This is a genomic window from Streptomyces sp. NPDC048415 (genome assembly GCF_040651675.1).
GTDB lineage: Bacteria > Actinomycetota > Actinomycetes > Streptomycetales > Streptomycetaceae > Streptomyces.
In genome coordinates, this window is sequence record NZ_JBEZKJ010000008.1 from 54,184 (window position 1) to 111,149 (window position 56,966).

Genomic DNA, 56,966 nt, shown 5'->3' on the forward strand with positions numbered 1-56,966 from the left:
ACGTCCTGTACGAGCTGCACTACCAGGGCTTCGACGGCGTGGACGACGACCGTGAGTGGGACCCGGACCTCCTCCGTCCGCGCCGCGCCCTCGAACAGCGTTTCCTCGGCGCGCTGCGGGCCGATGTTCCCGGGCCCGTCCCGGTGCGGCGCGCGCTCGACGACCTCCTCGCCGAACCGGTCGGCGACGACGGCACGAGCGTCACCCACTATCTGCGGCGCGAGGGCGAACCACGGCACCTCGAGGAGTACGCGGCGCTGCGCTCGCTCTACCACCTCAAGGAGGCGGACCCGCACGCCTGGGTGATCCCCCGGCTCTTCGGGCGCGCCAAAGCGGCCATGGTGGCAGTGGAGTTCGACGAGTTCGGCGCCGGGCGCGCGGAGGAGATCCATGCCCGGCTGTTCGCCGATCTGATGGACGACCTCGGCCTGGACACCGCCTACGGGGCCTACCTGGACTCCGCCCCGGCCGAGGCCCTCGCCCCCGTGAACCTGATGTCCCTGCTGGGCCTGCACCGGGCCCTGCGCGGCGCGCTCGTCGGCCACTTCGCCGCAGTCGAGGTGACCTCGTCCCCGGGCTCACGCCGACTGGCCGAGGCCCTGCGCCGCGTCGGCGCCGGACCGGCCGCCGTCCGGTTCTACGACGAGCACGTGGAGGCGGACGCCGTACACGAGCAGGTCGTACGCCATGACGTGATCGGAGGTCTGCTGGAGAGCGAACCCTGGCTCGAGGCCGACGTCGTCTTCGGTATCCAGGCGACCAGCCTGCTGGAAGAGCGCCTCGGCCGCCGGCTCCTCGAAGCGTGGCGGGATGGCCGTTGCGCGCTGCGCACCACCTCGGCCGTGGCGGCCCGCGTCGAGCGGCCGCACTCCTCCACCGAGCGAGAAAGGCAGCACACATGAAGGACACCGGACAGCAGAACCCCGTCGAACAGCACCCCAGGCCGGACTTTCCGCAGCAGGACCAGCAGCACCCGGGATGGACCGGCCCCATGGACCCGCCGCCGGACCACGGCGAGGAGTCCTACCAGGGCAGTGGTCTGCTGACGGACCGGAAGACGGTTCTGACGGGCGGCGACTCCGGCATCGGCCGGGCCGTGGCGCTGGCCTACGCGCGCGAGGGCGCGGACGTCCTGTTCACCCATCTGCCCGAGGAGGCCGACGAAGCCCGCGAGACCTCCCGGCTCGTCGAGGACGCCGGCCGCAAGGCGATCGCGGTGGCCTGCGACATCCGCGACGAAGAACAGTGCCGCCGGCTCGTCGAACGCGCGGTGGCGGAGTTCGGCCGCATCGACATCCTGGTCAACAACGCCGCCTACCAGATGTCACAGCCGGACGGAATCGGTGCCATCTCGACCGAGCAGTTCGACCGCGTTCTGCACACGAACCTCTACGGCATGTTCTGGCTGTGCAAGATGGCTCTTCCGCACATTCCGGCCGGCGGCTCGATCATCAACACGACGTCCGTGCAGGCCTACAAGCCGAGCCCGCACCTCCTCGACTACGCCATGACCAAGGGCGCCATCGTCACCTTCACCCAGGGGCTGGCGCAGATGCTCGCCTCCGACGGCATCCGCGTCAACGCGGTGGCGCCGGGCCCCGTCTGGACCCCCCTGATCCCCGCGACGCTGCCGGACACCACCGAGTTCGGCAAGCAGGCGCCGCTGGGACGGCCCGCGCAGCCCGCCGAAATGGCCCCTGCCTACGTCTTCCTCGCATCCCAGCGGGCGAGCTTCATCACCGCGGAGATCCTGAACGCCACCGGCGGCACACCGCTGCCCTGACTCACCCCGCATCGGTTCGGCGGGCCGAGGCGCTTCGTCGCACCGGCGCGGGGCACTCGGGCCGCATGGACAACAACGCGGGCGAGCAGATGTCGTACTGGATGGAGACGGCGCCCCCGGGAAGCCTTCACCCGCCCCTGGGCACCGACGTCACCGTCGACGTGGCCGTGATCGGGGCGGGAATCGCCGGTCTCAGCGCCGCGTGGGAGCTGGCGCGTAGCGGCCGCAGCGTGGCGGTACTGGAGGCGGACCGGATCGCCGCGGGCGTCACCGGGCACACCACCGCCAAGCTGAGCGCTCTGCACACCCTCATCTACGACCGGCTGCGGCGTACCCGGGGCAGCGAGGGCGCGAAGCTGTACGCACGTTCACAGACCGAGGCGATCCAGCATGCCGCCGCAGTGGCGGACGAACTGGGCATCGACTGCGACTGGGAGGACACCGAGGCCTTCACCTTTGCCCAAGAAGGCGCGCGCGTCGACGAGTTGAGGGCCGAGGCGGACGCCGCTCGGGAGGCCGGTCTGCCCGCCGAGTTCGTGACCGAGACGGGGCTGCCGTTCCCCGTCGCCGGGGCGGTCCGCGTCGCGGAGCAGGCCCAGTTCCATCCGCGCAAGTATCTCCTCGCGCTCGCCGACGACCTGCGCGCTCAGGGCGCGCTGATCCACGAGCGCACCCGGGTCGAAGGCCTCAAGGAGGGGGAACCCTGTCGCCTCACGACCGAGGCGGGAGCGACGGTGACAGCCGCGGACGTGGTCGTCGCCACGCACTACCCGATCTTCGACCGGGCGCTGCTCTTCACCCGGCTGTCCCCCCGCCGCGAACTGGTCCTGGCCGCGCCCGTTCCCTCCGGCCTCGCCCCGCGCGGCATGTTCATCACCCCCGAACAGGGCACCCGCTCGCTGCGCACGGCCCCCTACCAGGACGGCGGGCGCCTGCTGATCGTCACCGGCGAGCACTTCACCCCCGGCACCGGCGACGCGGGGGAGCGCTTCGAACGGCTCGCCGACTGGGCAACCGGGCACTTCGGGCAGCTGACCTTCACCCACCGGTGGGCCACGCAGGACAACGACTCCACCGACTCCGTACCCCTCGTCGGTCCGCTGCACGCGGCGAGCCGGCATACGTACGTCGCCACCGGCTTCGGCGGCTGGGGCCTGAGCGGCGGCATCATGGCGGGCCGTCTCCTCGCGGACCTGATCGACGGCCGCGAGCCGCCGTGGAGCGGCCTGTACGACCCCCGCCGGGTGCGCACCGCGGTGCGTGAGGCGCCGGCCTTCCTCAAACACCAGGCCCAAGTCGCCCGGCACTTCATCGGCGACCGGCTCTCCTCGTCCTCGGATGTCTCCCTGGACCGGATCGCCGCCGGAGACGGCGCGGTCGTCCGGGTCGACGGCCGCCGCTGCGCGGTCTACCGCGACGAGGACGGCGGTGTGCACGCCGTCTCCGCGAGGTGTACGCATCTGGGCTGTCTGGTCGCCTTCAACCGGACGGAACGAGCCTGGGAGTGCCCCTGCCACGGCTCGCGCTTCGGGCCGGACGGAGAGATCCTCCAGGGACCGGCGACCCGGCCGCTCGAGCGCCGAGACATCTGACGCGGACGCGGTGCGCGGTCAGGTGTCCTGGCCGTCATCCCGCACGGCGCGTGTGCCGAGGCCGAGATGCTGTTCGAGTTCGCGCCGGATGTCGCTGCACAGATCGCCCGTGCGCGCCCACTCGATGATCAGCTCGGCCACATGCCGCAGCTTGATGTTGGTCCGCTGGGAGATGCTCCGCAGGACGTCCCAGCCCTCATCGGGCGTCAGGCCGCCCAGGGCGAGGATGACTCCTATCGCCTGATCCACCGTGGCGTGCGCGTGCACAGCGTGCTTGAGCTGGAGGTTCTCGTCCTCCAAGGCCACGACCTTGGTCACGACCTGTTCCAACGGATTCGGAGCGTCTTCCTGTCGGCTCGTGTCCGGCGTCAACATCGCCTCCGAAGTCTGGGGGAACCCGGTGTCACCGTTGCCATTACAGTCCCTGCCCCAGGCCTTCGGGGTAAGACATGCCGTCGCGACGGGAGCCGCTCCGCAGCCGAACGAGTGCCGCGTGCGGGCCGGGGGAGTGTTTCGCACCGCTGGGGTACTCGCTCCGCGGCCCAGCGGCAAGGCATGGCCAGAGCGGATCAGCGAATCCGGATTGAGGAGGCGTCCATGAGCCGGGAGTGGTGCGGGGAGCCCGAGGACACCCGGGAGGCCGCGTGACGGCGCCGGAGCGGCCGGATCCGAGCTCCTCCGAGGCCCCGGAGCGAGGTCCTGGCGAGAGGTTCGTGGACGCCGTCGACGCGCGGCTTCCGGTGACGGACGGCGCCGGAAGGCTGCTCCGCAAGGCCTTCCCCGACCACTGGTCCTTCTACCTGGGCGAGTTGGCGCTCTACAGTCTGATCGTGCTGGTGCTGACCGGCGTGTGGCTGACGCTGTTCTTCAAGCCGGAGATGCGGGAAGTGACGTACGCGGGACAGTACGTGCCGCTGCGGGGCGTGCGGATGTCGGAGGCCTTCGACTCCACCCTCCACATCAGCTTCGACGTCCGCGGCGGTCTGCTCATCCGGCAGATGCATCACTGGGCGGCGCTCGTCTTCGTCGCTGCCATCGGCCTGCACATGCTGCGGATCTTCTTCACCGGGGCCTTCCGCAGGCCCCGGGAGATGAACTGGGTCATCGGTCTCACACTGTTCGTGCTCGCGCTCGCCGAGGGCTTCGCGGGCTATTCGCTGCCGGACGACCTGCTCTCCGGTACGGGGCTGCGGATCGCGCAGGGCATCATGCTGTCCATCCCGATCGTGGGCACGTATGTGAGCATGTTCGTGTTCGGCGGCGAGTTTCCCGGGCATGAGATCATCCCCAGGCTCTACGGCCTGCACATCCTGCTGCTGCCCGGCGCGCTGATCGCTCTGGTCACCGTGCATCTGATCCTGGTCTTCTATCTCAAGCACACCCAGTGGCGCGGACCGGGCAGGAGCAACAGGAACGTCGTCGGCAAACCGCTCTTCCCGCAGTTCGCCGTCTCCTCGGTCGGCCTCTCCCTCATCGTCTTCGGAGTGCTGACCCTGCTCGGCGGTATCGGCCAGATCAACCCGGTGTGGACGTACGGCCCCTACCGCCCGGACCAGGTGTCCACCGGCTCCCAGCCCGACTGGTACGTCGGTTTCCTCGAGGGCTCCCTGCGGCTGGTGCCGCCCTGGGAGACGAACATCGCCGGGCACACCATCATGTGGAACGTCCTGCTGCCGGCCGTGGTCCTGCCCACGCTGCTCTTCGCCGTCCTCTACCTCTACCCCTTCGTCGAGCAACGGCTGACGGGCGAGGGGCACCACGAACAGCACCTGTGCGACCGGCCGCGCGAACGGCCCGTCCGTACCGGACTCGGCGTCGCCGGCATCACCTTCTACGGTGTCCTCCTGCTGGCCGGGGGCAACGACGTCGTGGCGCAGTCGTTCCGTATCTCGGTGAACACACTGACCTGGGTGCTGCGCATCGGCCTCGTCGTGGCGCCCGTCCTGGCGTTCATGCTCGCCCGGCGGCTGTGCCACGCCCTGCTGGAAGCCGAACGGGAACGTCTGGAGGAGGGCGAGGAGTCCGGCGAGGTACGGCAGTCCGTGGAAGGCGGCTACGAGAGCAGCCACCGCCCCGTCGAGGACTTCCGGCCGGGCGCACCGAGAACGCCGGAGGCGGTCACTGCCGCGGATCGGCGCCCCGGCCCACGTACTGGAACACCATCCCCAGAACACCGCGCGCCAGCACACCGACACCGATGAGGAACAGCCACAGCCCGTAGACCACACCCATGCACAGCACGGCGAAGCCCAGGGCCGTGATCACCGGCCACGGGCTGTGCGCGGGGAAGAACTCCAAGGGCCCGGCGCCGTCGGCCACTTCGGCATCGGTACGGTCCTGTGGGCGTCGTCCCCTGCGCCGATAGGTCATCGCGCAGAAGAACGAGATCAGTGCGGCCATCAGGAACGCGATCACCAGGGCCGCCGTGCCGGCCGGATCGCCGCCGGACCACCAGCCGTAGAGGGCGGCGGTACTCGCGAAGAACGCCGCGACGCCACCGAAGAGCAAGGCCTCGACCTTCATCGCAGTCCCTCCTCCTTCGCCTGCTTGACGATCTGCGGGTGGTGCAGATCGAAGGCGGGCGACTCCGACCTGATCCGGGGAAGGGCGAGGAAGTTGTGGCGCGGCGGCGGGCAGGACGTCGCCCATTCCAGTCCGCGCCCGAAACCCCAGGGGTCGTCCACGTCCACACGCCGCCCGTGCCGTGCCGTGTGCCAGACGTTGTACAGGAACGGCAGGGTGGAGACACCGAGCAGGAACGCGCCCGTCGACGAGAGGGTGTTGAGGGTCGTGAAGCCGTCGGAGGGCAGGTAGTCCGCGTACCGGCGAGGCATTCCCTCCTCACCGAGCCAGTGCTGCACCAGGAAGGTCAGCTGAAATCCGGGGAACAGCAGCCAGAAGTGCAGCTTGCCGAGCCGCTCGTCCAGCATTTTCCCGGTGAACTTGGGCCACCAGAAATAGAAGCCGCCGAACATCGCGAAGACGACGGTGCCGAAGAGCACGTAATGCAGGTGCGCCACGATGAAGTACGAGTCGGTGAGATGGAAGTCCAGTGGCGGGGAGGCGATGAGGACGCCGCTGAGGCCGCCGAGAAGAAAAGACGTCAGGAATCCGAGCGCCCACAGCATCGGGGTCTCGAACGAGAGGGACCCCTTGTTCATCGTGCCGATCCACGCGAAGAACTTGATGCCGGTGGGGACGGCGATCAGGAACGACATCAAGGAGAAGAACGGCAGCAGCACCGCGCCGGTGGCGAACATGTGATGGGCCCAGACAACCGCCGACAGCATGGTGATGGCGATGGTCGCGCCGATCAGCGGCAGATATCCGAAGAGGGGCTTGCGGGAGAACACCGGGAGGATCTCCGAGATGATCCCGAAGAAGGGCAACGCCACGATGTAGACCTCCGGATGCCCGAAGAACCAGAACATGTGCTGCCACAGGATGGCCCCGCCGTTCGCCGCGTCGAAGACGTGCGCGCCGAATTTCCGGTCCGCTTCCAGGGCCAGCAGAGCCGCCGTGAGGACGGGGAAGGCGGGCAGTACCAGAATCGAGGTGAACAGCACGTTCCAGGTGAAGATCGGCATCCGGAACATCGTCAGCCCGGGGGCGCGCAGACAAAGGATCGTGGTGATGAAGTTGACCGCCCCGAGGGTGGTGGACACCCCGGTCACCACCAGGCCCATCACCCACAGATCGCCTCCCGCGCCGGGGGAGTGGTAGGCGCTGTTCAGGGGCGCGTAGGCGAACCAGCCGAAGGCCGCCGCGCCGCCCGGCACCACAAAGCCCGACACCACCATCAGGCCGCCGAACAGATACATCCAGTACGACAGGGCGTTGAGGCGCGGGAAGGCCACGTCGGGCGCGCCGATCTGCAGGGGCATCACCGCGTTCGCGAAGCCGGCGAACATCGGGGTCGCGAAGAGCAGCATCATGATTGTGCCGTGGATGGTGAACAGCTGGTTGTAGGTGTGTTCGTTCATGAACTGCAGCCCGGGGCGGGCGAGTTCGGCCCGCATGGCCAGCGCCAGCAGGCCGGCGAACAGGAAGAAACAGAAAGCGGTGACCATGTAGAGGCGGCCGATCACCTTGTGATCGGTCGTCGAGGCCAGACGCAGCAGCGTGCGGCCCAGGGAGGAGTGGGTGGGCGGTTGTCGCCGGTCGACGTCGTCTCGTTCCGACAGTTCAGTCATCGTCCTCCTCCGCGGGCCCGTCCGGCGTCCGGCTGCCCGGCGGTGTCGCGGGAGACAGGCCGGCCGGACGCGGGAAAGCGCCTGGCGAGTGCCCCGGCCGTCCCGCGGGAAACGGGCCGTATGCCCGGCGACGCTACCGCCGCCGCCCCGGCGTCCGTCCTCGCCACGCCCTCCTGTCCGCCGTCGGAGGTCCCTGGCGGGCGGCGGCCGGGGTCCCTGGGTCCGTCGGGGGCGGCGGCCGTGGTGTCGGTGGACGCGGGGCGGGTACTCCGCGGCGGCATGAAGGCACTCGTACTGAACTGCACACTCAAGACGTCTCCGGACCCCTCCAACACCGAGGCGCTGGCCCACGTCGTGGTCGAGCAGCTCGAGAAGGAGGGAGTCATCGTCGATGTCGTACGGGCCGTCGACCTCGACATCGCACCGGGCGTGACCAGCGACGCGATCCGTGCGGGTGACGCCTGGCCGGGCGTGCACGAGAAGCTGCTCCGATCCGAAATCCTCGTCATCGCCTCGCCGACCTGGCTCGGTCGTCCGTCGTCCGTCGCCCAGCGGGTCCTGGAGCGGATGGACGCCATGCTGTCCGAGACCGACGACGAGGACCGGCCGGTGGCCTACAACCGGGTCGCCGGTGTGGTCGTCACCGGGAACGAGGACGGCGCGCACCATGTGATCAGCGAGGTCTCGGGCGCCCTCGCGGACATCGGCTACACGATTCCGGGCCAGGCATGGACGTACTGGCATCTGGGCCCCGGCCCCGGACCCGACTACCTCGAAGAGGAGCGCGGCCGTGAGTGGTCGCACCGGACGGGGCGGGCCATGGCGGCCAATCTGTACGGCGTCGCCCAGGCACTGGCGGCGCGCCCCCTGGAGGCTCCCCCGCAGTAGGGATTAGCGGTTTCGGAGGTGGGGTACTCGGCGCCCATGATCACTACGGCGTATCAGCACTACGAAATGGCCATGTCGAACGCGGCGATCGGCGCGTTGGGGGCCTTCATCGGCGGTCTCGTCATCGCCGGTGCGCTGGTGTGGGCGGTCCGACTGGGGATCAAGGTGCGGCGGCGTGAGTCGGTCCCTCCCGGGAGCCATGAACATCCCGAGGTGCCGGAGACCGGGCCCGTTCAGGAAACCCGGGAATTCCGGGAGCCGGACGAGGTGCCGCGGGCTTCGGACGAGAGCGAGCGGCTCAGGCCGCAGAATCTTCACGCGTCCGGAAGCAAACGTGCCGAGAACCAGCAGCGACCGCGCTGGGATCCTGGTTCCAGCGGTTCCTTTGGAAGCGGCGGACCGGGCAGGACATGACCCGTCGGGAAAGCGAGTGTGTCCCGGCTGAAACGGGGATCATCGGGTACCCGCCGCCCATGCGCAACATTCTGCCGCGCCCGCTACGGCGCAAGAAGCCGGCCAGCACCGCCACCGACGAGGTCCTGGAAGAGGTGAAGCAGCAGGGCGAGGAGGACGACACCGACACGGCGAAAGGCACATCGGGAGGATCAGGCGACCCGATCACGCCGAGCCTGAGTGCGAACAGGAAGACCGTAAAGGGACACCCCTCCGACTGAGCCGCCCGGCAAAGGACCCTTTCCGTGGACCACACTCAGGCACCCGTCCTCGAAGCGCTGCGGCGCTATCACGACGAAGGCCAACTGCCCTTCACACCGCCCGGACACAAACAGGCACGCGGCGCCGATCCGCGGGCCCGGGCGCTGCTCGGAGAGGCGACATACCGTTCCGACCTCCTCGCCTCCGGTGGTCTCGACGACCGGCGCATGACGGGCAACGTCCTGAAGCGGGCCGAGGAGCTGATGGCGGACGCTGTCCACGCCGAGCACACCTTCTTCACCACTTGCGGAAGCTCGCTCTCCGTCAAGGCGGCCATGCTGGCGGTCGCGGGACCCGGCGAGCAGCTGATCCTCGGCCGCGACGCCCACAAGTCGGTGATCTCCGGCCTGATTCTCTCCGGTATCGAACCCGTCTGGGTCGACCCCCAGTGGGACGCGGAACAGCGCTTCGCCCACGCCCCCGGCCCGGAGGCTTTCGAGGAGGCGCTCGCCCGCCACCCCGACGCGCGAGGAGCCCTGGTCACCAGCCCCACCCCGTACGGCAGCTGCGCGGACCTGGGCCGGCTCGCGGAACTCTTCCACGCGCATGACCTGCCGCTTCTCGTGGACGAGGCATGGGGCGCACACCTGCCGTTCCACTCCGCTCTGCCCTCTTGGGCGATGGACGCAGGCGCCGACGTGTGCGTGACCAGCATCCACAAGATGGGCAGCGGACTGGAACAGGGTTCCGTCTTCCACCTCCAGGGTCCGCTGATCGAACCGACGACCCTGCAGTCCCGTGCCGACCTGTTCGGCACCACCAGCCCCTCCGTTCCCATCTTCGCGGGCCTGGACGCCTGGCGCCGCCAGATGGTGCTGCACGGCGAGGAGCTGCTGGACGGCGCGCTCCGGCTCGCCGCGGAGGTGCGTACCGACATCGAGAAAATCCCGGGCCTGCACGTCCTCGGCTACGACGACCTCGTCGGTACGGGCCTGTCGGTGGACTTCGATCCGCTGCCCACGGTCATCGACGTCAGTTCCCTGGGCACGACCGGCTACCGTGCCGCCGACTGGCTGCGCCGGGAGCACCGTGTCGACATGCATCTCGCCGACCACCGGCGCATCAGCGCCCAGCTCACCCACGCCGACTCGCCGGAGACCACGGGCCCGTTGCTCGACGCCCTGCGTGACCTCGCCGAGCACGCCGACGAACTGGCCGCCGGACTGCCGGACATCGTCGTACCGTCCGGGGACGAGATGCGGATGGAGCAGGCCGTCCGGCCCCGGGAGGCGTACTTCGGGCCCGCGGATGCCGTGCCGATCGAGCGGGCGGTGGGCCGGATCGCGGCCGAAATGATCACCCCGTATCCGCCGGGCATCCCGGCGGTCCTGCCGGGTGAGCGGTTCACCCAGCCCGTGCTGGACTACCTGCGCACCGGTCTGCACGCGGGCATGAACCTTCCCGACGCCGACGACCCGGAGCTGCGCACGATCAGGGTGCTTCACTGAGCAGCCGCACAAGGCGACGGGGCCGCGATGGCGGCCCCGTCCCGCTGGCAGCCGTGGTCACGGGTGCATGAGGATCTTCACGGCGTCGTCCTCCTTGCGCTGGAAGATCTCGTAAGCGTGCGGCGCGTCGTCCAGTGGCAGATGGTGGGTGGCGAAACCGTCCACGCCGAGCGGGTCCTTGTCGGTGAGCAGCGGCAACAGGTCGTCCACCCAGCGGCGCACGTTGGCCTGTCCCATCCTGAGCTGAATCTGCTTGTCGAACATGGTCAGCATCGGCAGCGGGTCGGCGGCTCCGCCGTAGACGCCGCTGACCGAGATGGTGCCGCCACGCCGTACGAGGTCGATGGCCGTCCGCAGCGCGGCGAGCCGGTCCGTGCCGGCCTTCTCCGCCAGCCGGGACGCAAGGCCCCGCGGCAGAACGCCGGCCGCCTGCTGGGCCATCCGTCCCAGCGGACTGCCATGGGCTTCCGCGCCCACGGCGTCGATCACCGCGTCGGGACCGCGTCCATCGGTACGGTCACGAATGGCCCCGACCAGATCGTCGGTGCTGTCGAACTCCGACAGGTCGAACGTCTGGACCCCGCGCTCCCGCGCCCGGTTCAGCCGGGTGGCGACGAGGTCGACGCCGAAGACCCTCTCCGCGCCCTGGTGCAGCGCGATCCGGCACGCCATGTCGCCGATCGGCCCGAGCCCGAGCACGGCGACCGAACCGCCGGGCGGCACATCGGCGTAGCGGACAGCCTGCCACGCGGTGGGCAGCACGTCCGACAGATAGACGAAGCGGTCGTCGGCGGGACCCTCCGGCACCTTGATCGGCCCGTACTGGGCCTGCGGCACCCTCAGATACTCGGCCTGCGCGCCGGGCACCGCCCCGTACAGCTTGGTGTAGCCGAAGAGCGCCGCGCCCATGCCCTCCTCGGTGACCTGCGTGGTCTCGCACTGGGTCGGCAGACCCGACGCACACATCCAGCAGTGTCCGCAGGCGATCTGGAAGGGGATCACGACCCTGTCTCCCGGCCGCAGCCCCGGAACCTCCGGACCGGTCTCCTCCACGATGCCCATCGGCTCGTGGCCCAGGATGTCGCCCGGGGTCATGAAGGGTGTGAACACCTCGTACAGATGCAGGTCGGAGCCGCACAGTCCGGTCGACGTGATACGGACGACCGCGTCCGTGGGCTCCTTGATCGTCGGGTCCGGAACCGTGTCCACGCTCACGTTCCGCTTGCCCTGCCAGGTGACGGCCCTCATCGCTGTGCGCTCCTCTCGGTGGCGTACCCACGGGCGCGAGTCGCGCCCGGAGGGGGCATGGCGGCCGAGTACCCGTCAAGCGACACCGCAGACGGACATCGGGGTTTCTCGGCGGGGCCAAGGGGGACTCGGTCTCGGTAGCCGAAAGACGGCAGTACCGGAAAGAGGCGGTCCCGAGCGGGACCGGACGCAGAAAGAAGATGAAGCGCCGTGACCCCCGACGTCAGCAGGAAGATCACCATCCGTGGGCCCGAGACGGGCTGGGCGAAGGCACGTCGCCGGCGCGGGAGCGGCCCACGTACCTGTCTTCCGGCGACGGCTGACCGGGGTGCCACGCAGGACCCGGCGGGCTCCGAGGGGAACATCATCAGGGGCGAGGACTGACCGGCTGCCCCGCGCGGGAGACCAGGAGCCAGCGGGAAACCAAAAGGGGAAGGTAGGAGAGAAGGGAAGAAGAGGGGCCGGAGAGACAGCTGAGCGTCTCTCCGGCCCATTTCGCGCCTGCGGCCCGCAGGTGCGGGCCGCAGGTCTGAACCGCCGGTGGCAGGGGACTCGCCAGGTGTACGCGAGAGGGCCGGGGCAGGGACACGATGAGACTGCGGACGAGTGACGCCGACGGGGCCGGGATCAGACGCGTCCGCTGCGGCCGTGGATTCCGCTACCTCGACATCTCGGGGCGTCCCATCACCGACGCCGAGGAGAAGGAGCGCCTGCGGCGGCTCGCCGTCCCGCCCGCTTGGCAGGACGTCTGGATCTGTCCCTGGCCCAACGGTCACATCCAGGCGAAGGGAACCGACGCCGCCGGCCGGCGCCAATACCTGTACCACCCGGAATTCCGCGAGCAGCAGGAGGCGGCCAAGCACGAACACGTCCTCGAGGTCGCCGAGGCGCTCCCCAAGCTGCGCGCGCACGTCGCCGACGGCCTCGGTGAGCGGGGCCTCAGCCGCGAGCGGGTCCTGTCCTGCGCGGTCCGGCTGCTCGACCTCGGCTTCTTCCGGGTCGGCAGTGACGCCTACCAGCGCGACAACGGGTCGTACGGACTGACCACGCTGCTGAAGGAGCACGCCGGCTGCCGGCGCGGGGAGGTGTCCTTCAGCTATCCCGCCAAGCACTCCCGGACGCTGACCCGTTCCCTGGTGGACCCGCCCGCCTACCGGGCCCTGTGCGCACTGCTGCGCCGGCAGGGCGGCGGCTCGCGGCTCTTCGTGTACTGGGAGGGGAACGCCTGGCACGAGGTGCACGCGGAGCATCTCAACTCCTATCTGCGCGAGCACGCCGGGAAGGACGTCACCGCGAAGGATTTCCGGACGTGGCACGCCACCGTGCTGGCGGCGGTCGCGCTCGCCGTGTCGTCGCGGGTGAGCGGTGAGTCGAAGGCGGTCCGCAAGCGGGCGATCACCCGTGCCATCCGTGAGGTCAGTGAGTACCTGGGGAACACACCGGCGGTGTGCCGGGCCTCGTACATCAACCCACGCGTGATCGAACTCTTCGAGGAAGGCCGGACCATCGCGCCGGCTCTCGACCGGCTGGGGGACGGAGTCGCCTTCGGCCGGCCGGCCACGCAGGGACCCGTCGAGGAGGCGGTGCTGCGCCTGCTGACCCCGTCCGGATGAAGCCGCCCGGGTCGGGATGCCGTGTGAAGAAGGGCGGCAAGGGAACCCGGATGGTCCCGAAGCTCCGTCACGGAGGTTTCAGTCATGGCTGGTCACGGCTCATCCAGCAAGAAGATCGTCGTCACCGGGGCCACCGGCAACGTGGGCACCAGCGTGGTACGCCTCCTGAGCGAGGATCCCTCGGTGGAATCCGTGCTGGGACTGGCGCGGCGGATCCCGGACTGGTCGCTGCCCGGCACCACCTGGCAGGGCGTCGACCTCGACGAGGACATCGACCTGGCCGGCCTCTTCCGCGGGGCGGACGCCGTGATCCACCTCGCGTGGAAGTTCCAGCCCGCCCGGGAACCCGCGGTCACCTGGCGCACCAACGTCCTCGGCAGCGTCAAGGTCTTCCGCGCCGTCGCGGAGGCGGGTGTCCCGGCGCTGATTCACGCCTCCTCCGTGGGGGCCTACTCCCCGGGCACGGAGGAGCGCGCCGTCGACGAGTCCTGGCCGACGCACGGCTGGCCCGAGGCCGCGTACACCCGCGAGAAGGCGTACGTGGAACGCGTCCTCGACATCTTCGAGCGGGACCACCCCGGGATACGGGTCGTACGGATGAGGCCCGCCTTCCTGTTCAAGCGGGAGTCGGCCAGCGAACAGCGGCGCATCTTCGGCGGGCGTTTCCTGCCGGGCCCGCTGCTCAGGCCGGAGCTGCTGCCGATCGTGCCGGACATTCCGGGGCTGCGCTTCCAGGCGCTTCACACGGACGACGCCGCGCGGGCGTATCTCCTGGCGGCGCTCGGCAAGGCGCGGGGCCCGTTCAATCTCGCCGCCGACCCGCCGCTGGACGCCGCTGTCCTCGGCGAGCTCTTCCACTCGCGGACCGTGCGGGTGCCCAGCACGGTCGCGCGCTCGGGACTCGCCGCCGCCTGGGGGCTGCACCTCGTGCCGGCGTCCCCGAACCTGTTCGACGCCGTGCTGCGGCTGCCGTTGATGGATTGCGAGCGGGCCCATTCCGAACTGGGCTGGGCTCCCAGGCACACGGCCGTCGAGGCCCTGGAGGAGATGCTGGCCGGCGTGCGTCACGGAGCGGGCGCGGACACCGCCCCGCTCGCGGGCCGGGCGGTGGGCTGAACGCCAGGCCCCAGGTAGGCTTCCCGGTGTGCGCCCAGGGGGAGCGCACCGGGTGATCATGCACAGCGCGGGTGCCCGGTTCAGGCACGGCCAAACGGGAGGAACCGGCGTTGCACGTCCAGGACTGGCTCGAGACGGTGCCCGCGGTCAGCATCTACGCGCTGGTGGGACTGGTCATCGGCCTGGAGAGCCTGGGCATCCCGTTGCCCGGAGAGATCATCCTGGTCTCGGCGGCGCTGCTCTCCTCGCAGCACTCGGGCATCAACCCTGTCATCCTCGGGGCGTGCGCGAGCCTCGGAGCGATCGTCGGCGACTCCATCGGCTATGCCATCGGCCGTAAGGGCGGACGCCCGCTGCTGGCCTGGCTCGGCGCGAAATTCCCCAAACACTTCAGCGAGGGCCATGTCGCCACCGCCGAGCGGTCCTTCCAGAAGTGGGGCATGTGGGCCGTCTTCTTCGGCCGTTTCATCGCCCTGCTGCGGATCTTCGCGGGCCCGCTCGCGGGTGTGCTGCGGATGCCGTACTGGAAGTTCCTCACCGCCAACGTGCTCGGCGGCGTCATCTGGGCCGGCGGCACCACCGCGGTCATCTACTACGTCGGTGTCGTCGCCGAGTCCTGGCTCAAGCGCTTCTCCTGGCTGGGCCTGGTCGCGGCGCTGCTCATCGGACTCGCCTCGATGTTGATCGTGAGGCGCAAGGCGAAAAAGGCGACGGCGGAGCGCGCGGCGACCGAGGCGGAGCCTGTCGCGGCACCGGCCGCTGAGTGAGTCACCGGGGCGGGGCCTGTCGCGGCACCGGCCGGTGAGTGAGTCACTGGGCGGAGTCGGTTGGGGTGGCGCCGCTGAGTGAGTCACCTGGGCGGAGCCGGTCGGGGTGCCGCCGGTGAGTGAGTCACTCGGGGCGAGGCCGGTCGCGGCGCCGCCGCCGCATGAGTCGGAGGCTGAGCTCGTCGCTGCGCCCGCCGCCGACCACGTCACCGGGCCGCCGACCACGTCACCGGGTCGCAGACCACGTCACCGGGTCGCAGACCACGTCACCGGGTCGCAGACCACGTCACCGGGTCGCAGACCAAGTCACCGGGTCGCAGACCAAGTCACCTGTGCTGCATACCAAGTCACCGGTGCCGCCGACTCAGTCACCGGAGCCGGGGCCCCGGCGGCGTCACCTCTCCTCGTGCGCCGCCCGGTGCGCCTTCGCCAGTTCGACGTACAGCGTGCCGTTCAGTGAGATGCCCTCGCGCTCCTCGTCGGTCAACTGTCGCTTGACCTTGGCGGGGACGCCCGCGACGAGCGAGCCCGGCGGCACCCGCATCCCCTGCGGGACCAGGGCCTGCGCGGCCACCAGCGAACCGGTGCCGATCACCGCGCCATTGAGCACCGTGGCGCCCATGCCGATCAGACAGTCGTCCTCGACGGTGGCGCCGTGCAGCACGGCGTTGTGCCCGATGGAGACCCGCTCGCCGACGCTGATGGGGAAGCCGGGGTCCACATGAAGGCTGCAGTTGTCCTGCACATTGCTGCCGGCGCCGATGGCGATCGGGCCGCAGTCGGCGCGCAGCACCGCCCCGTACCAGACGCTCGCGCCGGGGTGCAGCGTGACCTCCCCGATCACCACGGACGTGGGCGCCACGAACGCCTCGGGGTCCACCCGCGGATCCTTGCCGCCGATCCCCATGATCAGCGCCTGCTGCGTCATCACCGTCTCCCCGTCTCTTCCCTGATCGCTACACCGGCACCGTATGCCATCGCACCGCGCCCCGGTGGGGCGAAGATCACAGGCCTACGATCACATCGGCGCTGCCCGCGCTGAGTACCGTGAGCGGGTGCCCAGGAGCAAGAACACGTTCTCATCATGGCGACGCGGCCTCGCGCAGCGCGTCGTCCACGCGGGCTGGGCCTGGGCGCAGCGCACGGGGGCGGTCACGGCGGAGCGCCCTGGACGGCTCCGCTTCGGCGCGATGGGAACAGGTACCAGACTGGCCTTCCCGCTGGGCACGGTCTTCGGCGAACCGTGGATCCATCTCGGCTCCCACTGCATCGTCGCCGAACAGGTCACACTGACCGCCGGTCTGATGCCCGACCTCGACCTCGGTCCGGACCCGATCCTGCGGATCGGCGACGGTGTCGTGCTCGGCCGAGGCAGCCATGTCATCGCAGACACGACGGTCACGATCGGCAGCGACTGCTACTTCGGGCCGTATGTGTACGTCACCTCCACGAACCACTCCTACGACGATCCGCACGAGCCCATCGGCAAGCAGTGGCCGCGCATGGAACCCGTGCGCATCGGGCCGGGCTGCTGGATCGGGACCGGCGCGGTGATCCTGCCGGGCGCGCGGATCGGGCGGAACGTCGTGGTGGCGGCCGGTGCGGTGGTACGAGGTGTGGTGCCCGACCACGCGGTTGTGGCGGGCGCCCCCGCACGCGTCGTGCGCCGCTGGGACCCCGTGAGGGGCTGGCAGCCGCCGCTGCGGACACCGGCGCCGGTGCCGATTCCCGACGGGGTGACGCCGGAGCAGTTGCTGGCGCTGTCGGGGCTCGACGACGAGGCGGTGGCGCGCCTCGCGGAGCTGGACCTCGAGGCCGAGGGCGCCTCCGGGGACGTACCCGCCGAGTCCTGAGCCGGCCGGGCCTCAGCCCGTCGCCAGCAGGACCGTGCCGACCAGGGCCAGGCCCGCGCCCGCCGCCTGCATCCCGCGCAGCCGTTCGCGGAGGATGCCGCGCGCGGCCAGGGCCGTGACCACCGGGTAGAGCGAGGCGAGGACGGCGGCCACGGTGACCGGGCCGTGCTGGGCGGCGACGGAGTAGGTGCCGTTGGCCGCGACATCGGCGAGGCCGACGAAGGCGAGCGCGGGGAGAGAGTGCCAGGGGAAGCCGCCCTCGGGAAGCGCCGGGGCGCCGCGCTTCACGGAGACCAACAGTGCCGTGCCGCCGGTGACGACGTTGGTCACGCGCTGGACGAAGAGCGCGAGGAACAGCCCGGTGACCGACGACGACGCCTCCGCAATCAGCGCGAACACCGTGCCGAAGCCGAGCGCCGCGAGCAGCGTGAGGAGGACCGCCTGCCGCTGCACGGGGGCGCCCCGCAGCTGGGGCCCGCCCGCGAGGACGACGCCCACGATGGCGACCGCGATCCCCGCGAACTGTGTGAGCCCGGGACGCTCGCCGAGGACGAGTCCCACGGTGACGGGGACGGCCACGGCCAGCGAGCCGAGCGGGGAGACGACTCCCATCGGGCCGAGGGCGAGCGCCTTGTAGAAGGAGAGCAGCGCGACCGGGCCCACCAGGCCGGCGGCGAACGCGAACCAGAGTTGCGGTCCTGCCGCGCTCCAGCCCCCGGTGGCGACCACGATCGCGCCCAGCACCGCCGCCGCGATCGCCTGGGAGACGACGACCACCGTGAGTGCGGGCGTACGCCGGGTCAGCAGCCCTCCGCCGAAGTCGGCCAGGCCCCACAGGAGGCTCGTGGCCAGGGCGAAGAGTGCTGTCACGGGATGCCTCGCAGTACAGTTCGGTGAACGATCGGGTGCACCACACCATAGTTCACCGGATTGAACTCTGTCATCCAGAATATTGGACGGAATGTGTCGGACCTCGACCTGCTGACTCAATCCCTGGCGCGCAATATGAAGCGCTGGCGCACCGAGCGCGGCTTCACCCTGGAAGCCCTCGCCGCACGCGCCGGAGTCAGCCGCGGCATGCTCATCCAGATCGAGCAGGCCCGCACCAACCCCAGCATCGGCACGGTCGTCAAGATCGGCGACGCCCTCGGCGTCAGCGTCACCACCCTGCTCGACTACGAGCAGGGCCCCAAGGTCCGTATCGTCCCGGCCGAGCAGGCCGTACGGCTGTGGCACACCGACGCGGGCAGCTACAACCGGCTCCTCGCGGGCACGGAGGCCCCCGGCCCCCTGGAAATGTGGGACTGGCGGCTCATGCCCGGCGAGGGCAGCCCTTCGGACCCGCACCCCGCCGGCACGGTCGAACTCGTCCATGTCACGGCGGGCGAACTCACGCTCACCGTCGACGGCGTGGAGCACCGCGTCCCGACCGGAGCGAGCGCCTCGTTCGAGGCCAACACCCCACACCGGTACGCCAATGACGGCGACGTGCCGATGGAAATGGTCATGGCGGTGTCCGTCCCGCTCGTGCACTGAGACGCCCCTCGGGCCGCGCCGGCGCTGCTGTTAGCGTGCCGTCATGCGCCCACCCATCGGACACTTCGACCTTTCCAAGGCCGCTCCCGACTCCCTCGACGAGCTCACCCGCCCGGTCGCAGACGCCGTACGCGACTGGCGGGGCAGCATCCCCGCCGACCAGATCATCTACGTCGACACGGACCCGGAGTGGGCCGACACCGCCACGTTCGTCGAGCACTACGGCCGGGAGCTGCTCGACCAGTCCGCCAACTGCGTGGTCGTCGCCGGCAAGCGCGGCGGCGAGACCACGCTCGCCGCGTGTGTCGTCCTGTCCACGACGCGCGTCGACGTCAACGGAGCCGTGCGCCGCCAACTCGGCGCCCGGAAGGCCTCGTTCGCGCCGATGGACACGGCGACCGGGGAGACCGGCATGGAGTACGGCGGCATCACGCCGCTCGGACTCCCCGGTGACTGGCCCGTGTTGGTGGACGCGGCTGTCGTCGAGCTGCCGTACGTGCTCGTGGGCAGCGGCCGACGGCGCGGAAAGCTGCTGGTACCGGGGAAGGTGTTCGCGGAGCTCCCGAACGCTGTGGTGCTGGAAGGACTGGGCGTGGCCTGACTTCCTTGGGCGCCTCCTGCGGGCCCTGGCGCAATGCCCGGTCAGGCGGCCGAGTGATGTGCCAGCGTCAGATGAGGGTCCGTTTCGCCCGGCCTGGGTGTCGGATCGGCGTGCACCAGGGCCGCGGTGAGCTTCGGTACGGCGTGCAGCAGGGCGTGTTCGGCCTCGACGGCGATGTGGTGGGCCTGACGTACGCTCACCTCGCCGTCCACGACGACCGCCACCTCGGCGCGCAGCCGGTGTCCGATCCAGCGCAGCCGCAGCTCACCTACCGCGCGCACGCCCGGCACCTCCCGTAGCGCCCGTTCGGCACGGTCCACCAACTCCGGGTCCACGGCGTCCATCACCCGCCGGAACACCTCGCGGGCGGCGTCGCGCAGCACCAGCAGGATCGCGGCCGTGATCGCCAACCCCACCAGCGGGTCGGCGAGTCGCAGGCCGAGCGCCGCGCCGCCCGCGCCCACCAGCACGGCGAGTGAGGTGAATCCGTCCGTCCGCGCGTGGAGTCCGTCGGCGACGAGCGCGGCGGAGCCGATCTCGCGGCCGACGCGAATGCGGTGGCGGGCGACCCACTCGTTGCCGAGGAAGCCGATCAGCGCGGCTGCCGCGACCACCGGGATGTGCCGCACGGGGCGCGGGTCGAGCAGCCGGTCGACCGCCGTCCAGGCCGCGAAGGTCGCCGACGCGGCGATCGTCAGCACGATCACGATGCCCGCGAGGTCCTCCGCCCGACCGTAGCCGTACGTGAAGCGTCGCGTCGCCGCGCGGCGGCCCAGCACGAAGGCGATCCCGAGCGGCAGGGCCGTCAGCGCGTCGGCGGCGTTGTGCACGGTGTCACCGAGCAGCGCGACCGACCCCGACATCACGACAACGAACCCCTGCGCCAAGGCCGTTGTCCCGAGGACGGCCAGGGAGGCCCAGAGCGCCCGCATGCCTCGGGCCGACGACTCCAGCGCGGAGTCGATTTTGTCGGCGGTCTCGTGGGAGTGGGGGGCTAGGAGGTGGCGCAGGCGACTCGCGAGGGTGGGGTGGGGGTGGGGGTGGGCATGCGCGTGCTCGGATGCGTGGGTGTGGGCGTGGGCGTGGGCGTGACCGGGTGTGTGGGCACGATCCTGCTCGTGGGTGTGTGTGGGGCCCTGGCCGGGCTCGTGGGTGTGTGTGGGGCCCTGGCCGGGCTCGTGGTTGTGCGTGGCGCCACGGCCGGGCTCGTGGGTGTGTGTGGGGCCCTGGCCGGGCTCGTGGTTGTGCGTGGCGCCGCGACCGGGTTCGTGGGTGTGTGTGGGGCCGGGACCGGGCTCGTGGGTGTGTGTGGGGCCGGGACCGGGCTCGTGGGTGTGCGGGTCGGCACCCCCGGGCTTGCGGACGTGCGTGTGGTCGCGACTGTGCTCATGGCCGGGTGTGTGCTGCCGGTCGCTCACGTCGGTCCCCTTCCGGTGCGGGAGTGGACGCGTCGGCATCCATGGCGCCATTATGTGCGTATGAGCGCACGCATGCACCTATCACCTGCGCATGATGCGCATCCGCGCACCCCCAGCGAGGAACAGTTCGCGCTCGCTGCCGAACTCCTCGCCCTGCTGGGCGACCGCACCCGCCTCGCCCTGCTCCATGCCCTGAGCGGCGGCGAAGCCGACGTCACGAGCCTCACCGAGGCGTGCGGCGCCGCCCGTCCGGCCGTCAGCCAGCACCTGGCGCGCCTCCGGCTCGCCGGACTCGTGAACACGAGGAAAGAGGGCCGCCGGGTGATCTACTCACTCGGCGACGGCCATCTTCGCCGGGTCGTCGACGAGGCGCTGAGCGTGGCCGACCACCGCATCAACGACAGGCCGGCGCACGACTGACCCGTACGACTGGCGATGGCCGTGCTGAGCGGGCCGTGTCGTCCTCGCCCGCCTCCAGCAGGTTCGCCGCCGCGCGCCCACGACTCACCACGGTCCAGGGCGCCCGCGCGGTGTCCGTCTCGCGGAACACGGCGACCTTGGCAGCGGTGTAGTCGTCCCAGCGGTCCAAGGGCGCAGGTACATGGGGCTCAGCTTCCACGGAACGGCTCCGCGAGCGACGCCGACTTGGACGCCGCCACCCCGCTCTTCTGCGGCCGTTGGGACGCGGCAGCGCGGGCGCATGCCGCGGGCGAGGTCGACCAGAACTCGACGCCCCATGGGGCTTCAGTGAGACGATCGCCGCCTTCCTCGACCGAGGGAAGTGACCACCTCGGACCAGCCCGCTTGGGCGAGCCGCGCGCGATCACCGTGGCCGTGGCGGTGTCGTCGGCAGGCACCGAGGAGGGAAAGCGGTGGGGCGGCCCGCCGGGCGTCAACCGCGTGGGCCGAGCCGGGGGATCTCGATGGCCGGGCAGCGGTCCATGACCATGTCGAGTCCGGCGCCCGTGGCCCGGGCGTACGCCGCTTCATCGATGACGTCGAGCTGGAACCACACCGCCCTGGCGCCGATCGCGACGGCCTCATCGGCGACGGGACCCGCCAGTTGGCTGTTGACGAAGACGTCTACGACGTCGACGGGGAACGGGATGTCCTCCAGGGAGGCGTATCCCTTCTCCCCGTGGACGGTCTCGGCCTTCGGATGCACGGGCACAATGCGCTTGCCGTAGCGCTGCAGGACGTCGGCGACGCGGTAGGCCGCGCGGCGCTGGTTCGACGAGAGGCCGACGATCGCCCAGGTGTCACCGAGTTCGGTGAGTATCTTGCGGATCGATGCCGGGTCGCCGTACATGGTCGGCCTCCTAGGGTCCCAGAAATAGGCGTTCAGCCGGGAAACAGTGTGCGTCAGACGGTGATTCCCAGCAGCTCCGTGTTGCCGTCGTGCGTGCCGCCCGCCCAGCCCTCGTTGACCCCGGCCGTCATGCTCTCGGCCAGGCCGGGAGCGTTGTACGCCAGCTCCCGGTACAGCGAGGCGAGGCCCACCGCCGACAGATCGTCGAAGTCGGCGGCGGTGCGATGCGGAGCGGCGGACTCGATGAGCGTGGTGAACAGGGAGAGCGTCCCGTCCCCGTTGTCAGCGAGTTCGAACAGCCGGGCGTGGTGCGGGTAGTCCACGTGGGAGGCCGTGTTGACCTCCCAGAAGGATCGGGCGGGCGTCGCGTGCGGATGCGGGGTGATCCGATTGACGTGGCTGTGGCCGTTGATCCAAGCCACGACGTTCGGGAACCGGCTGAGCAGGGCGATGACCTCCGCGCCGTCGTGGCGCGGTTCGTCCGTACGGGCGGCATCGGTGCGGCGCGTCATGCTCGGGCTGTGGTGGTGGCTGAAGACGAGGATGTGGGCGTCGTCGGCACCTGGATCGCGGACGAGGCGGCCGTCCGCGTCGTAGGACCGGGAACTGTGCGCGGCCAGCGTCCGCTCCAGCCAGCGGAGCTGGTCGGTGCCGAGTGAGCCCTCGTAGTGGCCGCTGCGATAGGTCGTGTCGATGCTGACGCCGAGGACGTTCTCGGCGATCCGGAAGGTGTAGTACAGCCGCTCGCCGTCGAGATTGTTCTCGGTGTAGCCGTGGCCGAGCGGACCGGCGCCCTTGTGGGCGGGGTCGAGATGCGCGACGAGATAGTCGTGCGGGGTGCACAGCCGGCGCCGTTCGTCGGCGGTCACGGTGCGTGCCGAGGCCGCGTGCCGCTCCAGGATTCCCTTGAGCACCTCGCTCTTGGGGTCGTCGCCCGTGCTCAGCGCGGTCGCGTAGGCGGCGGCGTCCGCGGCCGGGACCGACAGCAGCTTGCGGGAGCCGACGGCGAAGTCGTTCAAGGCGGGGGAGAGGCAGCCGCCGGGCAACGCGTCGTGGTTGCCGGCCGTGGAGTACCAGGGGATGCCGAGCCCGGGGCTGGTCAGCGACCGGGTCGCGGCGTCGAGGAAGCCGGGTATCAAGGGCAGCCCGCGCCGCTTGTCCAGGTCGCGCAGGGCCGCCTCCTGCGGATGCCAGTAGAGCGGCACACCGGAGTTCTGGACGCCCTCGTACGCTGTCGGGTCACCCGTGCCGGGTGTGATCCGGCCGCCGCTCATCAGGGTGAGGAACCACTCCAGCTCGATCATGGAGTTGTTGTCGAGGTTGTCGCCCGTCGTCATCACGAAGGCCGGGGGCAGTCCGGTGTGCGGGCCTGCGCCGATCGCGTTCACCTGCTCCACGAGCGCCACCGCACCGGCCACCGTCAGCGCCTCCTGCGGCCGCCACGCGGAGGCCGCGCGCGATCGCAGGAACTCGGTGCGCAGCGGGTTCTGTACGTCGGTGAGGTGCAGATCGGTGAACTGGACGAAGCACGCGAGCGGGGTACGCCGGTCCTGCCGCCCGGTGCCGGGAGCGGCGAGTTCCTCCCGTACGACGAGGGGCAGGCCGGGGCCGGAGACCAGCCGCCGGTAGGTGCCGGGGTGCGCGGCTCCGCCGAAGCGGGCCGTCGTCTCCAGCGTGGTCGCCGCGTACGGTGCCGGGCGTCGGGTGGCCCGGACCGCCGCCCGTACGGAAGGGTGCTGCCGTTGCCTGGGCAGCACGGCACCCGCCGTCCCGGCCGCCCCCGCCGCGACGGCGGCGCCCGAGGCGAGCAGAAAACGGCGGCGGTTGATTGCGGACGCTGGTTCGGTCCCGGCCATGGGGCAGCCCTTCCGTGCCTCCGAGTGACTCACTGAGCGGAACCACTCATTCAGGCACCGGGGGCCCTCGCGTGGCGCCCCCGTGAACGCCGCGTGATGGCTTGCCGAAGCGCCCGGTCGAACGCGTGTGTGCGGTCGAGTCCTGCCCCGGGTCTGCCTCCCTTCGTGGCGGAGACAGGCGGAGACAGGCGGGGACGGTGGGCCGTGCCCGCGGTGCGGTCGGACGAGGAGTGACCTCATGGACGGCTCGGACACGGACGCCGCGCGTCTCACCCTTCACCTCGACGCCGCCGCGCTCCGGCACCACCGGCCCGCGTACGCCGAACTCGTGCACGTCGCCCGGCGCGAGGGACCGTCGGGCGCGAGCGTCTTCCACGGCCTCACGGGCTTCGGCTCCGGAGACCCGAGACCCTTCCCCCCGCCAAGGGCCCCTGCGCGGTGGTGATCGTCGGCGAGGAGCGACTTCTGCGGTCCTTTCCGCCCCGAGTCGGGGACATCCTGGAGGAGACCTACGCGCTCGCCGTCCTCGATCGGGTGCGGATCCACCGGACGTGAGGCGGACGTCGAGGCCGGAATGCGCCCACCTCCCTGCGCCCGGCCCCCGGCCCGCCTACGCTCACCTCGTGCTCCGTATCACCGACGCCCGATCGGGCGAGCCCACCGATGCCGCCCTCGCCCGCCGGGGCGTGGTCCGCGTCCACGCGCATGTGTCCGGGTTCGACACCACGGCTCTACGGGTGCTCGTCGTCGCCGACGTCCTCGTACGGGCCCTGGAGATCGGCGGAACTCCCGTCTGGCCGACGTTGAGTTCCGCTCGGGAGCTCGCGGAACTCCGGTCGGGCGCCGCGGCGCTCGGCATCCGGCCGTTCGAGGACCACCACGAGCCCGCGACCGGACTGGGCGACGCGCGGACCCTGCACGTACGCGGGCCGCGGGACGGGGCGACGGACGCCGAGGCGGCGGACGGCGTACACGTCGAGGTCGCGCCGGTCGATCCCGCCGGCCGCCCGGGCCTCGAGGATCCCACTGTGCTCCGCCTGGCCCTGCTGGCGGCTCCCAGGGATGAGCCCCTGCGTCTCGACGCCGCCGCCCTGGCGGATGCCGAGGGCACGCTCACGCGCTGGCGCGCCGCCGTGGCCGGCTGGGCGACCCTGCCGTCCCGGCCCGTCCCCGACGACGTACGCGGGCGGCTGCGGGGCGCCTGGGAGGACGACCTGGACGTACCCGGTGTGCTGCGCGTGCTGAGCTGGGTCGAGACGTCCGATGTGCCGGAGGGCGCCCGCTTCGAGACGTACGCCTACGCGGACCGCCTCCTCGGGCTCGAACTCACACGCGAGATCGGGGGGCAGCGGTGATCGTGCCGGCCGGAGCGGGCCCGCTGCGCAGACTCGTGGTCCTGCGGCACGCCAAGTCCGCCTGGCCGGCGGGTGTGCCCGACCACGAGCGACCGCTCGCGCCACGCGGCCGACGGGACGCCCCGGCCGCCGGACGCGCCCTCGCCGGGGCCGACTGGCTGCCGGACCTCGCGCTGTGCTCCACCGCCCTACGGGCCCGCCAGACCTGGGAGCTGGCCGCCGAGCAGTGGAGCACCCCGCCGCCCGTACGGCTCGAAGCGCGGTTGTACGGGGCGGACGTACCGGAGTTGATCGAGGCCGTGCGTGAAGTCCCGGAACACGTACGGACGTTGCTGCTGATCGGGCACAACCCGGGCCTGGAGGAGCTGATCCTCGAACTGGCCGGGGACGGTCTCGACGACGCCCTGGAGCACGTACGGACGAAGTTCCCGACCTCGGCCGTCGCGGTCCTCGCCTGGCACGGCAAGGAATGGGACGAACTCGCTCCAGGCCCGGCGCTGTTGACGGACATGACGGTGCCGAGGGGCAAGAAACGCTGACGCTCGGCCCATGCGGCGCGGGGCCCGCGCTTCGGATCCGCCCGGCGCGGCGGAGCACTTTCCCTCGGACCGGTTGACGCAGGCGTTCGGGACCGGCCGGTGCGGTCACTTGGCGCGGTACTCCCGAGTGCTGGCTCCTGAGACTCGTTAGCGATCAGCTGCAACGGTCCGCTCGCGAATGCCTCGTCAATGAACCGGGCCGTCGCCTCGTCGAAGGTCACGGCGCCGCGCGCAGTCCGAAGGCACGACGCACCCGCGACGCGAACGAGGTGGTCACGATCGAGGGGACGAAGATCAGCGCGATCTTGAGACCGTCGGGCCGTTCGATGACGTTCATGACCAGCGTGTAGGCGAACGGCAGGATGCCGCTCATGATCACGGCGGCCGTGGTGAGCAGCTTGCGGGCGTCACGGATCCGGCCCGCCGGCTTGGCGTACATGTCAGGAGGGCCGCGCCGACCTGGACAGGGTGATTCGGGTGTTCTTGCCGAGCGTCCAGCTCACACCGGTGAGACACATGACCCGCCACCACTTGTGGATCTGGCGTTCACGTCCGGGGTCGCGTGCGGACCCGGAGGGCGGGCCGACTGCTCGCTCAGGCTCTCCGGAAGCCATGCCGGCCAGCGGGGCGTGGACGCGGAGGGCGGGGGCGCCCGCGGCAACCGGCGTCCGGCACGCGTGCGTGCAGCACATACGCTGGCGTGATGCAGGACGAGTACCGCACAGTGGCCCGCGCGGGCGTGCACGAGACCGAGGTCAACCGCTCCCGTTTCCTGTGCGCGCTCGCCCCGGCCGCAACCGAGCGCGAGGCCCAGGACTTCATCGCCGCCGTCCGCAAGGAGCACGCGGACGCCACGCACAACTGCTACGCCTACGTCATCGGCGCCGACGCCGCCGTGCAGAAGGCGAGCGACGACGGGGAACCGGGAGGCACCGCGGGCGTCCCCATGCTCCAGATGTTGCTGCGCCGCGACATGCGGTACGTCGTCGCCGTCGTCACCCGCTACTACGGCGGGGTCAAACTGGGCGCGGGCGGCCTGATCAGGGCGTACGGCGGCTCGGTGGGCGAGGCGCTGGACGCGCTGGGGACGCTCACGCGCCGCAGGTTCCGGCTCGCCACGGTGACGGTCGACCACCAGCGCGCGGGCAAGGTGCAGAACGACCTGCGCTCCACCGGGCGCGAGGTGCGTGACGTGCGCTACGGCGAGGCGGTCACGATCGAGATCGGACTGCCGGACGCCGAGGTGGAGGCCTTCCGGGCATGGCTGGCCGACGCGACGGCCGGGACGGCCGGGCTCGAAGTGGGCGGGGAGGCCTACGGAGACGCGTAACAGCCCGGGCGAGAGGGATGAAACGGGCAATATCGACAGGGGTGTCCGAGGCCCTCGGCAGATACGGCGGCAGGCGCTGGAAGCACTTCGCACGTGCTGCCAATGAGTTCATCAAGAATTCGTGGATGGAGACGGTGAGCGTGGCCTGGAGACTCGCAGTCGGCGGTCGAGTAGGAACCATGCAGAGTCCAAGTCCAAGTCCGATGCCATCAGCGAGTCCCGTTCGGTGTCTCGTCGGCACTCGGAACCGTGAGGTAGCGGTGCAGGGAGCCAGTGCCGACGACCTTTCGTACGCAACCGCCGGTGCGGGCAGGAATCGGCTGATCGAGGGGAGTTCAAGCGTAGGCGTCCTCGACAGTGACTCGTCGCACTGTGCGCAGCGTCGACTGAAGACTGTCCAAATCGGTCGAGCCCAGAGCGAGGCGGATGGCCTGTGGTGTGTGTGTCGAGGTGCTGAACGGCTCGGCCGTGGTTACCGAGATGTGCTGACGTGCGAGGGTGGCGGTCAGGCGATCGGCGCGTGCGTCGTCGGGCAGCGGCAGCCATGTGAAGTAGGACGAGGGGTGGCTGATGAGTGGTAGGCCTGCCAGCTCTTGTCTGGCGAGTGCTTGGCGGGCCTTGGCATCGTCTCGTTTCTGCGCTTCCAGGTGGTCCACCGTGCCGTCGTCGAGCCAGCGGCAGGCGATCGCGGTGGTGAGGGCGGGGGTGTTCCAGGTGGTCGCCCGGATCGCGCGTTCGAGCGAGGGCACCGCAGATGGCGGGGCGACGACGAAGCCGACCCGGAGGCCGGTGGCGACGCTCTTGGACAGTCCCGAGACGTAGACGGTGATGTCCGGCGCGGTTGCGGCCAGCGGCAGTGGAGGGTTCTCGACTAGGTAGGCGTAGGAGGCGTCTTCGATGATGAGCGGACCGTACTGTCGGGCGAGCTTGATCAGGCGGGTTCGGTCGGTTGCCGACATGACCCAGCCCAGAGGGTTGTGCAAGGTGGGCATGGTGTAGATCGCGCGCACGGGGCGGGTCGCGCACAGCTTTTCGAGGGCATCGAGATCCGGGCCGTCGGCGGTTGCGGGTATGGGCGCCAGGTCGAGATGAAAGGCATGCGCGAGCACCTTGAAACCCGGGTAGGTGAGTGCGTCGACCGCGACGACGTCGCCGGCGTTGAGCGTGGCCATGACGGTGATGGCGAGGCCGTGCTGCGCACCGTTGGCGATGAGGATCCGATCGGCGTCGGTGGTGATTCCTCGACGCGTCAGGTGCCGTGTGATCGAGGCTCTGTCCTGGGGACGCCCTGGATGTGGCTGGTAGCGCAGCATTGTGTCGAGATCGCCGGCGGCGGCCACCTCTCGCAGGGCCTGCCGAAGGAGATCAGCTTGTCCGGGTAGCGACGGATAGTTGAAGTTGAGGTCGACTGCATCCGTAGCGACGACCTGCTGATCGATGCCGTGACCGGCGGGCACCGCGATGTCGCGCACGAACGTGCCGCGGCCCTGTTCCCGGCTCACCAGGCCCATCGTTTCCAGCTCGGCGTACACACGGGTCGCGGTCACCACAGCGATGCCCTCACGGGCGGCGAGCCCGCGGTGTGTCGGCAGCCGCACGCCCGCGGCGAGCAGCCCGGTCCGGATGTCGGATGCGAGCGCGTCGACCAGCATTTTGTACCGCGGGGCTGCCATGCACCGGATTGTACGCATGACAATTCTTTGACTGTCCTGTTCGTGGGTCCTTACCGTCAAGAGCCATCAACCCGGAAGGACAGCCGCCGTGCACATCGCCATTCTCACCTTCGAGGGCTATAACGAGCTCGACTCCCTGATCGCGCTCGGTGTGCTCAACCGCATCAAGACCGACGACTGGCGCGTCACCATCGCCACCCCCAGCCCCAGGGTGACGTCGATGAACGGGGTGGTCATCGAGCAGATGTCCACGCTGGAGGAGGCGTGCGCCGCTGACGCCGTCATCGTCGGGAGTGGCATCGCCACGCGCGAGGTCGTCGAAGACCCGGCGATCATGAACATCCTGCGCAACCTTGACCCCTCGCGCCAACTCATCGCGGCACAGTGCTCCGGCGCGCTCGTGCTGGCCAAGCTCGGCCTGCTCAATGACATCCCCGCCTGCACGGACCTGACCACCAAGCCCTGGGTCGTCGCCGCAGGCGTCGAGGTACTCAACCAGCCCTTCTACGCCAAGGACAACATCGCCACCGCCGGCGGCTGCCTGGCCTCCCACTACCTCGCCGCCTGGATCATCGCCCGACTCGAAGGCAACGACGCCGCCGAAAGCGCGCTGCACTATGTCGCCCCGGTCGGCGAGAAGGAGGAGTACATCGAGCGCGCCTGGCGCAACATCACCCCCTACCTGCCCGCTCCCACACCGACGTTCGTCTGAACAACCAGTCGCAAGCAGCGGGCGCAGAAGTTCAGTGCTCTTACGCGTCACCGACGGGCTTCAAGAATTCACGGTCATTTCCAGTGATGGCGTCAAGGACATGTCGGTCGTCTGCTTGCCGGAGCGGGGCCGAGGTGTGAGGTCCGTGGTGAAACAGGGGTCCATAAGCGCTAGGAGATCTCGCAGTTCGACTTTCGCCGGCTGGCCGGTGGGCCTGCGGTCGAGCCGGGCTTTTCGCCAGGCGGTCAACGTCGGCTCGATCAGGGCCCATCGGGCGTCGGACAGGTCGCTGGGATACGGCTTCCGCTGGCTCACGGCCCAGCGTGATCATGAGAGATCCGGAACACCGTGTTCCGCCACCTCTCGGGCGTTTCCGCCTCTTTTTCAAACCAGACGGACTCTGGAGCAGAGAAGCGGATGAGACGCGCAGCCGAGTTCACCGCGTCCGGGTGAACGACTAGCACTTATCCGGCAGTTAATCCCAAAGTGGGGCATGCGTGAAAGCTGCATACCGGAACAAACCCATGTAAACGCCCTCTGAGAGGGCGGTTCGTGAGTCTTTGAGTGCGTCTGTCGTCGCCTGCGGGACCCGGGTCCCGCGGCGGACGGAACCTGCCGCTGTCGCGGCCGGCCGGCAGGCCCTACGCCGACTCCCGCAACCGCAGCTTTCCGTGGACCACCATCTCGTCCCGGCTGAGCCCGCCGCTGCGGGTCAGCAGCCGCGCCGCCTGTTCGACGGCGAGCGCGCCGAGCTCCCGGGTGTCGAGGGCGACGGTGGACAGGGGCGGTTCGACCAGGGATCCGAGCTGAAGGCCGTCGAAGCCGATGACTGCGAGGTCGTGGGGGATCTGGCGTCCGAGTCGGCGGCCGGCGCGCAGTGCGCCGATGGCGATGATGTCGTTGAACGTGAACACGGCGGTGACGTCGGGGTGCCGGGCGAGGAGGTCTTTGAGCGCGCTCTCTCCGCCTTCCACGCTCTGGTCGGCGCGGCACACCGCGTCGGCGTCGAGTCCGCAGGCGTCCATCGCGGCGGCGAACCAGTCGTGCCGGTTGCTCGGCTCGGACCGGCCCGCGTGATCGAGCATGCCGATCCGCCGGTGCCCCGAGTTGGCCAGGTGGCGGATCGCGGAGGCGACGCCCAGCTCTCCGTCGATCCGGATCGTGCTGAACCGCTCGGAGCGGTGCTCCCGGTCGATGAGCACGACCGGCATCCCCCGGGTCAGCCGGTCGATCTCCTCCTCGGTCAGGCTCATGTACCCCACGACGGCGTCCACCTGCGAGGCGATCGCCTCCAGGGTGCCCCGCTCCTCCTCGACGCGATCACCGGTGTCGCACACGACGACGTGCCAGCCGCGGTCCCGCGCCGCGTCCAGGGAGGCGGCGGCGACCTCGGTGAAGAAGGGGTTGAGCAGATCGGGGATCACGAGCCCGACGCTGATCGTGTCCTGGCGGACGAGCCCCCGGGCGAAGCGGCTCGGCCGGTATCCCAGCGCGAGGGCGGCATCGAGGACGCGCTGCTTGGTGGCGACACCGATCTCGTCCTTGTCGTTGAGCGCCCGGGACACCGTCTGCCGGGACACCCCGGCGCTGCGGGCCACATCGTCGATCGTCACCCGGCGGGGTCCGGTCCCCGACGACGCCATCGTTCACCTCCGCGTGTTGTCGACGCGCGCGCGTCACAAGGGACACTGAGTATGCCCCGGGCCGACATTGTGGTGCGACCAGGTGTGCGAACGGTTGATGGTGCTCCCCTGGCTCAAGAGCCTTGACACTCGACCCAACCGAAGCGCAAAATCCCAATCACTTCACGGCAAGGCCTCCCATTATCACTCCCGTGAGCGCTCACGGTACCGCTCACGGGAGCGCTCACGGAACACATTCAACCAGAAGGCATCCGCCTCCAGGTGTCAACGTCGACCCGCCTAGCACCGTCGCTAGTCGTTCTCTGGAACGGAAGATATGAGCAGCACAGTCACACGCACTCGCCTCGTCATCGCAGCCGCGGCCGCAGGCGTGGTCGTCCTCGCCGGGTGCTCGTCGTCCGACTCGTCGTCCGACAACGCGTCCGCCCCCTCCTGTGAGCCCTCCAAGGGCAAGGTCACCCTCCAGTACTGGAACACCGTCAACGGCATGGACAAGGTCGTCGACCTGTGGAACAAGGAACATCCCAACATCCAGGTCGAGACGAAGAACATCTCCAACGACCAGTACGGCGCGATCGGCAACGCCCTGAAGGCCGGTAAGGCGCCGGACCTCGCCCAGGTCGGCTACGACGAGCTGCCCACCCTGCGCTCCCAGGACGCCTTCGTGGACGCCTCGGCCTGCAAGGCGGCCACCGACGCCGAGTCGAAGTTCGTTCCGTGGACCTGGTCGCAGGCCAGCTTCGGCGGCACCGGGGTGTTCGCCCTTCCGCAGGACACGGGTCCGATGGCCATGTACGTACGCACCGATATCTTCAAGAAGTACGACATCCCGATTCCGACGACCTGGGACGAGTACGAGGCTGCCGCCGAGAAGCTGCACAAGGCGGACCCGAAACTCACCATCGCGTTCTTCGACCCGAACAACGCCGAGTGGTTCAACGGGCTCCTCTGGCAGAACAACGCGGAGATGTACAGCTACTCCGACGACAAGTGGCACGTCACCGTGGAGTCGGACAAGAGCAAGCAGGTCGCCGACTACTGGCAGAAGCTGATCTCCGACAAGCTCGTGCGCACCGACATCGCCAACGGATCGACGCAGATGTACGCCGCCTACCAGGACGACCAGATCGCCACCCAGATCGGGGCCGCCTGGGGCTACACGGGCCTGCGGGACAACCTGCCCAAGCAGGCCGGCAAGTGGTCGATCGTCCCGATGCCGACCTGGGGTGCGAACGGTACGTCCGGCGACTGGGGCGGCTCGACCGTCGCGTTCATGAAGGGCGGCAAGCACCTGTACGAGTCGGTCGAGTTCAACACCTGGCTCAACACCGACCCCGAGGCCCTAGCGATGGAGAACGAGCTGGGCGGCCTGTACCCGGCGGCCAACGACGGGCTGAAGCTTCCGGCGCTGTCCAAGGGTGTGCCGTACTACAACAACGAGAAGATCTTCGACGTCTTCGCCGACTCGTCCAAGAAGATCGACACCAACTTCTCCTGGGGTCCCACCCAGAAGGCGGTGAACCTGGCGCTGCAGGACGCGATGGCCAAGGCGGCGGGCGGTGACGGCACGCTGACCGACGCGCTCGCGACCGCCCAGTCCGCCGCGCGGAAGTCGATGAAGGACCTGGCGATCCCGGCCACGTCGGGCAAGTGACCGCAGCATGACCGACATCGCCACCCGTCCCACCGACGCGGTGTCATCACCGCCCCGGGGCCGCCGCGGTCCGCGTCTGGACGTCGGCGGCCCCCGGGCCGGCACCGTCGTCGCGTTCCTTACGCCCTTCTTCTTGCCGTTCGTGCTGTTCTACCTGGTGCCCATCGGCTACGCGCTGTGGCAGAGCTTCCGCGTGGTGCGCCGCTCCGGCGGCCAGTACGGCACCTCCTACACGACGTTCGGCGGCTTCGAGCAGTACGTGCAGGTGTTCCAGAACGACGAGTTCTGGTCCAGCATCGGCCGCATCGGCCTGTTCGGCATCGTGCAGGTGCCCGTCATGCTGTTCGTCGCGCTGGTCATGGCACTGCTGCTGGACGCTCCCCTGCTGAAGCTCAAGGGGTTCTTCCGCATCACCACGTTCATGCCGTACGCGGTGCCCGGCGTCATCGCCGCGATCATGTGGTCGTATCTCTACTCGCCGCAACTCAGCCCGGTCATCGACCTGTTGAACGGCATCGGTCTGCACCCCGACTTCCTGGGCCCGGGTGCCGTGCTGTGGTCGGCGGCGAACGTCTCCACCTGGCTGTGGACCGGCTACAACATGCTGATCATGTTCTCGGCGCTGCAGTCCATCCCGCAGGAGCTCTACGAGGCCGCGAGGATCGACGGGGCCGGCAACTGGACCATCGCGTGGCGCATCAAGGTCCCGATCATCGCCCCGTCCATCGTCATGACCACGGTGTTCTCCATCATCGGCACGCTGCAGCTGTACTCCGAGCCGGCAGTGCTGCGCCAGATCTCCTCGAACATCTCCAGTACGTTCACCCCGAACATGCTGGCGTACACCGTGGCCGTCGGGAACAACTATCAGCAGGCCGCCGCCATTTCGGTGGTCATCGCGGTCATCACCTTCGTCTTGAGCTTCGGGTTCATGCGACTGACCTCCAAGAGGGCGGGACTGTGAGCAGCCGACCCCCTGTCCAAGAAAGCCGCGTGAGCCGTACGGCCGTCATGGCCCTGATGTTCGTGCTGGCGATCTACTTCCTGCTGCCGCTGTACTTCCTGATCGTCGCGGCGACCAAACCGCAGGGCGATCTCGCCTCCACCAACGGCCTGACGTTCTCGCACTTCCAACTGCTCGACAATCTGCGCACCCTGTTCACCTTCAACAACGGCATCTTCGGCCGATGGATCCTCAACACGGTCATCTACGCGGTGCTGGGCGCGGCCGTGGGCACCCTGATCTCGGCGTTGTGCGGCTACGCGCTCGCCAAGTTCCGCTTCCGCGGCCGGGAGTTCCTGTTCTCGGTCATTCTCGGCGGTGTGCTGGTCCCCAGCACTGCGCTGGCGCTGCCGCTGTTCCTGCTGTTCTCCGAGACCGGACTCGTCAACACCTACCTCGCGGTCTTCCTGCCGAGCATCGTCAGCCCGTTCGGCGTCTACCTCGCGAGGATCTTCGCGAATGCCGCCGTGCCCCAGGAACTCATCGAGTCCGCGCGCCTTGACGGTGCCGGCGAGTTCCGCACGTTCTTCTCGGTGTCGTTCAAGCTGATGTCGCCGGCGCTGGTGACCATCTTCCTGTTCCAGTTCGTCGGCATCTGGAACAACTTCTTCCTCCCGATGGTGATGCTCCAGAAGGAGTCCCTCTTCCCGATCACGCTCGGCCTCTTCACCTGGAACGGGCAGACCGCCCGCTCCCCGCTCCTCCAGGAGTCCGTGATCACCGGCTCGCTGGTGTCGATCGTGCCCGTGATCATCGTGTTCATCCTCCTCCAGCGGTTCTGGCGCAGCGGGCTCGCCGCCGGCTCCCTCAAGTGACCGCTGCCGTCCCCCACTCCGTACAGAAGGTCCGTCTCGCCATGCCCAACTCCGCAGTATTCGTCCCCCACTTCCACTGGGACCGGGAGTGGTACGAGCCCTTCCAGGTCTTCCGGCACCGGCTGGTGACCGCCCTGGACACCGTGCTGGAGACGGCGGAGGCGAACCCGGACTTCCGGTTCACCGTCGACGGTCAGATGGCCGCGGTCGAGGACTACCTGGAGATGCGTCCGGAGAACCGCGAGCGGGTCGTGGCCCTGGTCCGCGAGGGCCGGCTCGCGATCGGCCCGTGGCTGATCCTGCTCGACGAATTCCTGTGTTCCGGCGAGACCATCGTGCGCAATCTCCGGATGGGGTGGGCGGCGGCGGAGCGGCTCGGCGGCGCGATGCCCATCGGCTATCTGCCGGACATGTTCGGCCACGTCGCGCAGATGCCGCAGATCCTGGCACGCGCCGGGATCGAGCACGCGGCCCTGTGGCGCGGGGTGCCCGGCTCGGTCGAGGGGCACGCCTTCCGCTGGCGCGCCCCGGACGGCTCCGAGGTGCGCACCGAGTTCCTCTTCGACGGCTACGACAACGGCCTGGACGTCCTTCTGGTGCCCGACCAGATCGGCCGCGCGCTCGGCGAGTACGCGGAGATGACGGACGCGCGGTGGGGCGGCGATCCGGTGCTGGCCATGGCGGGCACCGACCACAACGCGCCCGACCCGCAGCTGGCGGCCTGGCTGCGCAAGGCGTCCGGCGCGGAGCTGCCGATCACCGTCGCCACGCTCGACGAGTACATCCGAGGGCATGTGCGCGACGAGGTGACCTCCGTCGTCACCGGTGAGCTGCGCAGCCATGTGCGGGGCAACATCCTGCCGGGCGTGCTGTCCGTGCGGCTCGGGCTCAAGCAGCGGATGGCCGTCGCGGAGCGCACCGTCGACCACGCCGAGCGCGTGAACGCGCTGTGGTCGCGACGCGACGACTCGGCCTTCCTCGCCCTCGCCTGGCACAAGATCATCGAGTCCACCGCGCACGACTCCGTGGTCGGCTCCGGCACCGACGAGACCTGCGACCAGGTCGCGGCGCGGCTCGCCGAGGCCGCGCAGACCGCCCGTGCCGTGCGGGACGCGGCGCTCGCCGAGCCCGCCGCCCGGGTGCCGAGCGACGCCTACCTGGTGGCCAACCCGCTGCCGTCGCCGCGCACCGCGCTGGTCGAGGTGGATGTCCTGGCCCCGGCTGCTGGGACCGCGCTCGTCGCCACCGGCGCCGACGGGTCGGCGCATCCCGTGCAGCTGATCTCCGAGGACCCGACCGTGCTCAGCGACGAGCGCATGGACGCCTCGCAGCTCGAACGCGTACTACGCCGTATCCACCGTCGGGAGCTGTTCGGACTGCTGATCGACCGCTACGAACTCACGCCGGGCTCACTGGTGTTCCATCTCGCCGAGGTGCCGGCCAGCGGGCCGTTCGACCTGCTGATCCTGCGTCGCGAGGTCGCCGCCGCGGCTGCCGCGCATCCGGGCGAGTGGCAGGTGCGGACGCTGGCCGAGGCGCGGGCGACCGCGCTGGTGCCGGTGCACGTGCCCGCCTCCGGGCTGACCGCTGTCCGGGTCTCGGCGGCCAACGGGAACACCGCCCCGGCGCCACGGCTCACGCCGGCCACGGCCACCGTGACGCCGTCGGCGGACGCGCTGTCGAACGGCCTGGTCGAGGTGGTGGTAGCCGACGACGGCACCCTGGTCGTGACCGGCGCGGACGGCACAGTCCTGTCGGGGGTGGGCCGCCTGGTCGACGGCGGAGACCGCGGCGACAGCTACAACTACGCTCCCCCGGCCCGGGACATGCTGGTGTCGGAGCCGACCCAGGTCACCGTCGAGCTCGTCGAGAACGGGCCGCTGCGGTCCCGGCTGCGCGTCACCCGCGTCTACGAGTGGCCCGACGCGCTCGCCGCCGACCGTGACATGCGCGGCCAAACCACCGTCCCGACGCCGGTGGAGATGCTGGTGGAGCTGCGCTCGGGCGAGCCGTTCGTGCGGATCTCGACGGCCTTCCTGAACCGGTCCGCCGACCACCGGCTCCGATTCCACGTGCCGCTGCCCCGGTCCGTGACCACGTCCGCCTCCGCCGGCCAGTTCGCCGTCACCGAGCGGGGGCTCACGGCGGAGGGCGGCTGGGGCGAGTACCCGCTCCCGACCTTCCCGGCGAGCACCTTCGTGTCGGCAGGGCTGGCCACCGTCCTCCTCGACCACTCCAGCGAGTACGAACTCGTCGACGACGGCTCGGCACTGGCCCTCACGCTGCTGCGCGCGATCGGCTCGATCAGCGTCAACATCCACCCCCTGCGCGACGAGCCCGCGGCGAGCGAGATCCCCGCCCCGGGCGCACAGGACCTCGGTATGCGCATCGAGAACCGGCTCGCAGTCCTGCCTTCGGCCACCGGCTGGCAGGCCGCGGACGCGGTCGCCCTCGCCGAGGAGTTCCGCAACGACGTGCTCGTCACGCGGGGTACCGCACCCGCCGGGGGCACCCTGCCGGCCGACGTGAGCGGCGTACGGGTCGACGGCAAGGACGTGTTCGTCTCCAGCATCCGTCGGGTCCCCACCGACGGGGACGGGCACGGAGCCGAGAACGGGCACGGAGTCGGGGACAGCATCGAGGTCCGGCTCGCCGCGCTGAGCGACACCGGCTCGACCGCCCGTCTGACGGGTGACTTCACCGAGGCCACCACGGTCGACCTGCTCGGCCGGCCGCTCTCCACCACGCCGACGCAGGACGGCCTCGAACTCGCCCTCACGCCCTGGGAGATCCGCACGGTCGTGCTGAGGCAGCACCCCACGGCGCCCACGAGCCGACCGTGACCGTCACCTGGTCCCGCGGCGGATCGTACGAACCGGCCGCGACCGACGCACGGTCCTGCCGTGGGCCGTACGAGCCGAGCCACGGGCCGGACGAGCCGAGCGTGACCAACACCGCTTCCCGCCGGCAGTCGTACGAACTGGACACGACCGGCGCGGACACCCCGGCACGGCCCGTACGAACCGGCCGTGACCGACACCTCTACCCGCCGGCAGCCGTACGCACCGACCGCGGGCTGCTCCCGCACCCGCTACCAGCGGTACGAACCCGGCCGTCACCGACCCCCACGCCCGCCACGGCACGGGCGACGTCCACCGAGCCCCCGCGAAGAAAGACGTGACCTCTTGCTCTCCGAGCTCTCCGCGTATGTTTCGGACCCGGCACCGGGGCGCGGCGCACTGCGCCCGGCGCGCTCGTGGCTGCACTCCGACGCCTCTTCCCTCTCCCTCAATGGGCCTTGGCGCTTCCGGCTGTCCCCCACGGCGTCGGTCGCGGCGGACTTCGTAGCCGACGACTTCTCCGACGACGGCTGGGGGACCCTGACGGTGCCCGCGCACTGGGTGCTGGAGGGCGACGGCGCCTACGGCAGGCCCCTCTACACGAACATCCAGTTCCCGTTCCCGATCGATCCGCCCCATGTCCCGGACGAGAACCCCACGGGCGACTACCGCCGCCACTTCGACCTTCCCGACGGCTGGTCGGGCGCCGAGCGGATCGTGCTGCGGTTCGACGGGGTCGAGTCGCTCTTCACGGTGTGGGTCAACGGCGTGGAGACCGGCGGCGCCAGCGGCAGCCGGCTCGCCCACGAGTTCGATGTGACGGACGCGGTGCGTCCGGGTGACAACGTCGTGGCGGTGCGGGTGCACCAGTGGTCCGCGGCCAGCTATGTCGAGGACCAGGACCAGTGGTGGCTGCCGGGGATCTTCCGCGACGTCACCCTTCTCGCCCGGCCGGCCGCGGGCATCGAGGACGTCTGGCTCAGGACCGGTTATGCCGCCGGGCAGGGCCGGATCGACCCGGAGGTCACCGCCGACGCGTCGGCCTTCCCTGTCACCCTGTGTATCCCCGAGCTCGGCGTCGAGCGGATCTGGGCGACGGCGGCCGAGGTGGCGCCGCTGGACGTGGCCGGGGTGGAGCCCTGGTCGGCGGAGGAGCCGCGCCTGTACGAGGCCACGGTCGCCTCGGCGGCGGAGAGCATCGCCCTGCGGGTGGGTTTCCGCACGGTCGAGATCCGCGGCGACCAATTCCTGGTCAACGGCCGCCGGGTGGTCTTCCACGGGGTGAACCGTCACGAGGCGCACCCCGAGCGCGGCCGGGTCTTCGACGAGCGGCATGCGCGCGAGGACCTCGCCCGGATGAAGCGGTTCAACGTGAACGCCATCCGCACCAGCCACTACCCTCCGCACCCACGGCTCCTCGACCTCGCCGACGAACTCGGGTTCTGGGTCGTCCTGGAGTGCGACTTGGAGACCCACGGCTTCGACCAGGTCGGCTGGGTCGGCAACCCGAGCGACGACCCGGCGTGGCGCCCGGCCTACCTCGACCGCATCCAGCGGACCGTCGAGCGGGACAAGAACCATCCCAGCGTCGTCATCTGGTCGCTCGGCAACGAGGCGGGCACCGGCAGCAACCTCGCCGCGATGTCGGCATGGGTCCACGCCCGGGACGCCGAACGGCCGGTGCACTACGAGGGCGACCACACGGGCGAGTACACGGACCTCTACTCACTCATGTACCCGACGGTCCCGGAGACCGAGCGGGTCGGCACCGACGACGCGTCGTCCACGCTTCTGGACTGCACCCCCGCGCAGAGCGCCCGCCAGCGCGGCAAACCGTTCCTGCTGTGCGAGTACGCCCACGCGATGGGCAACGGGCCGGGCGCGTTCGACCAGTACGAGGCGCTCGTGCACGAGTATCCGCGGCTGCACGGCGGCTTCGTCTGGGAGTGGCGGGACCACGGCCTCCTGGCGACGGCCCCGGACGGAACGACGTACTACGCCTACGGCGGCGACTTCGGCGAGGTTGTGCATGACGGCAACTTTGTGATGGACGGCATGCTGTTGAGCGACGACGTCCCCACGCCCAGTCTCCACGAGTTCAAGGCGGTCGTGCAGCCGCTCCGCTTCGCCTTCGACGGCGAGAAGGTCGCGATCACGAACCTGCGGCACTCGGCCGACACGTCGGATCTGCGGTTCCGCTGGCGGGTCGAGCACGACGGGGTGTCGGTGGACTCGGGCGAGCTGGACGTCCCCGTGCTCGCGGCGGGCGAGTCGGGCCGGGTGACGCTCCCCCGGGTCACGGTGTCCCCGGACGCCGAGACCTGGCACACGATCGACGCGGTGCTGGCGACAGGCACCGCCTGGGCGGCCCAGGGGCATGTCGTAGCGACCGCCCAGCACGACCACTCGGTCCGGCGCCCGGTCCCCCGCGCCCGTCCGCGCGCCGACTGGCGGCCCGGCGACGGCACCCTCACCCTCGGCATCGCCGAGTTCGCCGGCGGGTCGCTCACCCGTCTCGCCGGTCGCGCCGTGACCGGACCGCGTCTGGAACTGTTCCGCGCCCCGACCGACAACGACGAGGGTCCGGGGGACCGCCTCGAAGGCAGCGACGACAGTATCGCCGGGGTGTCCAGCGCCGACCTGTGGCGCCGGGACGGCCTGGACCGGCTCACCGCGCGGCAGGTCACGGTGGAGCACGGGGCGGACGCCCTGCGCACCGTCGACAAGGTCGCCGCCGCGCACTCCGCTCTGTCCGTGACGGTGGAGACCGTCTGGTCGGTCGAAGGGGACGAACTCGAACTGCGCGTGGAGATCGAACCGTCGAACGGCTGGCGGACGGTGTGGCCGAGGATCGGTGTGCACTTCGGCCTGCCCGACGGCACGGCTCCCGTCGACGCTGCCGAGTGGTTCGGGCTGGGCCCGTTCGAGTCCTACCCTGACAGTCTCCACGCGGCACGCACAGGACTCTTCGCCGCCCCGGTCGGCGATCTCTCGGTCGACTACGCGCGCCCCCAGGAGACCGGGCACCGCTCCCAGCTGCGGCACCTGACGCTGACCAGCGGTGCGGAGCGGGTGGTGCGCATCACCGCCCTGCCCGACACCCAGGGCCGGCGTCCCGGCTTCACCCTCAGCCGCCACACCCCTCAGCAGATCGCCGAAGCCCGGCACCCCTTCGAGCTCCCCTGCTCGACGACCAGTCACCTGATCATCGACGCGGCCCAGCACGGCCTCGGCTCCCGCGCCTGCGGCCCCGACGTATGGCCGGAGTTCGCGCTGCGCCCGGAGGCGCGCACGATCAGGCTCCGGATAACGGGAGGCCGAACCACGACGTGAGGCCCGCCCGGTCGGCGGCGGATGTACTGATCTGCTTCGCCGACGGCAACACCTTCGAGGGCATCTGCCAGTACTGCGACCGGGCAGTCGACTTCGCTTTGGACGAAGCGGAGATGTGCCAGGACTGCCTCGAAACGCGATTCGCCAAGTTCTGCGAGCGTGCACGAGCAGGGCGTGCTGCTGCGGCCTGCGTCTTGCAGCGATGCAAGACGGATCGGCGGCATAGGGAAAGGACTTTCAATTCCCAGGGTGATCTGAGGTGAGTGGTGGATCAGGGGGCCACATGCGTTAGCGTGGCGAGCGTTGACGGCGAGCCCCGTGCTGGTTCGTGCTGGTTTTAGAGGCGCAGTAGGGTAAACGTGCAGGTCAGGGCAATTTCATGAGAATACTGCACACTTCCGACTGGCATCTGGGCCGGGCGTTCCACCGGGTGAACATGCTCGGCGCCCAGTCCGAGTTCATCGGCCATCTCGTCACGACCGCGCGCGAGCGCCACGTGGACGCGGTGGTCGTGTCGGGAGACGTGTACGACCGGGCGGTGCCGCCGCTGGCCGCCGTCGACCTCTTCGACGACGCCCTGCACCGGCTCGCGGACCTCGGTGTGCCCACGGTGATGATCTCCGGGAACCACGACTCGGCGCGCAGGCTCGGAGTCGGCGCGGGGCTCATCGGGCGCGCGGGCATTCACCTGCGGACCGACGCCTCGGCGTGCGGTACACCCGTGATGCTCACCGACGCCCAGGGGGAGGTGGCCTTCTACGGGCTGCCGTATCTGGAACCGGCCCTCGTGAAGGACGAGTTCGGGGTGGACAAGCCGGGACACGAGGCAGTGCTGGCCGCCGCCATGGACCGGGTCCGCGCCGACCTGGCCACGCGCGCGCCGGGCACCCGCTCCGTCGTCCTCGCCCACGCCTTCGTCACCGGGGGCGAGGCCAGCGACAGCGAGCGGGACATCACCGTCGGCGGAGTCGCCTCCGTACCGGCGGGCGTCTTCGACGGCGTCGACTACACCGCGCTCGGGCATCTGCACGGCAGCCAGACCATCACCGAGCGCGTGCGCTACTCCGGCTCCCCTCTGCCGTACTCGTTCTCGGAGGCCGAGCACCGCAAGAGCATGTGGCTGGTGGACCTGGGCCCCGAGGGCTCCCTGAGCGCGGAGCGGATCGACTGCCCCGTCCCCCGGGCCCTCGCCCGCATCCGGGGAAACCTGGAGGACCTGCTCGCCGATCCGGAGCTGAAGCGCCACCAGGAGGCATGGGTCGAGGCGACCCTCACCGACCCGGTGCGCCCGGCCGACCCCATGGCGCGACTGACCGAGCGCTTCCCGCACACCCTCAGCCTCGCCTTCGACCCCGATCGGGCCCCCGAGGACCCGGACACCTCCTACGCCCGCCGCCTTGCGGGCCGCAGCGAACAGCAGATCGCGGAGGACTTCGTCGCCCATGTGCGCGGCGCGGGCCCCGACGCACACGAACAGACCGTGCTGCGCGACGCGTTCGACGCGGTCCGCGCCGACGAGGCCGTACGGGAGGTCGCCCGGTGACAACACCGCGTGTGCTCGGCCGGAGGAGGGCCCGATGAGGCTGCACCGCCTGGACATCACCGCCTTCGGGCCCTTCGGCGGCGCCCAGAAGGTCGACTTCGACGAGCTGTCGTCCGCCGGGCTCTTCCTGCTGCACGGGCCGACGGGCGCGGGCAAGACCTCCGTCCTGGACGCCGTCTGCTTCGCGCTGTACGGGGCGGTGCCCGGCGCCCGCCAGAGCGGCCAGGGCCTGGGCCTGCGCAGCGATCACGCGGCGCCCGCCACCCGCACCGAGATCCGCCTCGAACTCACCGTGGCCGGACGCCGCTTGGAGATCACCCGGCAGCCGCCCTGGGAGCGCCCCAAGAAGCGTGGCGCCGGCACGACCACCGACAAGGCACAGAGCTGGCTGCGCGAGTACGACGCCTCGGCGGGCGCCTGGAAGGACCTCAGCCGCTCCCACCAGGAGATCGGCGAGGAGATCACCCAGTTGCTCGGGATGAGCCGCGAGCAGTTCTGCCAGGTGGTGCTGTTGCCCCAGGGGGACTTCGCGCGCTTCCTGCGGGCGGACGCGGAAGCCCGCGGCAAGCTCCTCGGCCGCCTCTTCGACACCCACCGTTACGCCGAGGTCGAGGAGCGCCTCGCCGAGCGGCGGCGGTCGGCCGAGGCCGAAGTGCGCTCCGGAGACGCCGCGTTGCTGGCCGACGCGCACCGCATGCAGCAAGAGGCCGGGAACACCGTCGAGGTGCCGCTGCCCGACGTGGCGCCCGGCGACCCCGGCCTCGCCGAGTCCATCCTGACCTGGGCCGCCGTCGCCCGCAGCACCGCCCGCGAACGGCTGACGATCGCCCACTGCGCCCGAACGGCCGCCGAATCGGCGCAGGCCGCCGCGGATCGCATGCTCGACGACGTACGTGAAGTGGCCCGGCTGCAGCGCCGGTTCACGGAGGCCCGGGAGCGTGCCGCGCGTCTGGAGGAGCGGGCCGACGCCCATCGGGAGGCCCAGGCGCGGATGGAGCGTGCCCGCAAGGCCGAGGCGGTGGCCCCGGCGCTCGACCTGCGTGAGGTGGCCGAGGCCGAGCACCGGCGCGCCGCGGCCGAGGAGGCACACGCGCGTGCGGCCCTCCCGGAGACGTTCGGCGACGCCGGCGCGCCCGGGCTCGCGGCCGCCGCCCGCAAGGCCGCCGAGGAGCTGGGCGGACTGGAGTCGGCGCGCCGGGCCGAACGACGGCTGGCGCAACTAGCCACAGAGCGCGCCTCCTTGGACCGCCAGGAGCGCGCCGACGACGACGTCCTCCAGGAGGCCGACGGCTGGCTGGCCACGTGGGAGGACACCCGCGCCGGTATCGAGGCGCGGATCGAGGCCGCGCAGGAGGCCACGACCCGCGCAGAGCAGCTCGCCGTGCGGCGCGAACCCGCTCTCAAGCGGCTGGGCGCGGCCCGGCAGCGCGACCAGTTCGCCCAGGACACGGACCACGCCCACGAACGGGCCCTCGCCTCGCGTGAACGCGCCACCGGGGCACGCGCCCACTGGCTCGACCTCAAGGAACAGCGACTCAAGGGCATCGCCGCCGAACTCGCCGCCGGGCTCGTCGTCGGGCAACCCTGCGCCGTCTGCGGCGCCACCGAACACCCCGCGCCCGCACGGAAGGTCGCCGGACACGTCGACCGGGAGACCGAGGAGCGGGCCCTCGCCGCGTATCAGCGCGCCGATGAGCAGCGCACCGAGGACGAGCGGCGGCTCGGCGTCGTACGCGAGGCGCTGGCCGCCGCGACGGCGGAGGCGGGCGACACTCCGACCGCACAACTCGCCGATCAAGCCGAGGAGTTGGAGCGGCAGCACACCGAGGCCCGAGCCGCCGCCTCCGCTCTGCACGCCGCGCGTGAGGCGCGGGAACAGGCGGAGCGTGAGCGCGAACGGCGGCTGGCCGCCCAGCAGGAGGCCGCCCGCCGGGTCGCCTCGCGTGCTTCGCTCAGGGACGCCCTGGACCGCGAAAAAGCCTCACTGGAACGGGACTTGGAGCAGGCACGGGGCTCCGCCAAAACCGTCTCCGCGCGCGCCGGGCAGCTGGAGCGGCGGGCCGCGCTGCTCACCGAGGCCGCGGACGCCGTCCGCGCGGCCGAGGACACCGCGCAGCGCCTCAAGAACGCCGACGCGCGACTCGCCGACGCGGCCTTCCGCGCCGGGTTCGACACACCGCGGGAGGCGGCCGCCGCACTGCTCGACGACGCGGCGCACCGAGAGCTCCAACGGCGGCTCGACGTCTGGCAGTCGGAGGACGCGGCGGTACGCACCGTACTCGCCGAGGCCGACACGGCCGCCGCCGCCCAGCAGCCGCCCGCCGACTTGCGGGCCGCGGAGCAGTCCGCCGAGTCCGCCGCCCGGCGTCTGCGGGCCGCCGCCTCCGCGCGGGACGCGGCGACCCGGCGCTGCGCGGAACTCGACGCCCTCTCCGCGCGCGCGACCAGGGCTGTGCGCCGCCTGGCGCCGCTGCGTGAGGAGTACGACCGCGTGGCACGGCTGGCCGGACTGGCGGCGGGCACCTCGGCGGACAACGAGCGCAAGATGCGCCTCGAGTCGTACGTCCTCGCCGCCCGCCTGGAGCAGGTCGCCGCCGCCGCGACCGTACGGCTGCGGCGGATGTCCTCCGGGCGCTACACCCTCGTGCACTCCGACGACCGGGCGGGCCGCGGCCGCAGCGGGCTCGGCCTGCATGTCGTCGACGCCTGGACCGGGCGGGAGCGGGACACCGCGACGCTCTCCGGCGGCGAGACGTTCTTCGCCTCCCTCGCGCTGGCCCTCGGTCTCGCGGACGTCGTCACCGACGAGGCCGGTGGCGTGCGGCTCGACACCCTCTTCATCGACGAGGGCTTCGGCAGCCTCGACGACCAGACCCTCGACGAGGTCCTCGACGTCCTCGACTCACTGCGCGAGCGCGACCGCAGCGTCGGCATCGTCAGCCATGTCGCCGACCTGCGGCGCCGCATCCACGCCCAGCTTGAGGTGGTGAAGGGGAGAACGGGGTCGGTGGTACGGCAGCGGGGCACGGGCGGCTCGTGATCGTTCGCTTGCCTGCCGCTACGACGACTTCGGCGCCCAGGGCGTTCTTCGAGTCCGCCGCCACTGGCGCATCGGGATGCTGAACCTGACCTGGCCGGAGGAATGCTCGGACCGGATGGCCGAATTGATACTTCCGCGTGCGGTCACTTCAGGCACTGGCGTGTGACTCCTCATAGACCCTGCGTGTGCTCTCCTGACAGGCTTCCGTGCATGGCACAGATCAGTCGCGCCGGAGCCGTCAATGTTGAGTACAGCCACTTCCCGGTGGGTGAGCTGTGGGAAGCCGGATTCGAGCGCAGGGAGGGCAAGCCAGACTTCCAGGCAGAGGAACCAGTCGTCGTTGTTCCGGGGCAGATCGTCGTGACGTCGCGGGTCCAGGAGCACAGCGCGCCGGTCGTCTTGGTTGTCAGTGACCGAGCGGACGAGGCGCCGGGACCCGCGTGGGTCTTGGTGACTTCAGTGGCCTACCAGCCAATTTATACGGGGCGCATGGCCGCCTTCGACACGATGAACGGCCCGGCCGGTGGCGCCGTAGCGCCCATCGAAGTCTTTGGTCGGCAGGCTGAGCCGGGGGAGCCCCTCGTCGATCTCGACCCGGCCCGCACCTACCGGGTGCAGGTGTGGGCGCAGGGCCGGGCCGATGCCCGCGAACGGTTCGACTCCGCTGTGCAGCGGGAGGAACGGGACAGCTTCGACGTGTTCGAGAGCTACGTGATCGTGTTCGTCCCCTCGGGCACACAGGAGCCGCCACAACCCGCCCCAGTGGAGAGCCGGCGGGACCGCCTTGCCCGCCAGCACGGAAAGCCGCCACTGAACATGCGTTGACGTGCACAGCGGAGAGGGGGAGCAGCGTTGCGCCGACTCCCCCTCTCTACTGGCAGATGCGGGTTACTTCACGTAGATGCCGTACGCGTTGCCGTGCAGGATCCGGTCACTGCCGTACCAGTTGCCCAGCTCACGGCCCGCCTGCTCGTGGTCGATAGTGGTCTTGTCCGTTACATCTCACCTCCCGGTGGGACCCGTGCCTGCCATGAACCCTGAGCCAAAACTCTGCCAGGGGACGCCCCTCTGGCCTGAGGAGTTTCCCCCGGCCCGCGATGACGAGGGCGCTGCATGTGCGCGAGCTGTCGGGCGCAGAGTTCATTGCCTCGCGATGAGGCTCTCAGCGAGGAATGGCGAGAAGGCGCCGACAGGAACGTCGGGGGCCACGCCGCACATGCCTGTTCAAACTGCTCCACGCGGCGCCGTACGCTCCCGGCGCGACGATGCCCGGCGAGGTGCGGGTCTCGGCATACTGGTCGGCGCCCTCGGCTATCTCGTCCGCCTCGTTGCCGTCGTCGCCGTCGTCCTCCTCCTCCGTCACCTTGGGAGTGACGGCACCGACCGACTGGGCACGCTCGGCGGCGAGTTGGGCGAGCGTACGGGCCCCGAACGGGTGCTGTCCGAGCCGAGCGCGGCGCCTGCGGGTAGGGCGGCGAGAGCGGCGGATGCGGTGATGGCACAGATCGTGAGCCATCGTCTCTTACGGGTTGGTACTGACACCAGGTCCTCCCAAACGGCGTTGGGGCAGACAGGATCACGAGAGACGGGGACCAGAACGAGGCTTTGGTCACCGCGAGCAGCATGTGTCCTCCGTCCAGGGTCTCCCGGCGCACCGAGCGGCGGGTCCAGCCGGTGGTGGTCAGCACGCCGAAGCACACCGCCGGCGCCATCAGCCCGTAGGAGAGGTACCCGTGCGAGCGTCGCGACGTGCCGCACCCTCTGGTCATAGGGGGTGTAGTTGCCTTCGGCGTGCGCGGCCGGCATTGCGGCCAGCGATGTGACCAGCGGCAGGGCCAGTGCGGCGGCGCGCGCCGGCCACCGGGTGGAATCTGCCGAAGCCGAGACGTTCTCCTTGCAGGGGCCGGGCGTGACGAACTGCTCGGCGTGGGCCGCACCGGGCCCCGCGAAGTCCTACAGGCTGTGAGGCTAGCCTGTGTCCTACAGGATGTGCGACAAAGGAGTGCCGCAGCCCCGTAGGACGGGGTGGGCGGCTGCAGGGAAGGAAGAACGGATCATGTCGAGCCCGCGGGACGACGGGACCGACGTTCCTGAGGCGGGCGCCCGGCGCCCGGCCGGGGCGTTGGAGGCCGAGGTGATGGCCGCGCTGTGGGCCGGGGACGGGCCGCTGACCGCGGCCCAGGTGCATGCGGTCCTGGGTGACGGCCTGGCCTATAAGACGGTGCTGACGGTGCTGGGCCGGCTGCACGCCAAGGGGCTGGTGGACCGGGAGCAGGCCGGTCGCGCCCACTCCTACAGCCCGCGGCGCGGTCCGGCGGAGGTGGCGGCCGAGCAGATGAACGCCGCGCTGCGACGGGGGCCGCGGGGCCCGGAGGTGCTGCAGCGTTTCGTTGACACCCTGGACCCCGGGGAGCAGGCCGCGCTCCGCGCCCTGCTTGACCCGCGGGACTGACCGAGTAAGGAAAGGCAGCGCCGCTCGTGTACCTGACCGTGTATCTGCTGCTGCTCGCCCCCGTCGTGCTGTCCGCCGCCGGTATCCGGCTGGCCCGTCGACTCGCGCCCGCGGCTGCCGCCTGGGCGCTGACCGCCATGATCGCGATGGCCGCGGCGGCGACGGTGTGGGGTCTGGTGGTGCTGGCGGCCGGCGGTCTGGGCCGCACCCGGGAGGTTGTGACCTACGCCCGCCCCGACCCGGTAGCCCTGGCCGCCGCCGACCCCGTCCCACGGGCCCCCGGCATCCTGGCGGCGATCCTGCTCACGTGCGGGTTGATCCGGCTGTTCCGTTCGGTGTGGCGGCGCCGCCGCGACATCCGCGCCCTCGCCGGGCTGCGGTCCCTGCCCGCCGCCGGGGACCTGGTGGTCCTGGCCGACGAGCATCCGGACGCCTACGCGCTGCCCGGCACCCCGGGCCGGAGCGTGGTCACCCGGGGCATGCTGCCCGCCCTGCCCCCGGCCGAACGCGCCGTGCTGCTGCCCCACGAACGCGCCCACCTCACCCATCGCCACCACCGCTACACCGCCCTGGCCCAGGCCGCCTGCGCCCTCAACCCGCTCCTGGGCCGGCCGCGCGAGAACCTCGCCTTCGCCCTGGAACGCTGGGCCGACGAGGACGTCGCCACCGCTGTCGCCAGCCGCCCCATAGCCGCCCGCTCCCTGGCCCGCGCCGCCCTCGCGAGCAGCGGCCACGCCGGTCCGGCCACCACGTTGGCCTACCCGCGCCACCGGGTGACCGCCCGCGTCCGCGCCCTGCAGGACGCCCGCCCGGAAAGCCACTGGAAGGCCGCCGCACCCGCCCTGGCCCTCACCACGGCCACCGCCCTCGCACCGGCCGACGCCACCGCCGCACCGGGCCGCTTCCTGGAGATACTGAACCCGTGACCGGCCCCGCCGCCACGCCCACCCCGGCAGCGCACCGCCCGGCCTGGCTGACCCGCAACGTCAAAGTGCTCTGCGGGGTGTCCTTCCTCCAGGATGCGGCCAGCGAACTCCTCTACCCCATCTTGCCGATCTTCCTCACCGTGGTGCTCGGCGCGCCGCCCGCCGTCGTCGGCGCGATCGAGGGCCTGGCCGAAGGGGTCGCGTCGGTCACCAAGGTCGCCGCCGGGCGCCTCGCGGATCGCTTCGAGCGCCGCCCGCTGATCGGCCTCGGCTACGGGCTCGCCGCGCTCGGCAAACTGCTCATCGCCGCCGCCACCGTCTGGCCGCTGGTGCTCCTCGCCCGCTGCGTCGACCGGCTCGGCAAGGGGCTGCGCGGGGCGCCCCGTGACGCCCTGCTCGTCGACGGTGTTCCCGCCGGGCAACGGGGCCGGGTGTTCGGGCTGCACCGCGCCGCCGACACCGCCGGCGCCGTGGTCGGCCCGCTGGCCGGGCTCGCCCTGTACGAGGCGCTCGACCACCGCCTGCGTCCGCTGTTCTGGGTCGCGGTCATCCCCGCTGTCGCCTCGGTGCTCCTGGTCCGCGCCGTCCGTGACCCCCGCACTACCACCGCTGGTTCCGTCGCGCAGAAGGAGACCAACCGCGTCCCCTGGCGGGCCCTGCCCCGCCCTTACTGGCGGGTGCTGGCCGTGTTGACCTGCTTCAGCCTGGTCAACTTCCCCGACGCGCTGCTGCTGTTGCGCGCCCACGACCTGGGTCTGTCCACCGCCGGGGTGGTCGGAGCGTACGCCGTGTACAACCTCGCCTACGCGGCCCTCAGTTACCCCGCCGGCGCCCTGTCCGACCGGCTGCCGCGCCCGGCCGTGTTCACTGCTGGGCTGGGCTTCTTCGCCGTTGGCTATCTCGGCCTCGGCCTGATCCATGCCCCGTGGCTGGTGTTCGTGGTGCTGCCGCTGTACGGCGGTTTCGCCGCGTGCACCGACGGCGTCGGCAAGGCATGGATCTCCTCCCTCGTCCCCGACCGGGAGCAGGGCACCGCGCAGGGCCTGTACCAGGGGGCCACCGGCGCTGCGATCCTCCTTGCCGGGGTCTGGGCGGGACTGGTCTGGGGAGCCGACGGGCGGATGCCGCTGCTGATCTCCGGGACTGTCGCGATCGCCGTCGCGGGTGCCCTGCCCGCGCTCGTCCGCACGCGGACGGCCGCCTGCTGATCGCCCTCGCTGCCGGGGCTAGGCTCGCCGCATGGTCGAGCACACCGGCGGATTGGTGGAGGTCGTCTACCACCCTGGAGATCCGCAGAGTTCGCCGCTGGACGTCCGGAACGGAACGGAGATCGTGATCACGCTGCACGGTTCTACGTCGTACGGATGGACCCCCATCGAGGTCATCGCAGGGCCGCTCACGGTGGTTGAGGCGGAGAACGACGAGGAGACGACGACCGCCACCGTGCGCGCGACTGGCCCCGGCGAGGCCGAGCTCCGCTCGACGTCGTCGTTCCGCGGGGACCGGTTCGGGCCGCGGACGCGGCTGTGGCGGCTCACGGTGCACGTGAAGCCGTGAAGCTCAGGGGACAACGGTGAGCGTCAACTGCCACGCCTGCGAAGGCGGACCGTGGGGGTCGGGGGTGAAGGTGTCGGCGGAGCTGAGGGTGACGGTACCGGGGGCGGCCGCTCGGGCGGTGGCGGTGCGGGTGCCGTTGTCGGCGACGTCATTGCTCAACACCGTCACGACACCCCGGGCGGAGCTGGTGACCGGCGCCCAGCGATAGTTGGAGGTCCGTGCCCGCAGGGTGATGACGATCTGCGTGCCGGTGTGGACGCAGGAGCTGTGCAGGGGGTTGTCCGCGGCCGGATAGAGCACCCGGAACGTGCCGCTGAGGCACAGCCGGGTGCTGCCGCCGGTGGAGGGGGCGGGGCTGGACGGCGGTGGCGTGGTGCCTGGTTGATGTGACGGGGTGGTGGTGGACGCACCGGGTGAGGCCGATCCGTGGCCGTCCGATGCCGAGGGGCTTGTCTGCGTGGTCGTCGAGACCGTGCCGGGGGCTGACGCGGAGGTGCCGCCGCCCGCATCCGATCCGCACGCGACGAGCGCCGCCAGCGCCAGGGGCGCCACCAGCAACCATCCGTCGGGTCTGTGCTTCGAATTCATCACGGCTCCCGGATTGCGGGGGTATGGGGCACTGCCGAACCTTGGACGGCCGCCGTCCAGGCTGGGTTCCCGGCGGCGTACGCACAGCACCACCGATACAGGGAAAACCCTATGCCTTTCCTGTCTCTTGACTGTGCATCGTAAATTTTCGGTTCCGTGGCGCGTCTGCGGCGTAAACCGCCTTGTCGGTCGGCATGGCCGGTGCAAGCATCGCGGCTTGCGAACACGCGTGCACCTTGCGTGAACGTCCTTCACCTCACCCCCAGTCGGGCGATCCCCGGCTGCCCGAAAGGATGTTCAGTGACACGCTCCAGACTCAGACCCGGCCCCGGACTCAGACGCGGCCGAATAGCCACCCTCACCGCGTTGGTGATCTCGCTGCCAGCCCTCTGGCTCACCGCCCCCATGGCCCACGCCGACCCTGCTCCCGTGACCGCCGCAGCCCACCATTCCGCCGACTCCGGTCCCGCCGTGCGCCACGACACCTCCCGCCCGCTGCGCGACCTCGCCAAAGCCGCCGCGCACCGCCACCGCAGCGGCAAGCACCGGCAGGAGGATGACCCCGGCGAGGAGCGACTGCCGCACCCGCCCGCCTCCCACATCCCGGACCCGGTCGTGCAGTCCAGCCCCGGCGGCCCCTCCGCGCCCTCCACCGGTTCGAACTTCGAGGGCATCGGCGCCTCCAACTACTCGATCACCGGCGTACCGCCGGACCCCAACGCAGCGGTCGGCTCCAGCCAGATCGTCGAGACGGTCAACACCGCCTACGCCGTGTACTCGAAGACCGGTACCACGGTGCTCGCGCCGACGAACACGAGCACGCTGTGGTCCGGGTTCGGCGGCTCCTGTCAGTCCACCAACGACGGTGACGCGGTGGTCCGTTGGGACACCCTCGCGAGTCGCTGGGTGGTCACCCAGTTCGCCAACGTCTCCTCGTCCTCGGGCCCGTACTACGAGTGCATGGCCGTCTCCACGAGCGCGGACGCCACCGGCAGCTACAACCGGTACGCGTACCAGTTCTCCAGCTTCCCGGACTACCCCAAGCTGTCGGTGTGGCCGGACGCGTACTACATCACGTACAACATGTTCACCCCGTCCGGCACCTTCCTGAACGCCGAAGTGTGCGCCATGAACCGGGCGAACATGCTCACCGGCGCGGCGGCCACCCAGCAGTGCTTCACCACGTCGTCGGCCTATGGCGGGCTGCTCGGCTCGGACCTGGACGGCTCGACCGCACCGCCGTCCGGTGAGCCGGAGCTCCTGGTCGGGCTGGGCACGACCAGTACGACGCTGGCGTACTGGAAGTTCCACGTCGACTGGAGCACCCCGGCCAACTCCACCTTCACCGGCCCCTCGACGCTCACCGTGGCCAGCTATACGACGGCCTGCGGAAGCTCCGGCACCTGCGTTCCCCAGTCCGGTACCAGTCAGCAACTCGACTCGCTGTCCGACCGGTTGATGTACCGGCTGGCCTACCGCAACTTCGGCGATCACGAATCCCTGGTGGTCAACCACGCGGTCACGGCCGGGAGTTCGGTGGGCGTTCGTTGGTATGAGCTGCGGCTGTCCGGCGGCACCCCGACCGTCTACCAGCAGGGCACCTACGCGCCCGACTCCACCTACCGCTGGATGGGCTCGATCGCCGAGGACAAGGCCGGCAACATCGCGCTCGGCTACTCCCAGTCGTCCTCATCCGTGCACCCGTCGATCCGCTACACCGGGCGGCTGGCCGGGGACTCGCTCGGCACGATGACCCAGGGCGAGGTCACCGCGATCACGGGCGGCGGGTCGCAGACCACGTACAGCCGATGGGGCGACTACACCTCGATGGCCGTCGACCCGGCGGACGACTGCACGTTCTGGTACACGAACGAGTACGAGCCCGCCAACGGCAACTTCAACTGGCACACCCGTATCGCCGCGTTCACCCTGCCCAACTGCGGTTCCACGGCCGCGAACGACTTCTCGGTGTCGGTCAGCCCAGCCTCGGGCAGCGTCACGGCCGGGTCCTTCTCGAGTACGACCGTGTCCACGGCCGTCACGGCCGGCAGCGCGCAGTCGGTGAACCTGACCGCCTCGGGCCTGCCCACCGGCGCGACCGCCACCTTCAACCCGACCTCGGTCACCGCGGGCAGCTCGTCCACACTGACGGTGGCGACCTCCTCGTCCACCCCGGCCGGCACGTACAGCATCACCATCACCGGTACAGGTGCCTCGGCCACGCACACCACGACGTACAGCCTGACCGTCAACTCCACCTCCGGCGGCGGGATCACCAACGGCGGCTTCGAGACGGGCAGTCTGTCCGGCTGGACGTCGGCCGGCACCACCTCGGCGGTCAGCACCGGTGCCCACACCGGCACGTACGCCGCCCGGGACGGGAGCACCTCGCCGACCAACGGTAACTCGTCGGTGGCGCAGACCTTCACCGCCCCGACCGGTACCAGCACGCTGTCCTTCTACTACAACGTGACCTGCCCGGACACGATCACCTACGACTGGGCAACGGCCACGCTGAAGGACAACACCACCGGGACGACCAGCACGGTGCTGGCCAAGGCCTGCGTCCCGTCCTCCGGTTGGCTCCAGAAGACCGCATCGGTCACCGCGGGCCACTCGTACACGCTCACCATGATCAGCCACGACGACAACTACACCGGCGACGCGACGTACGCCCGGTATGACGACGTGACGCTGTCCTGACCGCGTCGTCTCCGCGGGGCGGACCGTCATCCGGTGATCGACGGTCCGCCCCGCATCCCACCGCCAGCACCCTTGGCGATCCCCACCCGGGCCAGCGGGCCCGTTCCACGACAAGGGGAACATCCATGGCACGGTCAACCTCGGCGCGCAGACTCGCCGCCACCGCGACCACCACCGCCCTGCTCGCCTTAGGCGGCGTGCTGCTCGCCCAACCCGCCTCCGCGGACGTGTCCAACGGCGGCTTCGAGACGGGCAGCCTGTCCGGCTGGACATCAGCTGGAACCACGTCCGTGGTCAACTCCGGTGCCCACAGCGGAACATACGCCGCCAGAGTCGGCGGCACGGCCCCGACAAACGGCGACTCGTCCATAGCCCAAACCTTCAGCGCCCCCACCGGCAGCACCCAGGTGTCCTTCTCGTACAGCGTCACCTGCCCCGACACGGTCACCTACGACTGGGCGACCGCGACGCTGCAGGACACCACGACCGGCACCACGTCCACCGTGTTGGCCAAGACGTGCACCAACGGCCAGGGCTGGAAGCAGGCCACCGCCGCCGTCACCGCCGGACACAACTACACGCTCACCCTCGTCAGCCACGACGACAACTACACCGGCGACGCCACCTACACCCTCTACGACGACGTGGCCTTCACCACCAGCGCCCCGCCGCCCGGCCTGACCCAGGTCAGCACCGACCCGTTCACCAACTCCTCCAGCCAGCACGCCACCGAGCTGGAGCCGGACACCTTCTCCTACGGCAACACGATCGTCGCCTCCTCGCAGGTCGGCCGGTTCACCGACGGCGGCGCCTCCGACATCGGCTGGAACACCTCCACCGACGGCGGCACCACCTGGCAGCACGGCATGCTCCCGGGCATCACCACCTATCAGGGCGGCGGCAGTTGGGCCCGCGTCTCGGACCCGGCCGTGGCCTACGACGCCAAGCACGGCACCTGGATGGTGGCCGGGCTGGTCCTCGACAGCAACGTCAACGGCGCGGGCGTGAGCGTCAGCCGCTCCGCCAACGGCACCACCTGGCAGAACCCGGTGATCGCGGTCGGCAACGACGGCAAGGGCTACGACAAGGAATGGATCGTCTGCGACAACACCTCCACCAGCCCGTACTACGGCAACTGCTACGTCGAGGTCGACGTCACCTCGTCGAGCAACCAGATCATCATGAGTACGTCGACTGACGGCGGCGCCACCTGGTCGGCCCCCAAGTCGCCCTCCGGCAGCCCGAGTGGCCTCGGCGGCCAGCCGCTGGTCCAGCCCTCCGGCACGGTCGTCGTCCCTTACTCCGCCAACGGCAGCGCGATCCGCTCGTTCAACTCGGCCAACGGCGGCTCCAGCTGGAGCGCCACCACGCTGATCGCCAACGTCAGCAGCCACGCCGTGGCCGGCAACCTGCGCGACGGCGAGGGCTTGCCGTCCGCCGAGATCGACGCCGCCGGCAAGGTCTACGTCGCCTGGCAGGACTGCCGCTTCCGCTCCGGCTGCCCGGCCAACGACATCGTCTACTCCACATCCACCAACGGCACTTCGTGGTCGGCGGTGACCCGGGTCCCGATCGACGCCACCACCAGCGGTGTCGACCACTTCATCCCGGGCATCGGCGTCGACCACGCTACGTCGGGCGCCACGGCGAAGATCGGCCTCTACTACTACTTCTACCCGACCGCGAACTGCACCGCCTCCACCTGCCAGCTGGAGGTCGGCTACCTCACCTCCGCCAACGGCGGCAGCACCTGGAGCAGCCCGACCACCGTCGCCGGCCCCATGTCCCTGTCCCGGATCGCCAGTAGCACCCAGGGCAGCATGGTCGGCGACTACATCTCCACCTCCGTCGTAAGCGGCAAGTCCGTCGCCGTCTTCGCCGTCGGCAAAGCACCGACCAATGGCCAGGCATTCGACGAGGCCCTCTACACCGCCGGCGGTCTGAACATCACCGGCGGCACGGCCCGTTCGACGACGTCCGGCGCGGCGTCGACATCCACACACCACACGAGCGCGCACCCACTGCCAACCCTGCGCTGAGCCACCCGACTGAAATACCCGCGGGCCGCACCTCTGATCCCAGGGTGCGGCCCGCGGGCGGGTGCTGGCCGTTGTGACGCCGCCAGTCCGCGGTCCGTGTCACGTCAGCACGTGCTCCAGGAGTTGGCACAGGTCGTCGACGGCGCCGAAGGCCGGAAGAACGCCGAGGGCGAGGACAGCCACGGCGAGGGGCCACAGGTGTGGGGGCGGCGATGCGGCGGGTGAGGGCGCTGTTGGTGAAGTTCAACGCGCAGGTGGAGAGACGGCGTTTACTGAGGGTGTTCGCCAGCGCGTTCCGGGCTGCTTCAGCGATGGCGAATCCTGCGTGAGCCAAGGACGTTGCTATCCAGTGCTGGTAGTAGTTGTCGGCGCAACCTGCAGCGGCGCGTGCTGGCTCGGTGGTGCCGACTTCTATGCCGCCTCAGATCGGGGCGAGACCGCCGCAACTGCCCCGACGCCTATAGACCGTCGGGGGTCGGCTGTGAACCGTGGCGTACTGCCGCTCGGTGCCGGGCGCGGGCGATCATGCGTCGGCCTCGGGTGCCGCCGACAGGACGCAGCGCCTTCTGCAGGGGGGCGAACCAGCTCTGGCGGAGGCCGCCCAGCACCGCGAACCGGGTCCCGGAGCCCTCCGGGACGGCAGCCATCCCCCCGACCACGTACCGGCTCTGCATGAGGCACCATCCCGGTTGCAGCAGCACGTCGAACCGGGCGCGATGCCCGAAGGGGCCGTACGCCCAGGCGCTCTGACGGGTCTCGGACGTGGGCGACGAGCGGAAGGCACGCAGGGTCGGCACCAGGTGGGGCAGTTCCCTCTCCAGATCGCTCGCCACCGCCCACACCTCCGTGAACGGGAGGTCGAGATACGCGTCCGCGTACATGACGGCGTTCAGCCCGGCGGCCATGACGCGCAGCCGCCGCACGGGGTCGAGTTCGGTTGTCGGCCAGTCCACGCTCATCGCGCCCACGCCTTTCGGAAGCTGTTGCGGGCGCGGTGCAAGCGGGACTTCACCGTGCCGCAGGAAATGTTCAGGATCTGACTCGCCGACCGCTCATCCAGCCCTTCGAGCTCGCGCAGCACCAGGACGGCGCGGTGCTCGCTCGACATGCGGCGCAGGACGTCACGTACGTCCGCGGCGAGCTCGGGGCCGCGTGACCCGGGAAGGTCGTCGAACTCGCAGACGGGGGTCTCATGTTCCGCGCGCCGGGCCACCCGCACGGCTTCGCGCACGGAAATCGTACGTACCCAGGCGTACAGGGCCCGCGGGTCCTTCAGCTTGGGCAGG

At 70.5% G+C, this 56,966-nt stretch carries 51 protein-coding genes and 2 pseudogenes (2 of these 53 only partly in view); 35 read left to right on the top strand and 18 right to left on the bottom strand.

The window, feature by feature from the left end; all coding sequences use genetic code 11:
* The 3 genes from AB0D27_RS08710 to AB0D27_RS08720 form a co-directional block, all read left to right on the top strand.
* Window positions 1-902, top strand: the 3' portion of a protein-coding gene (locus AB0D27_RS08710; RefSeq protein ID WP_362504338.1) for an iron-containing redox enzyme family protein. Its footprint begins 169 nt before the window's first position; 902 of the gene's 1,071 nt are visible here — the last part of the coding sequence; its start codon lies off the left edge, out of view; its stop codon occupies window positions 900-902.
* On the top strand, window positions 899-1,783 hold the full coding sequence (locus AB0D27_RS08715) for an SDR family oxidoreductase (protein ID WP_362504064.1): 885 nt from the start codon (window positions 899-901) through the stop codon (window positions 1,781-1,783). The genes AB0D27_RS08710 and AB0D27_RS08715 overlap by 4 nt, the downstream gene beginning before the upstream one ends.
* A gap of 65 nt (window positions 1,784-1,848) precedes the next feature.
* Window positions 1,849-3,375 (top strand): FAD-dependent oxidoreductase, encoded by a 1,527-nt coding sequence (locus AB0D27_RS08720; RefSeq protein WP_362504066.1) that lies wholly within the window; start codon window positions 1,849-1,851, stop codon window positions 3,373-3,375.
* Window positions 3,376-3,393: 18 nt separating this feature from the next.
* Here AB0D27_RS08720 and AB0D27_RS08725 read toward each other — a convergent pair whose 3' ends face one another.
* Window positions 3,394-3,693: an ANTAR domain-containing protein gene (locus tag AB0D27_RS08725; protein ID WP_362504069.1), complete on the bottom strand. Its 300-nt coding sequence runs from the start codon at window positions 3,691-3,693 to the stop codon at window positions 3,394-3,396.
* 395 nt (window positions 3,694-4,088) lie between these two features.
* Between AB0D27_RS08725 and AB0D27_RS08730 the strand changes: the two genes are divergently transcribed.
* Window positions 4,089-5,576: a cytochrome bc complex cytochrome b subunit gene (locus AB0D27_RS08730; RefSeq protein WP_362504340.1), complete on the top strand. Its 1,488-nt coding sequence runs from the start codon at window positions 4,089-4,091 to the stop codon at window positions 5,574-5,576.
* Here the strand turns inward: AB0D27_RS08730 and AB0D27_RS08735 are convergent.
* Window positions 5,494-5,898 carry a cytochrome c oxidase subunit 4 gene (locus tag AB0D27_RS08735; protein WP_362504072.1) on the bottom strand — a complete coding sequence of 135 codons (405 nt, stop codon included), beginning with the start codon at window positions 5,896-5,898 and terminating at the stop codon, window positions 5,494-5,496. The two genes, AB0D27_RS08730 and AB0D27_RS08735, sit on opposite strands and share 83 nt — an antisense overlap.
* On the bottom strand, window positions 5,895-7,568 hold the full coding sequence (gene ctaD / locus AB0D27_RS08740; protein ID WP_362504074.1) for a cytochrome c oxidase subunit I: 1,674 nt from the start codon (window positions 7,566-7,568) through the stop codon (window positions 5,895-5,897). The genes AB0D27_RS08735 and ctaD overlap by 4 nt, the downstream gene beginning before the upstream one ends.
* Window positions 7,569-7,847: 279 nt before the next feature.
* Between ctaD and AB0D27_RS08745 the strand changes: the two genes are divergently transcribed.
* Genes AB0D27_RS08745 through AB0D27_RS08760 form a run of 4 tightly spaced genes read left to right on the top strand, consistent with a single transcriptional unit; the run spans window position 7,848 to window position 10,618 of the window.
* Window positions 7,848-8,456 (top strand): flavodoxin family protein, encoded by a 609-nt coding sequence (locus tag AB0D27_RS08745; protein WP_362504343.1) that lies wholly within the window; start codon window positions 7,848-7,850, stop codon window positions 8,454-8,456.
* A gap of 36 nt (window positions 8,457-8,492) precedes the next feature.
* A complete protein-coding gene (locus AB0D27_RS08750) occupies window positions 8,493-8,870 on the top strand; it encodes a DUF6479 family protein (protein ID WP_362504076.1) in 378 nt (125 codons plus the stop codon).
* Window positions 8,871-8,929: 59 nt separating this feature from the next.
* Window positions 8,930-9,130, top strand: coding sequence for a hypothetical protein (locus AB0D27_RS08755; RefSeq protein ID WP_362504079.1), 201 nt, complete (start codon window positions 8,930-8,932; stop codon window positions 9,128-9,130).
* 24 nt (window positions 9,131-9,154) lie between these two features.
* The gene (locus tag AB0D27_RS08760) at window positions 9,155-10,618 is read left to right on the top strand and encodes an aminotransferase class I/II-fold pyridoxal phosphate-dependent enzyme (RefSeq protein ID WP_362504081.1); all 1,464 of its coding nucleotides are present in this window, start codon (window positions 9,155-9,157) and stop codon (window positions 10,616-10,618) included.
* Window positions 10,619-10,675: 57 nt separating this feature from the next.
* Here the strand turns inward: AB0D27_RS08760 and AB0D27_RS08765 are convergent, their stop codons facing one another.
* Window positions 10,676-11,866, bottom strand: a complete 1,191-nt coding sequence (locus tag AB0D27_RS08765; protein WP_362504084.1) for a zinc-dependent alcohol dehydrogenase — start codon at window positions 11,864-11,866, stop codon at window positions 10,676-10,678.
* A 590-nt stretch (window positions 11,867-12,456) separates the two neighbouring features.
* On the opposite strand from AB0D27_RS08765, the gene AB0D27_RS08770 reads away from it, so the two are divergent.
* The 3 genes from AB0D27_RS08770 (at window position 12,457) to AB0D27_RS08780 (ending at window position 15,362) form a co-directional block, all read left to right on the top strand.
* Window positions 12,457-13,479 carry a DNA topoisomerase IB gene (locus AB0D27_RS08770; RefSeq protein ID WP_362504086.1) on the top strand — a complete coding sequence of 341 codons (1,023 nt, stop codon included), beginning with the start codon at window positions 12,457-12,459 and terminating at the stop codon, window positions 13,477-13,479.
* 84 nt (window positions 13,480-13,563) lie between these two features.
* A complete protein-coding gene (locus AB0D27_RS08775) occupies window positions 13,564-14,595 on the top strand; it encodes an SDR family oxidoreductase (RefSeq protein ID WP_362504088.1) in 1,032 nt (343 codons plus the stop codon).
* A gap of 110 nt (window positions 14,596-14,705) precedes the next feature.
* A complete protein-coding gene (locus AB0D27_RS08780; RefSeq protein WP_362504091.1) occupies window positions 14,706-15,362 on the top strand; it encodes a DedA family protein in 657 nt (218 codons plus the stop codon).
* A gap of 394 nt (window positions 15,363-15,756) precedes the next feature.
* On the opposite strand, the gene AB0D27_RS08785 is transcribed toward AB0D27_RS08780, so the two are convergent.
* The gene (locus AB0D27_RS08785; protein WP_362504094.1) at window positions 15,757-16,290 is read right to left on the bottom strand and encodes a gamma carbonic anhydrase family protein; all 534 of its coding nucleotides are present in this window, start codon (window positions 16,288-16,290) and stop codon (window positions 15,757-15,759) included.
* 127 nt (window positions 16,291-16,417) lie between these two features.
* On the opposite strand from AB0D27_RS08785, the gene AB0D27_RS08790 reads away from it, so the two are divergent.
* A complete protein-coding gene (locus AB0D27_RS08790; protein ID WP_362504097.1) occupies window positions 16,418-17,215 on the top strand; it encodes an acyltransferase in 798 nt (265 codons plus the stop codon).
* Between the two features lie 12 nt (window positions 17,216-17,227).
* Here AB0D27_RS08790 and AB0D27_RS08795 read toward each other — a convergent pair whose 3' ends face one another.
* Window positions 17,228-18,085, bottom strand: a complete 858-nt coding sequence (locus AB0D27_RS08795) for a DMT family transporter (RefSeq protein WP_362504100.1) — start codon at window positions 18,083-18,085, stop codon at window positions 17,228-17,230.
* 93 nt (window positions 18,086-18,178) lie between these two features.
* Between AB0D27_RS08795 and AB0D27_RS08800 the strand changes: the two genes are divergently transcribed.
* Entirely contained in the window at window positions 18,179-18,751 is a 573-nt protein-coding gene (locus tag AB0D27_RS08800) for an XRE family transcriptional regulator (protein WP_362504103.1), read from the top strand.
* A 43-nt stretch (window positions 18,752-18,794) separates the two neighbouring features.
* Complete coding sequence (locus tag AB0D27_RS08805) at window positions 18,795-19,352, top strand: YbaK/EbsC family protein (protein WP_362504106.1); 558 nt, start codon at window positions 18,795-18,797, stop codon at window positions 19,350-19,352.
* A 41-nt stretch (window positions 19,353-19,393) separates the two neighbouring features.
* Here AB0D27_RS08805 and AB0D27_RS08810 read toward each other — a convergent pair whose 3' ends face one another.
* A complete protein-coding gene (locus tag AB0D27_RS08810; RefSeq protein WP_362504346.1) occupies window positions 19,394-20,362 on the bottom strand; it encodes a cation diffusion facilitator family transporter in 969 nt (322 codons plus the stop codon).
* A gap of 468 nt (window positions 20,363-20,830) precedes the next feature.
* Here AB0D27_RS08810 and AB0D27_RS08815 point away from each other — a divergent pair, with 468 nt between their 5' ends.
* The gene (locus tag AB0D27_RS08815) at window positions 20,831-21,190 is read left to right on the top strand and encodes a metalloregulator ArsR/SmtB family transcription factor (protein ID WP_362504109.1); all 360 of its coding nucleotides are present in this window, start codon (window positions 20,831-20,833) and stop codon (window positions 21,188-21,190) included.
* Here the strand turns inward: AB0D27_RS08815 and AB0D27_RS08820 are convergent.
* The 3 genes and pseudogenes from AB0D27_RS08820 to AB0D27_RS08830 form a co-directional block, all read right to left on the bottom strand.
* Window positions 21,165-21,365 (bottom strand): annotated as a pseudogene (locus AB0D27_RS08820) (polyphosphate kinase 2); the annotation flags it as partial. The gene AB0D27_RS08815 and the pseudogene AB0D27_RS08820 sit on opposite strands and share 26 nt — an antisense overlap.
* A gap of 297 nt (window positions 21,366-21,662) precedes the next feature.
* Window positions 21,663-22,079 carry a CoA-binding protein gene (locus AB0D27_RS08825; RefSeq protein WP_362504112.1) on the bottom strand — a complete coding sequence of 139 codons (417 nt, stop codon included), beginning with the start codon at window positions 22,077-22,079 and terminating at the stop codon, window positions 21,663-21,665.
* A 53-nt stretch (window positions 22,080-22,132) separates the two neighbouring features.
* Window positions 22,133-23,935 carry a TIGR03767 family metallophosphoesterase gene (locus tag AB0D27_RS08830; RefSeq protein WP_362504115.1) on the bottom strand — a complete coding sequence of 601 codons (1,803 nt, stop codon included), beginning with the start codon at window positions 23,933-23,935 and terminating at the stop codon, window positions 22,133-22,135.
* A 238-nt stretch (window positions 23,936-24,173) separates the two neighbouring features.
* Here AB0D27_RS08830 and AB0D27_RS08835 point away from each other — a divergent pair, with 238 nt between their 5' ends.
* From AB0D27_RS08835 to AB0D27_RS08845, 3 genes are all read left to right on the top strand, one after another.
* Window positions 24,174-24,380, top strand: coding sequence for a DUF190 domain-containing protein (locus AB0D27_RS08835; protein ID WP_362504118.1), 207 nt, complete (start codon window positions 24,174-24,176; stop codon window positions 24,378-24,380).
* A 178-nt stretch (window positions 24,381-24,558) separates the two neighbouring features.
* Entirely contained in the window at window positions 24,559-25,290 is a 732-nt protein-coding gene (locus AB0D27_RS08840) for a hypothetical protein (protein ID WP_362504121.1), read from the top strand.
* On the top strand, window positions 25,287-25,829 hold the full coding sequence (locus tag AB0D27_RS08845) for a histidine phosphatase family protein (RefSeq protein ID WP_362504124.1): 543 nt from the start codon (window positions 25,287-25,289) through the stop codon (window positions 25,827-25,829). The genes AB0D27_RS08840 and AB0D27_RS08845 overlap by 4 nt, the downstream gene beginning before the upstream one ends.
* A gap of 217 nt (window positions 25,830-26,046) precedes the next feature.
* On the opposite strand, the gene AB0D27_RS08850 is transcribed toward AB0D27_RS08845, so the two are convergent.
* A complete protein-coding gene (locus AB0D27_RS08850) occupies window positions 26,047-26,268 on the bottom strand; it encodes a hypothetical protein (RefSeq protein WP_362504127.1) in 222 nt (73 codons plus the stop codon).
* A 264-nt stretch (window positions 26,269-26,532) separates the two neighbouring features.
* Here AB0D27_RS08850 and AB0D27_RS08855 point away from each other — a divergent pair, with 264 nt between their 5' ends.
* Window positions 26,533-27,159 (top strand): YigZ family protein, encoded by a 627-nt coding sequence (locus AB0D27_RS08855; protein WP_362504130.1) that lies wholly within the window; start codon window positions 26,533-26,535, stop codon window positions 27,157-27,159.
* A gap of 335 nt (window positions 27,160-27,494) precedes the next feature.
* Here AB0D27_RS08855 and AB0D27_RS08860 read toward each other — a convergent pair whose 3' ends face one another.
* Window positions 27,495-28,832 (bottom strand): PLP-dependent aminotransferase family protein, encoded by a 1,338-nt coding sequence (locus tag AB0D27_RS08860; RefSeq protein WP_362504133.1) that lies wholly within the window; start codon window positions 28,830-28,832, stop codon window positions 27,495-27,497.
* Between the two features lie 88 nt (window positions 28,833-28,920).
* Between AB0D27_RS08860 and AB0D27_RS08865 the strand changes: the two genes are divergently transcribed.
* Window positions 28,921-29,544 carry a DJ-1/PfpI family protein gene (locus AB0D27_RS08865; RefSeq protein WP_362504136.1) on the top strand — a complete coding sequence of 208 codons (624 nt, stop codon included), beginning with the start codon at window positions 28,921-28,923 and terminating at the stop codon, window positions 29,542-29,544.
* 177 nt (window positions 29,545-29,721) lie between these two features.
* On the opposite strand, the pseudogene AB0D27_RS08870 reads toward AB0D27_RS08865, so the two are convergent.
* A pseudogene (locus tag AB0D27_RS08870) lies at window positions 29,722-29,859 on the bottom strand (IS5/IS1182 family transposase); the annotation flags it as partial.
* 326 nt (window positions 29,860-30,185) lie between these two features.
* A complete protein-coding gene (locus AB0D27_RS08875; RefSeq protein ID WP_362504139.1) occupies window positions 30,186-31,187 on the bottom strand; it encodes a LacI family DNA-binding transcriptional regulator in 1,002 nt (333 codons plus the stop codon).
* 316 nt (window positions 31,188-31,503) lie between these two features.
* Between AB0D27_RS08875 and AB0D27_RS08880 the strand changes: the two genes are divergently transcribed.
* The 8 genes from AB0D27_RS08880 to AB0D27_RS08915 all read left to right on the top strand — a co-directional run bounded on the left by AB0D27_RS08880 (window position 31,504) and on the right by AB0D27_RS08915 (window position 46,240).
* The gene (locus tag AB0D27_RS08880) at window positions 31,504-32,841 is read left to right on the top strand and encodes an ABC transporter substrate-binding protein (RefSeq protein ID WP_362504142.1); all 1,338 of its coding nucleotides are present in this window, start codon (window positions 31,504-31,506) and stop codon (window positions 32,839-32,841) included.
* A gap of 7 nt (window positions 32,842-32,848) precedes the next feature.
* Window positions 32,849-33,805, top strand: coding sequence for a sugar ABC transporter permease (locus AB0D27_RS08885; RefSeq protein ID WP_362504145.1), 957 nt, complete (start codon window positions 32,849-32,851; stop codon window positions 33,803-33,805).
* Window positions 33,806-33,852: 47 nt separating this feature from the next.
* Window positions 33,853-34,659 carry a carbohydrate ABC transporter permease gene (locus AB0D27_RS08890; RefSeq protein WP_362504348.1) on the top strand — a complete coding sequence of 269 codons (807 nt, stop codon included), beginning with the start codon at window positions 33,853-33,855 and terminating at the stop codon, window positions 34,657-34,659.
* 41 nt (window positions 34,660-34,700) lie between these two features.
* Window positions 34,701-37,502: an alpha-mannosidase gene (locus tag AB0D27_RS08895; RefSeq protein WP_362504148.1), complete on the top strand. Its 2,802-nt coding sequence runs from the start codon at window positions 34,701-34,703 to the stop codon at window positions 37,500-37,502.
* 342 nt (window positions 37,503-37,844) lie between these two features.
* The gene (locus AB0D27_RS08900; protein WP_362504151.1) at window positions 37,845-40,832 is read left to right on the top strand and encodes a glycoside hydrolase family 2 TIM barrel-domain containing protein; all 2,988 of its coding nucleotides are present in this window, start codon (window positions 37,845-37,847) and stop codon (window positions 40,830-40,832) included.
* A 379-nt stretch (window positions 40,833-41,211) separates the two neighbouring features.
* Complete coding sequence (locus AB0D27_RS08905; RefSeq protein ID WP_362504154.1) at window positions 41,212-42,375, top strand: exonuclease SbcCD subunit D; 1,164 nt, start codon at window positions 41,212-41,214, stop codon at window positions 42,373-42,375.
* Between the two features lie 34 nt (window positions 42,376-42,409).
* Window positions 42,410-45,415, top strand: a complete 3,006-nt coding sequence (locus AB0D27_RS08910; protein WP_362504157.1) for an SMC family ATPase — start codon at window positions 42,410-42,412, stop codon at window positions 45,413-45,415.
* A 210-nt stretch (window positions 45,416-45,625) separates the two neighbouring features.
* Window positions 45,626-46,240, top strand: coding sequence for a hypothetical protein (locus AB0D27_RS08915; RefSeq protein ID WP_362504160.1), 615 nt, complete (start codon window positions 45,626-45,628; stop codon window positions 46,238-46,240).
* A 337-nt stretch (window positions 46,241-46,577) separates the two neighbouring features.
* On the opposite strand, the gene AB0D27_RS08920 is transcribed toward AB0D27_RS08915, so the two are convergent.
* Window positions 46,578-46,931 carry a hypothetical protein gene (locus AB0D27_RS08920; RefSeq protein ID WP_362504162.1) on the bottom strand — a complete coding sequence of 118 codons (354 nt, stop codon included), beginning with the start codon at window positions 46,929-46,931 and terminating at the stop codon, window positions 46,578-46,580.
* A gap of 540 nt (window positions 46,932-47,471) precedes the next feature.
* Here AB0D27_RS08920 and AB0D27_RS08925 point away from each other — a divergent pair.
* Genes AB0D27_RS08925 through AB0D27_RS08940 form a run of 4 tightly spaced genes read left to right on the top strand, consistent with a single transcriptional unit; the run spans window position 47,472 to window position 50,350 of the window.
* The gene (locus AB0D27_RS08925; protein ID WP_362504165.1) at window positions 47,472-47,867 is read left to right on the top strand and encodes a BlaI/MecI/CopY family transcriptional regulator; all 396 of its coding nucleotides are present in this window, start codon (window positions 47,472-47,474) and stop codon (window positions 47,865-47,867) included.
* Between the two features lie 26 nt (window positions 47,868-47,893).
* Window positions 47,894-48,793, top strand: coding sequence for a M56 family metallopeptidase (locus AB0D27_RS08930; protein WP_362504168.1), 900 nt, complete (start codon window positions 47,894-47,896; stop codon window positions 48,791-48,793).
* Window positions 48,790-50,001, top strand: a complete 1,212-nt coding sequence (locus AB0D27_RS08935) for an MFS transporter (protein ID WP_362504171.1) — start codon at window positions 48,790-48,792, stop codon at window positions 49,999-50,001. The genes AB0D27_RS08930 and AB0D27_RS08935 overlap by 4 nt, the downstream gene beginning before the upstream one ends.
* Before the next feature lie 31 nt (window positions 50,002-50,032).
* On the top strand, window positions 50,033-50,350 hold the full coding sequence (locus tag AB0D27_RS08940; protein ID WP_362504174.1) for a hypothetical protein: 318 nt from the start codon (window positions 50,033-50,035) through the stop codon (window positions 50,348-50,350).
* A gap of 3 nt (window positions 50,351-50,353) precedes the next feature.
* On the opposite strand, the gene AB0D27_RS08945 is transcribed toward AB0D27_RS08940, so the two are convergent.
* The gene (locus AB0D27_RS08945; protein WP_362504177.1) at window positions 50,354-50,938 is read right to left on the bottom strand and encodes a hypothetical protein; all 585 of its coding nucleotides are present in this window, start codon (window positions 50,936-50,938) and stop codon (window positions 50,354-50,356) included.
* Between the two features lie 429 nt (window positions 50,939-51,367).
* Between AB0D27_RS08945 and AB0D27_RS08950 the strand changes: the two genes are divergently transcribed.
* From AB0D27_RS08950 to AB0D27_RS08960, 3 genes are all read left to right on the top strand, one after another.
* Window positions 51,368-53,641 (top strand): hypothetical protein, encoded by a 2,274-nt coding sequence (locus AB0D27_RS08950; RefSeq protein ID WP_362504180.1) that lies wholly within the window; start codon window positions 51,368-51,370, stop codon window positions 53,639-53,641.
* Window positions 53,642-53,766: 125 nt separating this feature from the next.
* Entirely contained in the window at window positions 53,767-55,680 is a 1,914-nt protein-coding gene (locus AB0D27_RS08955; protein WP_362504183.1) for an exo-alpha-sialidase, read from the top strand.
* A gap of 96 nt (window positions 55,681-55,776) precedes the next feature.
* A complete protein-coding gene (locus AB0D27_RS08960; protein WP_362504186.1) occupies window positions 55,777-55,905 on the top strand; it encodes a hypothetical protein in 129 nt (42 codons plus the stop codon).
* 233 nt (window positions 55,906-56,138) lie between these two features.
* On the opposite strand, the gene AB0D27_RS08965 is transcribed toward AB0D27_RS08960, so the two are convergent.
* Both AB0D27_RS08965 and AB0D27_RS08970 read right to left on the bottom strand, forming a co-directional pair.
* The gene (locus tag AB0D27_RS08965; protein WP_362504189.1) at window positions 56,139-56,639 is read right to left on the bottom strand and encodes a hypothetical protein; all 501 of its coding nucleotides are present in this window, start codon (window positions 56,637-56,639) and stop codon (window positions 56,139-56,141) included.
* On the bottom strand, window positions 56,636-56,966 hold the 3' portion of the coding sequence (locus tag AB0D27_RS08970; protein WP_362504192.1) for a sigma-70 family RNA polymerase sigma factor. 233 nt of this gene lie beyond the right edge of the window; the window shows 331 of its 564 coding nt (coding positions 234-564); its start codon lies off the right edge, out of view — the gene reads right to left on this strand; it ends in the stop codon at window positions 56,636-56,638. Before AB0D27_RS08970 ends, AB0D27_RS08965 begins: the two co-directional genes overlap by 4 nt.

Coding starts and splice junctions, on each gene's coding strand:
- AB0D27_RS08715 (WP_362504064.1), top strand. CDS start 899: ATGAAGGACACCGGACAGCAGAACCCCGTCGAACAGCACCCCAGGCCG.
- AB0D27_RS08720 (WP_362504066.1), top strand. CDS start 1,849: ATGGACAACAACGCGGGCGAGCAGATGTCGTACTGGATGGAGACGGCG.
- AB0D27_RS08735 (WP_362504072.1), bottom strand. CDS start 5,898: ATGAAGGTCGAGGCCTTGCTCTTCGGTGGCGTCGCGGCGTTCTTCGCG.
- ctaD (WP_362504074.1), bottom strand. CDS start 7,568: ATGACTGAACTGTCGGAACGAGACGACGTCGACCGGCGACAACCGCCC.
- AB0D27_RS08745 (WP_362504343.1), top strand. CDS start 7,848: ATGAAGGCACTCGTACTGAACTGCACACTCAAGACGTCTCCGGACCCC.
- AB0D27_RS08750 (WP_362504076.1), top strand. CDS start 8,493: ATGATCACTACGGCGTATCAGCACTACGAAATGGCCATGTCGAACGCG.
- AB0D27_RS08755 (WP_362504079.1), top strand. CDS start 8,930: ATGCGCAACATTCTGCCGCGCCCGCTACGGCGCAAGAAGCCGGCCAGC.
- AB0D27_RS08765 (WP_362504084.1), bottom strand. CDS start 11,866: ATGAGGGCCGTCACCTGGCAGGGCAAGCGGAACGTGAGCGTGGACACG.
- AB0D27_RS08770 (WP_362504086.1), top strand. CDS start 12,457: ATGAGACTGCGGACGAGTGACGCCGACGGGGCCGGGATCAGACGCGTC.
- AB0D27_RS08775 (WP_362504088.1), top strand. CDS start 13,564: ATGGCTGGTCACGGCTCATCCAGCAAGAAGATCGTCGTCACCGGGGCC.
- AB0D27_RS08785 (WP_362504094.1), bottom strand. CDS start 16,290: ATGACGCAGCAGGCGCTGATCATGGGGATCGGCGGCAAGGATCCGCGG.
- AB0D27_RS08805 (WP_362504106.1), top strand. CDS start 18,795: ATGCGCCCACCCATCGGACACTTCGACCTTTCCAAGGCCGCTCCCGAC.
- AB0D27_RS08815 (WP_362504109.1), top strand. CDS start 20,831: ATGAGCGCACGCATGCACCTATCACCTGCGCATGATGCGCATCCGCGC.
- AB0D27_RS08825 (WP_362504112.1), bottom strand. CDS start 22,079: ATGTACGGCGACCCGGCATCGATCCGCAAGATACTCACCGAACTCGGT.
- AB0D27_RS08830 (WP_362504115.1), bottom strand. CDS start 23,935: ATGGCCGGGACCGAACCAGCGTCCGCAATCAACCGCCGCCGTTTTCTG.
- AB0D27_RS08835 (WP_362504118.1), top strand. CDS start 24,174: ATGGACGGCTCGGACACGGACGCCGCGCGTCTCACCCTTCACCTCGAC.
- AB0D27_RS08850 (WP_362504127.1), bottom strand. CDS start 26,268: ATGTACGCCAAGCCGGCGGGCCGGATCCGTGACGCCCGCAAGCTGCTC.
- AB0D27_RS08855 (WP_362504130.1), top strand. CDS start 26,533: ATGCAGGACGAGTACCGCACAGTGGCCCGCGCGGGCGTGCACGAGACC.
- AB0D27_RS08860 (WP_362504133.1), bottom strand. CDS start 28,832: ATGGCAGCCCCGCGGTACAAAATGCTGGTCGACGCGCTCGCATCCGAC.
- AB0D27_RS08875 (WP_362504139.1), bottom strand. CDS start 31,187: ATGGCGTCGTCGGGGACCGGACCCCGCCGGGTGACGATCGACGATGTG.
- AB0D27_RS08880 (WP_362504142.1), top strand. CDS start 31,504: ATGAGCAGCACAGTCACACGCACTCGCCTCGTCATCGCAGCCGCGGCC.
- AB0D27_RS08885 (WP_362504145.1), top strand. CDS start 32,849: ATGACCGACATCGCCACCCGTCCCACCGACGCGGTGTCATCACCGCCC.
- AB0D27_RS08890 (WP_362504348.1), top strand. CDS start 33,853: ATGGCCCTGATGTTCGTGCTGGCGATCTACTTCCTGCTGCCGCTGTAC.
- AB0D27_RS08895 (WP_362504148.1), top strand. CDS start 34,701: ATGCCCAACTCCGCAGTATTCGTCCCCCACTTCCACTGGGACCGGGAG.
- AB0D27_RS08905 (WP_362504154.1), top strand. CDS start 41,212: ATGAGAATACTGCACACTTCCGACTGGCATCTGGGCCGGGCGTTCCAC.
- AB0D27_RS08910 (WP_362504157.1), top strand. CDS start 42,410: ATGAGGCTGCACCGCCTGGACATCACCGCCTTCGGGCCCTTCGGCGGC.
- AB0D27_RS08915 (WP_362504160.1), top strand. CDS start 45,626: ATGGCACAGATCAGTCGCGCCGGAGCCGTCAATGTTGAGTACAGCCAC.
- AB0D27_RS08920 (WP_362504162.1), bottom strand. CDS start 46,931: ATGGCTCACGATCTGTGCCATCACCGCATCCGCCGCTCTCGCCGCCCT.
- AB0D27_RS08925 (WP_362504165.1), top strand. CDS start 47,472: ATGTCGAGCCCGCGGGACGACGGGACCGACGTTCCTGAGGCGGGCGCC.
- AB0D27_RS08940 (WP_362504174.1), top strand. CDS start 50,033: ATGGTCGAGCACACCGGCGGATTGGTGGAGGTCGTCTACCACCCTGGA.
- AB0D27_RS08945 (WP_362504177.1), bottom strand. CDS start 50,938: ATGAATTCGAAGCACAGACCCGACGGATGGTTGCTGGTGGCGCCCCTG.
- AB0D27_RS08955 (WP_362504183.1), top strand. CDS start 53,767: ATGGCACGGTCAACCTCGGCGCGCAGACTCGCCGCCACCGCGACCACC.
- AB0D27_RS08965 (WP_362504189.1), bottom strand. CDS start 56,639: ATGAGCGTGGACTGGCCGACAACCGAACTCGACCCCGTGCGGCGGCTG.